Below are 56924 nucleotides of genomic sequence, written 5' to 3'. Positions count from 1 at the left end.
CTATAAATAGATAGGCTTTTTTGTCATGCCACAAAATATTAATTTTATAATTTTTATTATTTAAAGTAAGTCATATAGTAATTTTGTGATTTTCAAAGCTATATTTTCATAATTAATTAACAGAACCATTAATTTTATTAAAATAATTTTTAAATTAATGTTCAGCTATTATTTTTATATTAATCATAGTTAACATAGTAAAAATAAACATTTGCATTACCCCATCAAATACATCAAAGAATGCATGAGCTGGTATTGGAATTCCTATTTGAGCAAACCAACCTAATCTTGCTAATGAATTATAAATAATATCTATAACAACTACCGCAGCAGTCATATTACCAAATAGTCTTAAGCTTAAAGATATAGGAAGCATTATTCTTTCAAGTAAATTTAGTGGCAATAAAAATAAAAAAGGTTCTCCATATCCTAATAAATATCTTTTTATTCCTACCTTTTTTATAGCATTAAATTGAACTATAAAAAAAGTAATAGCTGCTAATCCCAAAGCTATATTAATATCTCCTGTAGGTGGCTTTATTCCTATTAATCCTGTCAAATTCATTAATAAAATAAATATAAATAGTGTTCCTATATACGGAGAAAAGTTTTTATATTCTGAACCCATATTTTCCCCTACTAAATTATTAATAAATTGTACAAAAGACTCTAATATACTTTGTTTTCTATCTGGTACTCTTTTTAAATCTTTAGTTAATACTATTGATATCACCGCTACTATTAATATTATTATCCATTGAATTATTATGCTGGAGGTTATTCCAATATTATATCCAAATAAATTAATATTAAATAACGACTTAATTTCTTCCAATAACCCTCACTCCTTTCATTTATTTTTAACATTAATACTATATAATATTAACGGGATAAAATGTAAAGTGTATCCAAATACATAAGCTATTACATTATATTTGTTGTTCTTATAAAATAAAAAGCCAATAAAAGCTGTTATTACAATTCTAAAAATAAAACTAGCTAAACTTATACTTTTTATCTTTCCCACATTAACAGCATAGTTAATAAGTATAGTGTTAATTACAAAATTAATTAAAGCTATAAATAACCCTAAAAAAAGTACAACTGAATATTTCTTAAATGTAAAGTAAATTAAAGTTGAAAAAATAATAGCTATAATCAAATCATATATAATTATTTTTTGCAACATCTGTTTAACATCATTATTCAATTTATTTTCCTCCGGTTTATTATGATAACTAATTATATATTTTAACTTTACATAACAAAAACCTAATATTTAAATATTATTCTCCTTTTTTAATGTTTTTATGGATTTTTTCAATATAAAAATTTGTTTTAGTCTCCAATGCTTTATTTATTTAAGTTATTCTTTAATACCGAAAAAATTTTTATGCGAATTTCATTTTTCTCAATATTCAGACTTTGTTATTGTTTTTTATACTCTTTTATGCTTCTTTGGTAACATTTTACACCTATAGAAAACGTTTATTTTTTTACATTTTATGTATAATTAACAGTATTATATCCAAATTGTTTTTTAGGTTTTTTTATTAGCATGACATGATATTAATTATCTTATTCACACTTTTAACACATTTTTAACATTTTTTTTAAAAGATTTATTATAAATAGAAAAGATGCATTAATAAACTATAATATAAGTTTATTAATGCATCTTTTTTTAAAAATAAGGACTAGGAAAAATTCCTAGTCCTTATAATTATATGTTAATTATTCACATTTTTCAACGATAAGAGATGTTCCCATTCCTCCGCCTATGCAAAGAGTTGCTAAACCTTTTTTAACTTCTGGTCTCTTTTGCATTTCATGAAGAAGAGAAACTAATATTCTTGCTCCTGAGCATCCTACTGGGTGTCCAAGTGCTATAGCTCCACCATTTACGTTTACTTTTTCCATTGATTTATCAAATCCTAAGTCTCTAGCTACTGCTATACTTTGAGCTGCGAAAGCTTCGTTAGCTTCGATTAAGTCCATATCATCTATAGTTAATCCAGCTCTTTCAAGAGCTACTCTTGTTGCTCCTACTGGTCCGTATCCCATGATTGATGGGTCAACACCCTTTGAACCATAAGAAACTATTTTAGCTAATGGCTTAATTCCTAATTCTTTAGCTTTATCTGCACTCATTACGATTAATGCTGCAGCACCATCATTGATACCGGAAGCGTTTCCAGCTGTAACTGTTCCGCCTTTTTTGAATGCTGGTTTTAATTTAGCTAAAGTATCTTTAGTTGTTCCGAATCTTGGGAATTCGTCAGTATCAAATACTTTTTCGCCTTTTCTAGTCTTTATTACTACAGGAACTATTTCATCTTTGAATCTTCCTGATTTAATAGCTGCTTCTGCTTTTTGTTGTGAAGCTGCTGCAAATTCATCTTGTTCTTCTCTTGTGATTCCCCATTTTTCAGCAATATTTTCAGCTGTTATACCCATGTGGTAATTGTTGAATGATTCCCATAAGCCGTCCTTTATCATAGTATCTACTAATTTAACGTCTCCCATTCTAGCGCCCCATCTATTAGAAGCTACAGTATAAGGAACAGCTGACATGTTTTCCATACCACCTGCTAATACAACATCAGCATCTCCTGCTTTTATTAATTGAGCTGCTAAAGATACTGCTCTTAAACCTGATCCGCAAACTTTATTTAATGTCATTCCTGGAACTTCTACTGGTATTCCAGCGTGTACCATTGATTGTCTTCCTGGGCTTTGTCCTTGACCAGCTTGAATAACGCAACCAAATATAGCTTCATCGATTGCTTCTGGTTTAATTCCAGCTCTTTTTATAGCTTCTTTCATAACTATTGTTCCTAATTCAACAACAGGAACATCCTTTAAAGTACCACCATAACTACCAATAGCAGTTCTAACTGCACTTACAATAACTACATCTTTCATTAGTAACCCTCCTCAAATATTTATTATTCATTTTTTTTAAATTTACAAAGTTTTCTGTCAACATCTTCATTATACACAATATTATTCTTTTAATCAATATATTTTGTTAAAAAAAAAACAAACTTTTTTGTAAATTAAATTTATAACAATTATAGAAATTCCTTACATGGATTATTTGTTAATCCATAGTAATATAATATAAAATCTACTATTCTTAATGAAGCTTTCCCATCACCATATGGATTTACAGCTTTACTCATCTTATTATATTCTTCTCTATTTCTTATTAATTTATTACCTTCATTTATTATATTATTTAAATTTGTTCCTACAAGTTTTACAGTTCCTGCTTTAATTGCTTCTGGTCTCTCTGTTACATCTCTTAGTACAAGCACTGGTTTCCCTAAATGTGGAGCTTCCTCTTGAAGTCCACCAGAATCTGTCATTACCATATAACATTTATTCATTAAATTATGAGTTTCTTTTGTATCTAGTGGTGGTAATAAATGTATTCTATTTACTCCTTCTAAGTGTTTATATACAATATTTTTAACCACAGGATTCAAATGTACCAAATACACTATTTCAACATCTTTATTATTTTCAACTATATTTTTTAAAGAAATACATATATTTTCTATACCTTCACCCCAGTTTTCTCTTCTATGAGCTGTAACCATAATTACCTTTTTATTGTTGTAATCGATTTTATTCAACTCTTCATTGTTAAACACATAACCATCTTCTACAGTAAAATCCATAGCATCTATTACAGTATTTCCTGTTACAAAAATTTGTTTTTCATTTATACCTTCTTTTAAAAGATTATTTTTAGACCCTATAGTAGGTGAAAAATGAATATCTGCTATAGAACCTGTTAGCTTTCTATTCATTTCCTCTGGAAAAGGAAAATATTTATCATAAGTCCTAAGTCCAGCCTCTACATGTCCTACTTTTATTTTCTGATAAAATGCAGCTAAAGCCCCTGCAAAAGTAGTAGTAGTATCTCCATGTACTAAAATTAAATCTGGATTTTCTTTTAAAAATATTTCTTCCATTCCTTCTAGCACTCTATTAGTTATACCTGTCAATGTTTGCTTTGTTTTCATTATGTTTAAATCGAAATTAGGCTCTATGTTAAATAAGTTTAATACTTGATCTAACATTTGTCTATGCTGAGCAGTTACACAAACCCTGTTATCTATTTCATTTCTACTAGATAACTCCTTGACTAAAGGTGCCATTTTTATGGCTTCTGGTCTAGTTCCAAAAATAGTTATTATTTTAATTTTATCCATTGTTATTCCTCCATTTTTATGTACTCTTTAATCTGTATGTTTAAAAAATCCACACTTCCAAGCTACAATTACTAGTATAAGTATTACTGTAGCTAAAACAAAATAAGAACGCTGACTACTTATTTGCATAGCAATTATAGCAAAACTGCCTAAAACAGCACTGACTAAATACATTATAATTACAGCTTGTTTTTGAGTAAGTCCTAAACCTAATAATCTATGATGTAAATGTCCTTTATCTGCTTGCATTATAGGCTTTCCATTTATTTTTCTTCTAATCATAGCAAATAATGTATCATATATAGGTAAACCTAATGCAAGTATAGGCACTGCTATTGCAAAAGCAGTAGCGGATTTTATAGCTCCTTCTATGGATATAGATGCCAGTAAAAACCCTAGCAATTGTGATCCAGTATCACCCATAAATATAGAAGCAGGATTAAAATTATAGGGTAAAAATCCTAATATAGAACCACTTAATATTGCCATTAATATAGCTGCTTCGTTTCTTTGATTTAATAGAGCTATAACCAATATAGTTATAGAAGATATAAGTGCTACTCCTGCTGCTAATCCATCTAATCCATCTATTAAATTAAATGCATTAGTAATTCCTATAACCCATATTATAGTAAGGGGTATAGAAAAACATCCTATATTTATATATTGATTATATGTAAAAAAAGGATTAGTAATAATTTTTATCTTTACTCCAAAAAATATTAAGAAAATTGTAGCTGCTATTTGAAATAATAATTTATATAAAGGTTTTATATCCCACTTATCATCTATAAAACCTCCTATTAATATAATTGTAGCTCCTATAATTATACCTAATTCAGAATTAGATAATTTGCCTAATTTAAATATTAAAGTTAGTATAAAAGATATATAAATAGCTAATCCACCTAAAAGAGGTATAGGTTTTTTATGAATTTTTCTTTTACCTTTTGGTATATCTATAACATTAATATGAAAAGCAAATTTTTTTACAAAAGGAGTTAGCATAAAAGATATTGTAAATGCTAATATAGCTAAAATTAAAAGTCTATTAATCATATTTAATAAGCTCCTTCTCCATATAACGAGTCATCATTTTCAAGCCATTCTTTTATATAAATAACTCTATACTCTGTATTTGTATCTCTTATAATAATTTTTTCTATTCCTGCATTTATTATAAATCTTTTACATAGTGAACAGGGAGCAGCATTTTTAACAAGTTCTCCAGTACTTTGTTCTTTTCCCACAAGGTACATAGTACTTCCTATCATATCTTGCCTTCTAGCAGAAATTATAGCATTTTGTTCTGCATGTACAGACCTACATAGCTCATATCGTGTTCCTCTAGGAACTCTTAACTCTTCTCTTCTGCAATATCCCAAATCACAACAATTTTCTCTTCCTCTAGGTGCTCCTGTATACCCTGTAGCTATTATTTCATCATTCTTTACAATAATAGCTGCAAAATTTCTTCTAAGACAAGTTCCTCTCTCTAAAACTGTTTCACATATATCTAAATAGTAATTAATTTTATCTATTCTCTTCATATTTTCCTCCTAATTTTCTATAAACATAATTTTATTATTTAATAAATCTTATATTATTTTATAATAAAACTATTATAATTAAAAGTAAATATTGAGCTATCATTGTAAAGTATAAAGTATTAAAGTAAAATAAAAAAACAAAAGTAGTTTAGTCTACTTTTGTTTTTTTATTTTACTTTGTTCCAAACAATCTATCTCCTGCATCACCTAATCCAGGTACTATATATCCTTTTTCATTTAATTTTTCATCTATTCCAGCTACATATACATCTACATCAGGATGTGCTTTTACTACTGCGTCTATACCTTCTGGAGCAGCTATAAGACACATAAGTCTTATGTGTTTTGCTCCTCTTTGTTTTAATAAAGTTATAGCATCTGTAGCTGATCCTCCTGTAGCAAGCATAGGATCTGTTACTATAACATCTCTATCTCCTATATCTTGTGGAAGTTTACAAAAATATTCTACTGGTTTTAAAGTTTCTTCATCTCTATAAAGTCCTATATGTCCTATTTTAGCTGCTGGAATTAGTTTTATTATTCCTCCAACCATGCCAAGTCCTGCTCTTAATATTGGTACTATAGCAACTTTTTTTCCTGCTAACATTTTACATTTAGTTTTGCATATTGGTGTTTCTATTTCTACTTCTTCAAGTTGTAAATCTCTAGTTACTTCGTAAGCCATAAGCATTGCTACTTCTTCAACTAATTCTTTAAAATCTTTGGAACCTGTATTTTTATCTCTTATTAAAGATAATTTATGTAATATTAATGGGTGGGCTATTTGTGTTACTTTACTCATGTTCATTCCTCCTAAAAATAACATTTATTTAAATAATTTTTTACTTACAATATTTTTTCTCTACTTCTGATATTTTATCTATTCTTCTTTGGTGTCTATCACCTTGAAATTCTGCACTTAAAAATGTATCAACTATATCAAGAGCAAGACCTAATCCTACAATTCTCTGACCTAAAGCTAGTATATTAGCATTATTATGTTCTCTACAAGCATGAGCACTAAATGTATCACTACACAAAGCAGCTCTAATTCCAGGCACTTTATTAGCTGCAATGCTAATTCCTATACCTGTACCACATACTAAAATTCCAAATTCAAATTCTTTTGATTTTACTTTTTCAGCTACTTTTAAAGCAAAATCAGGATAATCACAAGATTCCTCAGTATAAGTTCCAAAGTCTTTAATTTCAATATGTTTAGATTTTAAATGCTTTATTATTTCCTCTTTAAGAGGCAAGCCAGCATGATCACTACCTAAAGCTATTTTCATATTTTAATCCTCCTATTATATATTTAAAATCCATTAGGATTTTTATCGCAAAAAAAGAAGATATAGTATTAAAAAATACCTTTATCTTCTTTCAATTTTTCAATAAGTAATATTATACTATCTTTTAATTGTAAAATAGTATTCTTATAAACAATAAAATCTCCTCCATAAGGATCAATAATATCCTCTTCGCTTCCTATATATTCATTTAAAGTGTATACTTTATTATGTAAATTTGGAAAGGCACTTAAAATAATTTCTTTTATACATTTAGTCATAGTTAAAATTAAGTCATTATCTTTTAGCATTTTTTCTGTTAATTGAACAGCTTTTCTTCCATTTAAATCTATATTAAAATCTTCTTTTAATACCTTAACTGCATTTTCAGAGGCAACACTATTTTTTACAATAGAAATTCCTGCAGAAAAAGCATTTATACCTTTTATATAACATATATTATTAAATATAGCTTCTGCCATACAACTTCTGCATGTGTTTCCTGTGCATACAAATAGTATTCTCATAACTAACCTCCTAAATACTATAATTTTATAATATTAAATCCTGCTGATTTATTTAATCTGTTCATTACAGCAATTCCTACTCCTTTGAATTCAAAGCCCTCTGCAAGTATAACATCCACATTATTATCATCAAACATTCTTAAAGTTTCAAATAAATTTTGAGCTACTGTCTCCATATGTTTTCTAGTACCTACAGATATAACTACTCCCTTAGTATATTTGTGTTTTGTTTCATCGGTTGCCATAATGCCTACTACTTTATTTTCACTTATATAATTTTGCACCATTTCATTTATTTTTTCAATAGTTTTTTGCAAATCTCCTTGAATTATTTTTACTGGAGCTTTTGGTGCATAATGCCTATATTTCATGCCTGGAGCTTTTGGCTTAAAATCTTTTTCTGGTTTTTTCATTATTGCTGGATCTATATATATATTGCTATCTATTTCTTTAAGCATTTCAAGAGTAATTCCACCAGGTCTTAGTACACAAGCAGGATAATTAGTACAATCTATTACTGTAGATTCTACTCCTATATCACATTTTTCTCCTCCTATTATGTACTCTATTTTCCCATTTAAATCTTCTATACATCTTTCTACATCTGTAGGACTTGGTCTTCCAGATATATTTGCCGATGGAGCTGCTATGGGTAATTTACATTCTTTTATAAATTCTTTTGCTATTTTATTAGAAGGCATTCTTATTCCTATGCTATCCAAACCAGCACTAGTAACGTCTGGTATTATATCAGATTTTTTCATTATTATAGTCATAGGTCCTGGCCAAAATTTATTCATTAATTTATGTGCTATATCCGGTATTTCTTTAACTAATGGATCTATTTCATCAAAATCTGATACATGAACAATTAAAGGATTGTCTTGAGGTCTTCCTTTAGCCTGAAATATTTTTTTTACAGCTTCACTATCTAATGCATTAGCCCCTAATCCATAAACTGTTTCTGTAGGAAAAGCAACAAGACCTCCTTTTTTTATAATATCTGCTGCTTCTTTTATGTATTTTTTATCAATATTGCAACTATCTATCATTACTATTTTTGTATTCATTATAATTTCATCACCTTTTAACATTAAGTATTTTTATAATATATGAGTTATTAACATTCCTAAAATAATTCCTAATAAGGTACCAATTGTACTACTAATACCCTTCCAAAGTTTAGAAGACTCTGGTATCATTTCTCCACACACCACATAAAGCATTATACCCGAAGCAAAAGAAATACATGCCTCTAATATATTCTTTGATATTCCTCCTATAAATACACCTACAAAAGTGCCTATAGCTGTTGGAAGCGCTGTTAAAAAAGAATAAACTAAAATCTTACTTATATTTACTTTTGAAGCCATTAAAGGTGCTGATACCGCTATTCCTTCTGGTATATCGTGAATGGTAATTACTATAGCCATTTTAATTCCTAAAATACTGCCTGCAGCAAATCCACATCCCATTATTATACCTTCTGGGAAATTGTGAATCATAAGTGCTGCTGCAGTAATTACTGCCATTTTTATATTATTATCCTGTATTTTAGGTTTTAATTTACTATCTATAAAAGCTATAATAATAATTCCTAATACGCAAAATAATATTGTACCTAAAAAATTCCAATTATTAAGAGACTCTGGTATTAAATCAAACATTACTATTGAAAGCATAAGACCTGCAGCAAAACCAACAATAGTTCCTAACAATTTATTAGACGGATTTTTAATAATAACTCCTAAAGAAGCTCCTAACATAGTTCCTATTAATGATATAACACTTCCTAATAAAGTTATATAAATTATATAATTATTCAAGAAATCACCTTTTTAAAATATTGTTTACATTTCAATATTTATTTTAAAATTAATAGAAATATTCTTGAATACATTAAATATTAATTTCTCTATACATTTTTATTTTATTAATAGCCTCTTTGTCAAAATAAGCTTTTACACAATTTCTATATAAAACATCTAAAAGTAAATACCTGTAATATTTCCCTTTTGATATTATTGTATAAAACAGCTCCTCATTACAATAAATTTTCTTTAAATTTATATAATAATCTTCCATAAGAGGATGATTTAAAATAAAAGTTTCTTTTAGAGCTAACATCCTATCATTCCTAAACTTAGAAGTAGATATTAATATTATTTTAAAATCTTCTTCATTGTCATATTTTCTAATAAACTTTTCTATACCTATAAACACTACCTTATCCCATACAATATTTATCTCTTCTGAAAATATACCTGATTTAATTTTAATTTTATAGCTATCTTTTTTTATTTTTAAATATTCATTATTGATTCTAATAAGTACAACTAGTAAAAGAAGTATTTCGTTTATTATCAAATACATTATAAAAAATAAATTTGCTTTTTTATATAAAAATAAAAGTAAAGGAAGTGTAAAAAAAACAAAGCACATAAATAGCATAAATCTCTTATAAGACTTATTTTGCTTTTTTATGGCTTTATTTATATTCATATTTTCCCTCTTTTCGTATATTAATTATTTCCTAAATCTTTCATCTTTTCCGATTGATCCACTGTAACTAAAGCTCCTATTATTTCATCTATATCTCCGTCTAATATATATTCTAATTTATATAAAGTTAATCCTATTCTGTGATCAGTTACTCTACCTTGTGGATAGTTATAAGTTCTTATTCTTTCACTTCTATCTCCTGTTCCAACTTGGCTTTTTCTATCTTCAGCTATACTTTCTCTTCTTTCAGATTCTGCTTTCTCATAAATTCTAGCTTTTAAAACTTTCATAGCTTTTTCTTTATTCTTAAGCTGAGACTTTTCATCTTGACAAGATACAACAATACCTGTAGGTAAATGAGTAATTCTTACAGCAGAATCAGTAGTATTTACGCATTGTCCCCCATGACCTGAAGCTCTAAATACATCTATTCTTAAATCATTTTGATTTATAACTATATCTACATCTTCAACTTCTGGTAAAACAGCTACTGTAGCAGTAGAAGTGTGTATTCTTCCACTAGATTCTGTATCAGGTACTCTTTGAACTCTATGAACGCCACTTTCATATTTTAATCTACTATAAGCTCCTTTTCCCTTTATCATAAATACAATTTCTTTAAATCCACCTATATCCGTAGCGTTAACACTTATAGTTTCTACTTTCCAATTCTTACGTTCTGCATATCTTGTATACATTCTACATAAGTTTGCTGCAAATAAAGCCGCTTCCTCTCCTCCTGCACCAGCTCTTATTTCTATAAAAACATTCTTTTCATCATTAGGGTCTTTTGGTAAAAGTAGCAGTTTTAATTCTTGATCTAGGTCTTCTTTTTCTTTAATTAATTCTTTTAATTCTTCTTGTGCCATATCCTTTAATTCTTTATCTGTTTCTTCTTTTATTATTTCTTTATCTGCTTCTATATCTTCTTCAACTTTTTTATATTCTCTATATTTTAATGTTATGATTTCTAATTCTGCATGTTCTTTACAAAGTTTTTGCCACTCTTTTTGATCTTGCATAATTGCAGGGTCGCTTATTTTTATAGATAATTCTTCGTATTTATTTTCTATGAAGTTAAGTCTTCCTAACATATTTATCACTCCGTATATATATTTTAACAATTAATAATTATAACATAATAAATAAAAATTAATCAATTAATTTTTATTTATTAATATTTTTTTCCTTTAACAACTCTATCTTTTCCAGATAAATCTTTTATACACTTTATATCTTTAAATCCATTATTTTTCAATATATTTATTACTTTTTCTCTTTGGTCATAACCTATTTCAAAAACTATACTCCCTTCTTTATTAAGTACATATTTACTTTGCTCAACTATTTTCCTATAAAAATAAAGTCCATCTTCTCCGCCACATAAAGCTTCATAAGGCTCATATAATTTTACATCATCCATAAGTTCATTTATTTGTTTTTCTTTAATATAAGGTGGGTTAGAAACCAATATATCAAATTTTTTATTTTGTTTCTTGGGTAACATTAATAAATCACTTTTGTAAACTTTAACTCTATTTTCTAATTTTAAAAGTTTTATATTTTCTAATGTTACCTCACAAGCTATGGAAGAAATGTCATAACACTGTGCTTCTACATTATCTAAAAATTTTGCTATAGATAAAGCAATTACTCCACTTCCACAGCAAACATCACATAAATTTTTGTAATTATTTAATTTCACATCATCTATAGCAGCTTCTACTAATATTTCTGTATCTGGTCTTGGTATTAGTACACCTTCTCTTATTTTAAAATCTATACCCATAAATTCACAATTACCTAATATATATTTAACAGGCATTTTTCTTTTTCTAAGTTCTATAAGTTTTAAAAACTCTATTTCATCTTCTTTATTTATATGGTAATGCCTATTAGTAAGTATAAACATTTTATCCTTGTTTATAATCTTACCTAGTAATAATTGAGCATCTAGCATATAAGTTTCTATATTAGCTTGTTTTAAAATATTATATGATTTACTTAGTAACTCTTGCAATTTCATAAAATCATCCTTTTAAATTTAATTGTTAATTTCTATATTATTTTATCAAACCTATTACTATATTTAAAGCAATTTTGTTTATTGACTAAAATACATTTATTATGCTATAATCTAGTAGTTGAAAATACAGATTTATGAAATCTGAAAGAGGTGAAAAAAATGAAAGAAGGCATACATCCAAAATACTACAATGACGCTGTGGTTAAGTGTGCATGTGGAAATACTTTTACAACAGGTTCTACTAAAAAAGAACTTAAAGTAGAAATATGCTCTAAATGCCATCCATTCTTCACTGGTAAACAAAAGATAGTTGACGCAGGTGGAAGAGTTGATAGATTTAAGAAGAGATTCAATTTAGGCGAAAAATAATTGATTTAATGGGAAAGGTTTTTATCTTTCCCATTTTATTTTTACCTATTAATATTTTTATACATATCCATTTTACTTATAAGTTCTATAAATTCCTTATTATTTTCTGTTCTAGATAACATATTTATTAATTGTTCAGTTACATTTCTAGTATTATTTTCATCATTTAATAATCTTCTTATATTAAAAGCTGTTTCCTTTTCTTTTAAATCACTAAACAATAAATCATCTCTTCTTGTTCCAGATTTGTAAATATCTATAGCTGGGAAAATTCTTCTTTCTTGAAGTTTTCTATCTAAATGTATTTCCATATTGCCAGTTCCTTTAAATTCTTCAAATATCATGTCGTCCATTCTGCTTCCTGTTTCTATTAAAGCTGTAGCTAATATAGTTAAACTTCCACCGTTTTCTATATTTCTAGCTGCTCCAAAGAATTTTTTTGGCATTATTAATGCTCCTGGATCCAATCCTCCAGATAAAGTTCTTCCTGTTGGTGTTATTGTAAGGTTATATGCCCTAGAAAGTCTGGTTAAGCTATCCAAAAGTATAGTAACATCTTGACCTTGTTCTACCATTCTCTTTGCTCTTTCTAACACCATATAAGCTACTTTAGTATGATGTTCTGGTTCTTCATCAAAAGTTGAATATATAACTTCTCCATTTATAGAACGTTGCATATCTGTAACTTCTTCTGGTCTTTCATCAATCAATACTACTATTAATTTAATTTCAGGATGATTTTTAGATACGCTTTGGGCTATCTTCTTCAACAGAGTGGTTTTTCCTGCTTTAGGCGGTGCAACTATAATGCCCCTTTGCCCTTTACCTATTGGTGATATTATATCCATTAATCTAGTAGATAAGTCTTTAGGATTTGTTTCTAATTTAATTTTTTTATTAGGGTATATTGGAATTAAAGTCTCAAAAGGTTTTCTTCCTACTGCTTTTTCTGGATTTTCGCCATTGACCTTTTGTACATATAATAAAGCTTTGAATTTTTCGCTTTCTTTAGGAGTTCTAACTTTACCTTCAACTTCATCTCCAGTTTTAAGATTAAATCTTCTTATTTGAGATGGGGATACATAAATATCATCAGGACTTGTTAAATAATTTTTTCCTCTTAAAAATCCGTAATTATTGCTTTCTATTATTTCAAGTACTCCCTTTGCAGTATCCGATTCATTAATCATTTCCTTTAATTTTTCTTTTTTTTCTTCATTATTTACTTTTATTTCATGATTTGAAGTATTTTTAAAATCTTCTTTTTTATTTGTTAGATTTAATACCTTACCTTTATTTTCATTTTCTATAATTTTATTTTGTTCTTTAGAAGATATTTTTTCTCTCAATATAATTCCATCTTTTTTTATAAAAGCCGGTGATGCTTCTTTTATCTTATCTATTAATTCAGCTTTTTTGTATTTAGATATACCTTTCATTCCTAATTCTTTTGCTAATGCCTTTAACTGCACCAGCGTTTTACTGCTTAAATCATTATTATCCAAAAAATAGACACCTCCATATGTTTTATATGTATAAAAATTTTGGGGAATACTTTAAAGAAATAAGTGGAAGGCTGACCATAAAGATATTATATATCATTTTTACACTTTTATCTAGTTAATAAAACAAAAATTCTATATAAGATTTTAACCTTATATAGAATAAAAGATTTTTATACTGTTATTACCTTTTTATTCAAATCATGAATAGCACTAATAACTCTTATAGTACCAGTTTTGCATCTCATTACTACGGAATGAGTTTTAGCTCTATTATTAGAGTGATAAACAACTCCTTTTAATAAATCTCCATCTGAAACACCTGTAGCAGCAAAATAAACATCTTCTCCTTTAACTATATCATCTATAAATAATACTTTATTAATATCTTTTATTCCCATGTTACGACATCTTTTTATTTCTTCTTCATTAGAAGGACTGAGTCTAGCTTGAATTTCTCCTCCTAAGCATTTAAGTGCTGCTGCTGCAATTACACCCTCTGGTGCTCCTCCTTTACCTACCATCATATCTACTCCTGTATCTTCAAATCCAGTGGCTATTGCTGCTGCTATATCACCATCTTTTATAAGCTTAATCCTAGCACCAACTTCTCTTACTCCATCCATTAAATCTTTATGTCGTTCTCTGTCTAACATTATAACAGTTATATCTTCTACTCTTTTTCCCAAAGCTCTTGCAACACATTTTATGTTATGTTGTATAGGTGCATCTATATCTATAGTTCCATAAGCTTTAGGACCTACTGCTATCTTATCCATATACATATCTGGTGCATGTAATAAGCACTTTTTCTTAGCAACTGCTACAACAGATAGTGCATTGGGAAGTCCTCTTGCTACCAAATTAGTTCCATCTAAAGGATCTACAGCTATGTCAACTTCAAAGCTACTTTTTTGTTGCATACCTACTTTTTCTCCTATATATAGCATGGGAGCTTCGTCCATTTCTCCTTCTCCAATAACTACAGTACCGTTTATATCTATAACATCAAAATATTTCCTCATTCCATCAACAGCTGCTTCATCTGCTGCAATTTTATCTCCTCTTCCTAAAAACTTAGCACAGCCTAATGCTGCAGCTTCTGTAACTCTAACTAAACCTAATGCTAAATCTTCTTTCATAACTTATAAGTACCTCCTTATAAACTACATTATAGGTGTATTTAAGTAAATTATACATTTTATTGAAATGAATGTCAACTAACTCACTTTATGTATTATATCATTGCATATATTTTGCTGTGAATTGAGTTATATCTATTTACTTTTTTAATTATTTTATACTTATTTCCAATAAAGAATAATATTGATCCTAATCTGTCACATCCACCTATAATAACTTTTTCATTAATAATGTCATTTACATTATACTTATAGTTATGATATTCATTGCATAAACTGCATTTTACTTTAAATATAATTTGATTACTCTTTTTCATTACTTTAACAGAGGTGAAGTAATTATTTATATTATTTAATTCAAATAAAGAAGTATTTAGTATATTATATTTATTATTTTCATCTTTTAATGCAAAACTTATATAAGTATTAACTAACAAGTAATCACCTCCCAAAAAGTTTTAGTATTTATATCTTCTATAAATTATATTAAAATCCTCTATATATTTGACATTTTTTTTAATTCATTAAAAAAATTAGTGTTAAAAATAGTATTCTGTCATAATAAAACATATAATAAAAATTAATATATGTTTTTATTTACTAATTTTCTTGCATTTTTCAAGTATGCCCTCTGCTTCAAAATACATATTTCTAACTCTTATATTAGCTAACATCTTTTTTTGTGCAGAATTCACATATTTATTTATATCTGAATCCTCAATATAGAAATCTTTATTTAGCATGTATTGGTCTATGCAATTATATCTTTTTAATAATAAAAATAACAAATATCTACATTCTATGTCTTTTAAAATTTTAAAAATATCTTGCCTCTTTACTCCTTTATAGATACATATAAATTCTATTATTTTTTCATATCTACTTCTTTTATCAAAAAAGTATTTCATAATTATAATATCCCCTTTTATTGTATATTATTTAAATTAATAACCACAATAAATCTTTTTAAACATATTAAAATAAAAGACACAAGAAAAATTAATTTTCTTGTGTCTTTATAACAACTTTTAATAATGTACGTTGAGGTTCATCTCCTAAAATACTTATATTGTAATCTACAATAACTTCTCCTCCGTTATCGTCCATTCTTATATCTAAATCTTTTGTTTCAATTTTTAATTCAAAAGCGCCGTATTGACAATTATATAAAACTACACTTTCTTCATTGGTTTTAAAATTCATAGAAGTTTTAGTATTTCCAAATCTTATAAGAGACATATTTTCTGGTGCTATTTTTAAAGTAGTTTTAGTTCCTTCCATTCCCGATAGTTCTGTTTCTTCATATACTACATAATAGCATTCTCCTCTTTTATAAAATTGTCCTGGTGTAATTACTTCTACTTTTTCTTCTTCTAAATCTACTTTTTCACTAAGCAAAGAAATCACAGCATTTTTACTCATAATTATCCTCCTTAGATTATATACTTATTTATATCCTCTTCAGATGCAGGTTTTGATTCTATGTAATTATTTAAACTATTATTAAAGTTTCCATACTTTATCTTAACTATTTTTTCATTTTTTCCTTTACTATATCTTGCTGTAATACTTCCTGCAAATTCTATATCTTCCATTAAAGGTTTTCCAGTAATTATGCACATACTTCCATTAAAATCTACAGCAAAAAATATTAAATTTTTACTATCCAAATACTCCTTAATTTCTTTTGCTTCCTTTTCTGTTCTAGTAGAAATTATTTTTGCATTATCAGAAATTCTAAAATGTCTTCCATATCTAAGTAAATAAATATCTTTATCAGAAGGATTCTCATTATGTTCTAATAAATCTTTTAACCTTTTAGAATAACTAGGTTCTGTAAGTTTACATCCTCCTGCTGGAGATGGATATTCTTTAATATTCCATTTTTCTGCTAACTCCATTTGGACTTTTCTTCCCCTGCCTGATATGCCTAATAATTTTTCTCTATCAACTAAACCTTCTAATTCCATTTTTGTAGGTAGAAGATTTTTAGCACAAAGTGGTCTTAATATTTTATCACTAAATCCTGATTCTTTTTTAACCAAATTTAATGATGCTTTATTTTGAGACATAGGTCTTTGATTTAGAACTTCTCCTGTTATTATAAAATCTGCTTTATATTTTTCTAATAGTTTACCTGTATAATTCATCATCATGGCATGACAATCTATACAAGGATTCATATTTTTTCCAAATCCATGTTTGGGATTCTTCACCATATTCAAGTGTTCTTTTGAAAAATCTACAATTTTAATAGGAATTTCTATTTGTTCTGCTGCTCTTTTAGCATTTTCAGCTCCAAAAAAATAAGATTTAAAACATATTCCTATTACATCTATTCCTTGATTTTTAATTAATTTTGCAGCTAATGTACTATCTAATCCTCCAGAAATCATAGCAAGTGCTTTTGTCATAAAAAATCACCCTTTCAAAAATAAATTATTATTTACATAGGGGCTTTAATTTATAATAACTTAAATTAAAATCTATTACAAGATTATATTATTAATAAAACAAACCATATCATTAATCATATGGTAATGATATGGTTTATTTTTACATTGTTAGCTCTCCATTTGGTGTATTTATTATTTGTATTATTTTTTGTTCATATCCTGTTAAAGAATTTATATAAACTATAAAATTATCTCCTTTATAATTTCCAGTAAACTCATAACATAAAACTTCCTTATTTGTTTCAGTTGGAATTATAGCTAATTTTACTGAATTAATATTTAATCTTTTTCCTACCCTACTTTGTGCTTGTTGTCTAGTTATTTTAGGTGATTGAATGTTTCTCTTTTCTTCATGTGCTATTAAATACTTTTCTGCTTCAATTCCTATTACATCCCCATTATCTAATGCAATTTTTATTTTTATTTGATCTGGATATATAGTTATATCTCCCTGTTTATATACATAATTTATAACTATATAATTATCATAGGTTAAAGTATATTTAGGAGTCATACTATTATATCCTAATGAGCGCAAGTACTTATTTGCTTTTTCTTCTGCTTGTTTAGCATTTATAGAAGCTACTTCTAAACTCCTATTATCTATCATATATAATATTTTACCACCATGCTTAGTTACTTCACATATTATATTTTGATTTTTGTCTTTTCTTCCTTTTATTAATATATTAAATCTATAAGTATCTATATATGATTTACCTTGTTTTCCTTCTAATACTATTTTTTCTATTCTATTTTTACCAATAACTTCTTTAACTCTTTTTTCAGCATCTTCTTTTGAAACTATTTTTTCACTATTAATCTTAGGATTTATTTTTAATATATTATCAGAAAAAGGTCCATCATATATCAAAGAAGGATATTGAACTACTTGTTTTTGTATACCCTTAAATTTTTCTTCTATAGAATCACTAGCACCGTTTTTAGCTAAAACTCCTGTGGCTTTTCTTCTTATTTCTCCCCATTTTATTTTTCCTGCTCCTATATCATTAGCTAATAAATTTAACTGTTTTTCTAATTTAAAAGATTGATCTTTTAACATATCAATATTATTATAGTCGTCGTTACTTAAATCTTTTCCCTCTGTAGATTTTTTACTTAATGTGTAACAAAAATCTCCTACTTGCGATAAAAATTTTGTTGTATCTCCAGTTGCTTGCTGATTTATGGGCAATGAATTTAATTTATCATTTGCCATAGATGCATTTCTAAAAATTTCTTCAAAAACAACTATTCCCTGCTCTCTTGAGCCAACAATGGCAGATTTACTCAAATTTATTCTTATATTTTTAACTGAGTCTATTAATTCATACATATTTTTACTATATTCACCTTGAAGATAATTCCTATAATCAGTTCTTTCTAATGTCATTAACACAGCAAATGTACTAGAAAATACCACAATTAATGTTACAATAACAGTATATATAATTCTTTTTTTAGTCATTTTCATAATATCTGCCTCCTAATTAATTATGTATTTCATTTAATATTATTTGTATTTATAATTGTAGTTATTCATTAATATGTAAAATTATTTCACAAAACTTTAATTATAAAATCAGTTCTTATATGCTATACTATCTATAAAAGTAATTGATACTTATAATTTTTATAAAAATAGTGTAAAATATTTATTAGCTGAGTTCTCCTAAAATTTTAATGAACTTATAATGAAAGGGGAAACAATAAATGAGAGTTCTTATACTTTCAGTTTCTGCAGGCGGCGGACATAGTCATGCTGCAGAAGCTATAAAAAGTTATATAAAAATATATGATAAAAATTCTCAGGTAAAAATAATCGATACATTGAAATATATAAATCCTATAATAGATAAAGTAGTAATAGGCGGATATTTAAAAACTATAAAAATTACTCCTTCGCTATTTGGAAAATTATACAATTATTCTGAAAATGATTTTGCTTTATCTTCATTAAGTGCTAAAATCAATGAAATGTTAGCATATAAATTATTACCTTTAATAAAAAAATTTAAACCAGAAATTTTAATAACTACTCATCCTTTTACTACAGAAATGTTATCTATATTAAAAAGAAAATACAAAGTGGATTTACCTGGTATGTCTATTATTACAGACTACACGCCCCATAGTTTTTGGCTTCATCAAAACATAGATGCATATATAGTTGCTAATTCTGATATGATAGACGAAATGGTTTTAAAAGGTATTCCTAAAAAAAATATACACCCTCTTGGTATACCTGTAAATCCTAAGTTTATGAATAAACATAATAAGAAATATACTTTAGAACAATTAAATCTTAAAGAAAATGTTACTACTTTGCTAATAATGGGTGGTAGTTTAGGAATTGGTAAAATTTCTGATGTGTACAAAGAGTTGATTAAAGTAAATAAAAATATTCAAATAATTGCAATAACAGGTAATAACAAAAAACTATATTATGAACTGTTAAACTTGCAAAAAACTTCTAACAAAAAAACATCTATTATAGGATATACAAATGAAGTAAATAAATATATGCAAGCCTGTGATTTGTTACTAACTAAACCAGGAGGTCTTACTATAACAGAAGCCTTAATATGTAATATACCTTTAGCTTTATTTTCACCTATACCAGGTCAGGAAGAAAAAAATGCAGAATTTTTATTAAAACACAATTTAGCTATAAAACTAAAAAATATAAAGGATTGTAGAGAAACTATCGAAAAACTGCTATCATCTCCAAACACATTAAAAACTATGAGAGATAATTGCAGTAAATTTTCTAAACCTTATTGTGGTAATAACATATATAATTTAATAAACTCTCTTGTAATAAAATATAAAGTTAAAAATAAAGTTAATAATAAAATTAAAAATGTAGAAAACGAATATATTAATAATAAAAAAATTAGCACAAATTTTCTCAAATCAATGGAAAAATATTTTCTGAAAAAATCAGAAAAATTATTATAAAAAAATAAAAACTCCCATAAAATTATTTAGAGGAGTTTTTATTTTTTATATTTTTTACAGTTTCTACAACTTTAAATTTAAACTGTGCATTATTAATAGAATTATATTCTGCAGAATTTAAAACTTTTTTCATATTTTCTTCTGTTTCTTCATTAGCTACTTCACCTTTAGTAACATCTACAAAACACAAAGGCGGAAACATAACACACCACCAATTGTGTCCTTCTCCTTCTCCTATTATGACTCTATATGCTTCATATTTACCTTGAGGCAATGTTATATTTCCATAAGTTTTAATAGGAAAGTTCTCTTTAGATAGAGTAGTTATTACATTATAGTTGTATCCATTTTGTTTAATAACTTTATATGCTATATCCTTTATTTTTTTATCATTATCCTTTATTATTTTTCTACTTTCATTTATATCTTTTGAATCTTTAAGTTTAAAACTCATGTATTTTATTATTTCATCTTTTATTTCTAGTTTTAATTTTTGGTCTTTAACATTATCGCTATTAGCTATAACATGAAATCTTATTAATTTATTTTCTATGCTATTTTTTATACACTCATTTCTAATTTCTATAATTTTAGAAATAGAAAAAGTAAATATAACTAAAATTACAACCATAAAAACCTTAAATCCCCTTTTCATATCTACATCCCCTTATTATATTAATTATTACTATTTATATGTTTTCCATTTTTTACTAGTTATATTCACTTTTTAATCTAAAAAACTTATTATTTATTTAATTACGCCTACTCTTCTAACTTTAAAATTTACATTTACATTTATATCAACATTATTAAAAACTTCATCCCAATTACCTTTAAATTTTTTCCATGTATATGGATGAAATTTTTTCATATAATCTCCTAATCCAAAAACATCTACATTATATTGTTTTTGGACTACTCTAAAAGTTTCTTCACATTCTTTTTTTATAGTTTTATTCAAATTATTTTCCACAGCTTGAATACTATCTTTATAAAACAATTCATTTCCTACATAACTTTGTTTTAACTGACCTTCCATTTCTAAATCTATATTAAATTTTATTTTATTTTTACTATTATCCATTTTAATTTTTCTTTTAATGTTATATATACTAAAATTTATAGGGTGACCATTTATATATATTACTTTATTTCCTCCTTTTATATCACCTTTAATTAATTGAACATTATAAGATTGACTTTTATCTAAATTTCCTATAATCTTATAATTTTTTATTATGCTTGTTCCTACTAATGAGAGCTCATTTTTTACTTTATCTAACTCCATAGTAGGAATTAAAACATTTTCATCATTATTAATAAGCGATGTTAATACTTCTTTTAAAGTTAATGGTTTCATCATAGTATTTTTATTATTTTCTGCAAGACCAATTATATAATTTTCTATATTACTTTCCATAGCCGGTATAAACTTAACATAATCTTCTGCAGTTCCTTTAGCTACCATAGTTATCATATTTCTATTTAATGAAGGCTGTCTATCAAGATAATCTATTACTTCCTTTATAGTATTGGGATACTGTAAAAGTTCACTTCCAAGTATTAAAAGTTTTGTATGACCAAAACGGATACTTCTGCTGCTCTTAGCTGTTGCTTCTTGAATTCCATTATCCATAGAATAAGCATCTACACTTATAGATTTTTCTTTTAATACGTTACTCTTACCTGGTCCTAATTCACTAATATCAGGGAAACCATAAGTTATATATAATTTTTTTATCTTTTCTTCCAAAAATGTATCTCCAGGTTTAATATTTATAAGTTCTTTTTCTTTATTTATTTCTTTTCCTTTATCTATAGCTATGGTAGATATAAAACTTTGTTTATCTATTTCTACTTTATCCCAACATCCACTCATAAATACACAAATTAATATAAGAGGTAAAAATTTTTTAATTTTCATTTGTAGCTGTAATAAAATATTATTTTACTACAGCATTTTCACCTCCTTTTTTCTTTATATAGCTTATTATAAATAAAATAATAGGAATTAACACTAAATTTATTAAAAACATTATGCTTCCATATTCACTAATCATTTTATAAAGTTGAACTATATCTTTAGGATAAAGAGCTATTATATAAATAAATGGTATAATACAAAAACATGAAATTTTAATATCTTTAAAATTAAATATTTTTTTTGTTATTTCTGATGAAAAGTAATAAAAATTTATAAATGTAGTAAAGTAATATACAATCCAAACTGCCATTAATATTCCTTCCCATCTTTCTATAAAAGTTCCAGGTATATCTATACTTTTAATTAAAGTAATTCCAGGCCATATAAGTATTTTTGTTTCCTCTACAGTAAAAGCAGCTATACAAAGTACTACTACTATAAAGTAAAATACCGTAATAAAACTTATACTCATTGTTCCAACTTTTTTAATATTTTTTTTATTTTTCATAAAAGGCAACAATAAAAAAATAATCTCTATACCTGAAAACCTACCTAAAGTATACCTAGTAGCTTTGAAATAATTTTTAGTAGTATTATTTAATATAGGAAGCAAATTAGAGAAATCTGTTTCATTAAAAGAAAATAAAAATATAAAAATTGCTGGTATAAACATAAGCAAAAATGCAATTTCATTAAATTTAACTATTGTCTCTAATTCTAATCTTACTATGTAAACTCCTACTAATATCATACAAATTATAATAAATTCTGTAGGAGTTCTTTCTAATAAGTACATTTTTATTTCTTCTACAAGAACTCTTAATCCTAAAGAAATATATGAAATTAAATAATATAATAAACTAATTAATGCAATTTTTGATAATAAATTTCCTAAATTATTCTGATATATAGAACATATATCAGAATAATTATTGTATTCTATTATTTTACAAAGCATATAAAATAATAAAATAGCTAATATTCCATTTGTTATACTTACAATCCAAGCATCATTTTCTACAATAGTCGCTAGCTCTCTAGGGTAAGAAAATACCCTAACACCTATTACTGCTACTACTATGCTGGCAAATACACCATAATCTCCAATATAATTTTTATCATCCACTGTTAACAGCCTCCTATTTTTGCCTAATTTTATCTTCTGTTTTCATGTAATTAGGTCTTTCTTTAAAATATTTTATAGGAAGTCTAATAAACATATCTTTAAAATCTTTTGTATGTAAACTGACAATAGGTGATAAATAAGGTACTCCAAAACTTTTAAGTTTTGATAAGTGCACTAATACAATAATCAATCCTAATACTATTCCATAAAGACCTAAAAATGAAGATAAAATTATTAAAAAAAATCTTATAATTCTAAAAGCTAATGCTATATCATAATTTGGAACAGTAAAGCTAGTTATAGCCGTTACAGAAACTATTATTATCATTATAGGACTAGCAATTCCAGCACTTACTGCAGCCTGACCTATAATTAATCCACCAACTATTCCTACTGTAGATGATATTGGTTTAGGCAATCTAACTATAGACTCCATTAAAAAGGCTAAACTTATTTCCATAATTATAGTTTCCACATAAGCAGGAAAGGGTACTCCTTCTCTAGATGCTGCTATAAAATAAGCTAACTTTGTGGGAATTATTGAACTATGAAAGGATGTAACTGCTACATATGAAGCTGGCAATATAAGAGTTATAAACAAGGAAATTACTCTTACTATTCTTACAGTAGAACTATACATCCATCTTTGATAGTAATCATCTGGAGATTGAAAAAAGTTAGGCAAAATAGCTGGAACAATAATAACAAAAGGCGAATTATCCACTAATATAGCTATTCTACCTTCATATAATGATGCTGCTACTACATCTGGTCTTTCTGTACTTTGTATTTGAGGAAATAAAGATGTACTTGAATCTTCTATAAGATGCTCCACATATCCACTATCTAAAATAGCATCTATATTTATTTTTTCCAATCTGCTATTTAGCTCTTTTAATACTTCCTTATTTACTATATCCTCTATATAAACAACAACTACATCTGTTTTTGATCTTACTCCCAAATTTTGCGATACAATTTTTAGTCTAGTATCTCTAATTCTCCTTCTTATAAGGGCTGTATTAAATCTTATAGTTTCTGTAAAACCATCCCTTCCACCTCTTATAGCTGTTTCTCCAGAGGGTTCAGCTACTCCTCTAGCAGGCCAAAGACGAGTAGCTACAACATAACACTTGGGAAATCCCTGTAAAAATAATAATGTATCACCAGAAAGCATAGAATCTATGCCTTTTCTCATGCTTTCCACTTCTATTAAGTCAGAAACGGTTAATATATTATTTTTTATTTCATTTGTATTTTTTACACTATCACCCTTATACATAAAAGATTTAAGTATAAAATCATTAATTAAATCTCTATTTGCCATACCATCAATGTAAATTAATTCAGTTTTAAAATCTCCTATGTGAAATTCTCTAAATACTATGTCAGAAGCATCTTTTAATATAAATTTCAAGTAGCTTACATTTTCATCTAAATTTTTAGAAATTTCCTCCTTAATATTTTCTCTCAAATTATCACTTCCTTAAATTAAATCATAAACTTAGAAATGACTGTTAAAACTAAAGTAATTACTATATAAAGTATGCCTATTACCCTAGACTTTTTTGCTACATCCTTCATATTAGATTTTTCAAAATTTCTAGCATCAATAAATGTTAATATACTTCCCTCTATAATTATTAAAATTAATAAATATAAACTAAATAATTTTATAATGATTTTCATTATATCCCCTCATATTTTCTATTCTTAAAACTATTTTGTACCTTTACTAAATTAATTATTCACAAAAGTAAAATATGCTAATAAGTTATATATAACTTATTAGCATATTTTACTTTATTATATAGTTCTAGTTATAAATACTTCTTTGTATTTATATTTCATATTGTCATAACACCTTTGAGCTTTTAACATGTCTTCAAAAAAACCAAATATAGTAGGACCACTCCCCGTCATTAATGTTCCTAAAGCTCCCATACTATTTATTTCATCTTTTATTTCTTTTAATATAGTGTGCTTTTTTAATGTTACATTTTCTAATACATTTTTCATATTTTTGCTCACATAACTTAAGTCATCTTTTTCTATGGCTTTTACTAATTCTTCTACGTTAGGACGTTGATTAATATAATTTAAATTTAAATTTTTATATACTTCCTTAGTAGAAACACCAAAAGAAGGCTTAACAATTACCAATATATTATTTTTAAAATGTTTTATTTTATTTACAATTTCCCCTATACCTGTACATACTGCTGTACCTCCAATAATACAATAAGGAACATCTGCACCTAATCTAACACCTAATTTCATAAGTTCTTTATCATCTATTTCAGGTTTATATATATCTCTCATACACTTTAAAACTGCTGCTGCATCTGTACTTCCTCCTGCTAATCCTGCTTCTATAGGTATATTTTTAATTATATTTATGGCTACACCAGATTTTACATTATATGTATCTAAAAATATTTTTGCAGCTTTATATGCTATATTTTTTTCGTCTAAAGGTATACTTGTGCTATTAGATTTTAAAATTATGCCTTGATCTATATAATCTATATTTAATTCATCATATAAATCTATAGTTTGCATAATCATATTTAACATGTGATATCCATCTTCTCTTTTTCCTACTACATCTAATGCTATATTAATTTTAGCATAAGCTTTCATCAACATATTCAACCCTCCAATCTCTATTATATAATTTTAGTATATTATAACAAATAATTTAAAGCTATATTTTAAAATTATATAATTCTAAAATATAGCTTTAAATTATTTATTAAGCCATAATAACTTTTTGTTTTTCATTTTTTACATTATTATTTATTATGTTTAAAAGAGGAGTATACTCTTCAAAAAATATAACTATTAAATCTCCAGGCTTAGAAAAATTAATAGCATAATTTAAGGCTTTTTCTTCAATTAATATTTTTTTTATATTTTGTTTATTAAATCCTTCACTTAAAATCCCTTTTTCTAATATGTTTGCTACTTCTCCAGGTTTTCTTCCCCTTTTGTATTTATCCTCTTTTATATATATATAATCAAAATGCCTTGCTGCTATTTTACCTATTTCAAAAATACTAGTGTCAGTTCTATCTCCCGGAACTCCAACTATACCTATAAGCCTGTTATGCTCTATATTAGAAACCGCTTTTAACACTGACTTATACCCATCTATATTATGACCATAATCTAAAATAACTTTTACATTATTACTTAATTTATATAAATTAAATCTTCCAGGATTATTCTTACTATCATTATAAAATGTGCTAAATCCTTTTTTTATGGTTTCCTTATCTATTCCCATTGCTATTAACGCCGCACAAGCCGCCATAGAATTTTCTATATTATAAGTTAATATGCCATTTAACGTTATAGCAATATCCTCCACTTTTACTATAGGCAGTATTTTACTACTGTTTTCAAAATAAATGTAATTATCTTTTATATATATTGCAAAATCAACTTTATCTATATTTTCTTTTATTAGTTTACTATTTTCCTTCATAGAAAATAGTACAAGCCTACTTTTTATTCTATCAATAATTTTATAGCTCATTTTATCATCTGCATTTAAAATAGCATATCCATTGTCTTTTACTGCTTCTACAACTAAAGATTTTATATAAGCAATATCATCTAAAGTATTTATTCCTTCTAATCCTAAATGATCTTCTCCTATATTTGTTATAATACCTATATCTGCTAAGTCATAAGCAATTCCACTTTTTATAATACCGCCTCTTGCTGTTTCAAGTACTGCTACATCTACATCTTTATTAGTAAGTACAGTCATAGCACTTTTATATCCTGTGGTATCTCCTTTATAAATACACTTATTATCTATATATATTCCACCAGTAGTAGTCATTCCTACTTTATATCCTTTAATATTAAGTACATGAGATATAAGTCTTGTAGTAGTAGTTTTCCCATTAGTACCTGTTATAGATATTACAGGAATATTTTCTTTATTGTTAAACATCTTATCTAATATTTTACCTGCCACATTTCTTTTTGTACCTTTATAAGGATAGTGATGCATTCTTATTCCAGGGGCAGCATTGACTTCAATTATTGCTCCATCTACAATATTGCTTATATCACTACAGCATATATCAATTCCACATATATCAAGACCTATAGCCTTTGCTGCTCTTTGACATAATTCAATATTTTCTTTGCATATTTTATCTGTGCAATCAATAGATATTCCTCCTGTAGATAAATTGGCGTTATTTCTTAATTCTAGTTTTTTACCTCTAGGTAAAACCGAATTCAATCTATACCCTTTACTTAAAATACATTTTTTAGTTTCTTCATCTATTTTTATCTTAGTTAAAGGTTTTTCATGACCAAAACCTCTTCTTTCATCAGAATTTATTATACTTATTAAATCTTCTATTGAATTAAATCCATTACCTATAACAAATGGAGGTATTCTTTCAGCTACTGCTACAACTTCTCCCCCAACAACACATATTCTATAATCTTTACCTTTAACATACTTTTCAACTATTATGCTTTTATACACTTTTTTTAATGTTTTATATGACTCTAGTAATTCTTTTGCAGTTTTTATATTTGTAATTACTCCTTTTCCTTGATTGCCAAACCTAGGTTTTAATACTAAAGGATATCCTATAGTGTCAGCTTTAAATAAAAGGTCTATTTCATTTTTAACTACATATCCCTCTGCTACAGGTATACATTGTTTATTTAGTACATCTTTTGTAATCAATTTATCACAAGAAACATCTACAGAAACTGCTCTCGTATTATTTCCAATAGTAGCTTCTATCATCTTACTACTTTTACCATAGCCTATTTGAAACATACTTCCGTCTCCTATTTTTATAAAAGGTATTCCTCTGTTTTTAGCTTCTTTTAATATAGATAATGTACTAGGACCTATCTTTTCATTATTTAATATGTTTATAAGTTGCTTTATTTTTAAATTTAAATTAAAATTTCTTTTTTGAATAATAGAATTTATTAAATTTATAGCAATTTTGCCTGCTTTTATACCTGTTTTTTCATATTCATATTCATATATAATATAATATTTATTGTTAAATATTTCTCTGGATTTTCCATAAGAAACGTTTAAATCAATAATATTTTGAATTGCTATAATTATATGCTCACATATATGAGGTAAATATGTTCCTTCTTTTAGTCTATTTAAAAACCCCTCCTCTTCATCAATTCCACACCTATGCTCTTTTAACTGCGGAAGAATTCTTATCAAATTTTCATTAAAATCTTTTATATACTTACTTGGAATATTATGTTCTTTTTTTAATTCTATATCTAATCTTATACACTTTTTATGTGAATATATATTTCTTCCTTTAAAAATTCTAAATTCTACTATATTCATTATATTATTGATTTTCCTCCTCTTAAAATAACTTGTTTTAGTTTTTTAAATAAGGTTTTTTGTTTACTAAATCGTATTTATCAAAACATTTCAATATATGTAATTTAACATCAAATATAGATAGCACCTCTTCTGCATTTTGTTCAGATACATTGCTTCTAGTTATATTACTTCCATCTATAACATATACCGCTCCTGAACCTATAACTTGAAACTCTTTATTATCTCTTACCATAATAGCTGTATCTTCATCAATACCTATACCCAAGCTTTCAGGGTTTTCCGCTATACCTACTAATAATCTCCCCAATCTTCCTCTTTGAGCAAAATGTTGATCTATTATAACTCCTTTGATAATACCTAATCCAGGTGCCATCTTTAATGTACATTTCCTAGGTGACTCTTCGTTTGGACCTGTTACAATCATGGTATCACTTGCTACAGATGCTCCTGCAGATGTACCTACATATGTACATCCATTTTTATATTTATATTTTATTAATTTATATAATGGAGTTCCTCCAAGAATACTTGTTATTCTTAACTGATCTCCTCCAGTAAAAAATAATAAAGAAGCCTTTTTAATAATATTTATATTGCTTTCATTATAAGCATCTTTTCTATCTTTAATATTTAGTATACTTATATTTTTTATACCTAATTTAGAAAATATAATTTTATATTGATTTCCTAATTCTTCTGGTTGTTGAGAAGCCGCTGTACATATAACTAATTTTTCATTTTCTGTATCTATTTTATTACAAACTTCCTTTAAAATTTTTTTATCTCCTTTTTTATCTTCTGCTCCTCCAATTATTATAGTATTTCTCCTTATTTCCTCCTTCAAATTTTATCACCTCTTTTACAGCTATTCCTTATTATTTCCAGCTTATTAATTCTTATGCACAAAAAAATATCCCAAGATTCAACTTAGGATATTCTTATTTCTAATATTTACATAATAGCTCTTCCTGGTATTATAATTTTTTGTCCAGGTTTAATTCTATTAGGGTCTTCAATATCATTTATATTTATTAACTCATCTATGGTAGTATAATATCTTTTAGATATTTTCCAAAGAGTATCTCCATTTTGTACTACATATATAATGACACTAGCTTTTTTTTCTGGTATTTCTCCTTCTACTGGTTCTATATTTACTAAAAATTCTTTATGTTTTATATAATTAACTCTACTTTCTACTTCTATTATAGCTTTAACTGCAATAGTATTTGCCTCTATATTAGCTTCTAAACTTTCCAAACTAGCTTTTGCCACACTTTGCATATCAATCTTACATCCTGGAATATCAACTGAGCAATTGAAAGCTATTTCATTATTTACATTATAAATATATTTTTCTTCATCCTCAGTTTTATATATTACATTTACATTTAATATGCCATCAACTATAACTTTATCCTCAACTATTCTTTTATTAGTTACACATACATCTCCATAGCATATTATTATTTCGGATGCTTTTGGCATATCCGATGTTATTTCAATATTTTCTTTTACTATAGTTTCGTTTTTTCCATGTCCATGAATTACATTTAAATCATAATCTTTTCTTTCCATGTCCATAATAGTATTAGGAGAATATACATCCTCTATCATGTCTATATTTTCTTTATTACTTATTCTCGTATTAAATTTTATTAATGTTTCTACTTCAATTATTCTATCCTCTCCTAAATCATCTTCCTTTACATTAAGCTCCATAGCTCTTACTTTAAAATCTGTATAATTGTCCATAGAAGGATTTACCCCTTCTAATTCAAATTCTTTACTTACTAAAACATCTTCTTCTATATAAAATATATCTTTTGTATCTTTTCCTCTGTATAATATTCCTATTAATGCATAAATATCTATTTGCACATTATCTTCTAATATTTTTATATCTCTTTTATGAATTTTTATATTCTTTTTTAATATACTTCCTACTTCTGGTTTATCTGTATCTATTCTTATTTCACATGTAGCTATTAAATCATCTGATACTTTCCCTACTATTTTATCTACAGAAACTGGGTTCTTTAACATTTGTATACTATCTCCACCTGTTATATCTTTTATAACTTTAAAATCATAGTTTTTATATACTTCTCCTTTTAATTTTATAACTCCTTCTACAGATACTTTTCTTTCATTAGATATTTTACATTCAATATGTTCAACATATGCCTTTGAATCACATAACATATGGTTGTTTATTCCGTCCATTTCAATACTATTAGAAAACTTTTCGTTATAGATTATATTGTATATGCCATGTTTTCCATCTTCCTCTAGTGACAAATATAATATATTATATTCTACTTCTCCTTCTATATATAATTTATCTTGTATTATTTCTTTATTTGTAATATATGGTTTAGCGTCAATTGTCAATATTTCTTTAACATCTGGATGTGTATCCGGAACTATATGCTCCGATTTAATTACAGTATCAACAGTACTCTCTCCTAATAATTGCTCACATTCTATATTTTCTTTAATTAGCTCTATGGCCATAATATACCCCTCCTATATAACCTTACTATTAATTTATATATTTATTATTTTCAAAATATGATTGATTTTAAAATTTTTAACAAGTTTATTTATTGAATAAATAGTTATTTTATTACAAAATTCATCATTTTTTTTAATAATTTAATATTTTAAGTTCATATTATAAGTGTTAATATTGACATAAAGCTAAAAATAGCGTATTATAAATACAGTTGTTGACCATATAACCTCTCATAAATTCTCAATACCCTTTTATACCATAGTTGAAAGATGGTAACCCGCCATCTTTCTTTTTTTATATTTCTTTATAATAAATAGCAAAAAATAAGGGCTATTGATTTTTTCAATAGCCCTTTATATGTTTACTTAGCAAAATCTAATTGAACTGTCTTTGTTAGCACATCTGAATAACTATATGAGACTTTCCTTTGGGTGTCATTGTCTAACCTTATAATAAATATACTAGGGTAAGTTTTTTCTATTACGCCTTTATTAACAAAAATCTTTCTTCTACCCCCATTGGCTTTTAAAACCACCTTTTGTCCTACATGTCTTTCAATATCTTTCTTTATTGAAAGTAATACATTTCTTCCTTCCACATTAAACACCCTCTTTCCACATTATATATTATATATGTTAATTTGTATTTTGTCAAGGTAACCTTTTATTTTACAGTTATTATTTTCTATTGTCAATATTAATTTTTTGTTAACTTAAATGATTTTACCCTTTTATAGCTAAATAAAAGGGTATTATGTTGCTTCTTTTAAAATTAAAAAAATGTTCCAATATTACATACTGTTGGTGTATTAATTAGTATTTCCTTATGCTTTATATATATACTAAAATACAAAGTATGCATTTAAATATAATTTGATTTAGGAAATCCTTCTCTATATTGTCCTCTAGTTTGAAGTCCTCCTATGCCTTTAGTATTAGTTATAGTATTTTCTAAAGCATCTTTAATAGATACAACTTTTTCTATATTAGTATAAGCTATTTTTTCGCATAAAAATACAGGGTCTAAACAATGTATAAGCACTCTGCTAGGTGAACTAGCAAAATTAGCACCTGCATCTAGTATAGCTTCATAACAAGATTGACAAGCTCCCGCAAAAATAACTAAATCATCATAATTAGGTTCATAATTTCTTAACTCATTTACTGTTTGTACAAAATACTTAGAATTTCTATAATTATTTAAATCCATATAATCTTTAGTTCCTTTTAATATAGCGTCATGACCTGTAATAACCACTATATTAGGTTTAACTTCTTTTACTACATCTATTATTTTATTAGGTTGCTCTCTTTCTAAAATAGTTCTTCCTACTACATCTAAACTTAACTGATTATATACCTTTGCACACACTTCTAAATATTCAGCATCTCCATCGACGTGTAGTATTTTACCTGGTCTTCCAAAGGCTAAATCATTATCTAAGTTTTTTTTTATACTTTTATTTAATGTTCTATACTTATTTCTAAAATCATTTCTAGAAATTAATATTTTTTGTATTGAATCATTTACTTTTCTATTAAATACTTCTTCTTCTTCTGTTAATTTAAATTTAGGGATAATTTCTAAATCTTCTTCTGGCGAATCTGCTATAATTCTTAAATTTATTCCTTTTATAGTAAATACTTTTCCTTTATTACTTTCTTTTACATCTATTATTCTGAAAGTTATATCCTTACCATAAGATTTTCTAACTACTATATCACCTATATCCATATAACTTTATTCCCCCATAATAAATTATTATATATATATTATGCTTTTAAAAACTATTCTGTGATAAAACAAACATAAAAAATCCTTACCATGATTATTTATGATAAGGATTTTTGTATTTATAAATCTATTCATGTTGTTCATATTCTTTTTTAAATTTTTTTATAAAGTCCATATATTCTTCTTGCTCCATTATTAATTTGTTCATTTTTTTATCAAAAGTTTTCGATGGCCAATTTATTTCATTGTAATAATGCCTATTACAAAGTCTCCAAAATCTTTGAGGAAATAGTAAAAAAGCAAATAAAACTCTGTATTCTTCTTCTTTTAAAGGGCTGATTTCATTATAAGAGTCTATTATGAGTTTAGCATAATTTATATCCCAATTGCATCGTTTTAACACCTTTATCATAAAAGAAGATATATCATAAGTTCTTAATTCTCTTTTGCAATAATCAAAATCTATTACATTTATTTTATTATTATTATCAACTATTATATTGTGATAAGTATAATCATGATGACAAAAACTTTTTTTATTTTCTGCTTCACTACATAATTTACTATAACAAGAATTTTCTAGTACTGTCATTGCTCTTTTTCCTAATTCTTTATAGAACTCATAATTTTTAATATAATTTAAATCAAAATCTCCTCTATTTTTTTTCTTTCTTACTATATCTCTCATTTTATTAAAAGCTTTAACTCTTTTTTTCATTAAATAAGGCCATCTACCTAAATCTGTTTTTAATTTACTATTTTCAGGTGGTTCATATCCTTCAGAAGCTATATGAAGATAAGCTAAGCTTTTAGCTGCATTTTCTAGGTCATCTACACTTTTAAAATCACATTCTCTTCCATCTATCCATTCTGATAAAGTATATATATCTTCATTTACTAAGGCATAGGGTTCTCCTTCTAAATTTAAATCATATCTGTCCACCCCTTTAAATCCGTTTTTTACAAGATGTTCTTTAGCACCATAAACAAAGAGCAACTTCTGAATGCCATAATTTATTTTTTTTAAGCATTTAGATCCCTTATTAGTTTTTAATAAATATACTCCTTTATTTGGCTTTAGTCTCTCAATTTTAACATCAAATTGTCTTTCTATTTCAAATTCTCTCATCATGTTAATCACCCCTCTATAATTCATATGTGAAAACCATTTATTTTAGAATAAGATTAACATTTTATAGCTTTTCTTAATATAATAAAATGTAACTAATTTAAAAGGAGCTTTTTATGAAAATAGGAATTGATGCTCGGGCAGCCAAATGGTACAGAGGTACAGGGATAGGAACTTATACTTATCAATTAATTAATTGCCTAAACAAAATAGACACTAAAAATAAATTTCTATTATTTTCTCCAGAAAAATTTTCCCCAAAAATAAATTTTAATGATAATTTTACTTTAGAAAATATTAGCAAATGTAATCTTAAAAATAACTTTTGGAATGAAGTTAATATACCTAATATACTTTATAATAAAGATATAGAAATATATCATGTGCCTCAAAACGGTATAGGATTACCTAAAAAAAAGAATTGTAAATTTGTCATAACACTACATGATGTAATTCCATATAAGATGCCTGAAACTGTTAGCCATAGATATTTAAAAATATTTCATGAAAACATACCTAAAATAATATCTCTATGTGACGGAATAATAACAGTTTCTAATTATTCTAAAAATGATATAATAAAAACTTTAAATATACCAAAAGAGAAAATATTTGTTACCTATTTAGCAGGAGAAAGTATTTACAGACCTTTAAATAAAAATATATGTAAAGAAAAAATCAAAAATTTATATTCTATAAAAGATGATTTTATACTTTATGTAGGAGGATTTAGCCCTAGAAAAAACATACTTGGATTAATAGAAAGCTTTAGTACTGTTGTAAATAAATATAAAAAGGATATACGTTTAGTTATAGCTGGAAAAAAGGGTATATCTTATCCAATTTATAAAAAAAGAACAGAAGAATTGAATATAGAAAATAAAGTTATTTTTCCAGGTTTTATACCTTTAGATCATTTACCTTATTTCTATAATGCATCAGAACTATTTGTATATCCTTCTTTTTATGAAGGATTTGGATTGCCACCAGTTGAAGCTATTTCTTGCGGCACTCCTACAATTACATCTAATATAACTTCCATGCCTGAAGTAATTGGTGATGGTGGTTTATTAGTAAATCCTTATGATATAGATGAATTATCTAATACTATGTATAACATACTTTCAAGTAATGAATTGAAAGATTTATTATCAAAGAAAGGTCTAATACATTCTAAATACCTTAATTGGAATAAAACTGCAAAAGAAACCATAAACATATACAAGAACATATTAAAATAGCCTCTTAAATTTAAGAGGCTATTTAATATTTCCATATTCTTTAAATAAAAATAAAAATTCTTTTCTATAATTTCTATAACTAGATTTTTTCTTTAATTTATTTAAAAATTCTTCTTCTTCCCAATCTTTTCTCTTAGTATAATAGTCTTTTGATATATTATAAAAATCTTCAGGAAAATTCAACATACCATATAAAACCTTTATTTCTCTTTCATCTAAGCTATTTTTTTTACAATAAGAATTTATAATTATTTTTGCTTTTTCTATATCAAAAGCAAAATCTTTTACAACTTTATTTATAAAATTACACAAGTCATGTACTTTTAAATCTATAATAGAGTAGTCAAAGTCTATAAAATATGCTTTATTATCATTAATTAATATATTATGATGAGCTAAATCATGATGACAAAGTACTACTTTATCCTCTTCACTACATAATTTATAATATAAAGAGTTCTCTAGTATATTTATACTAGTTTTTATTTCATCTATATGATAATTTACTTCTTTTAAAAATATGTTATCAAATTCTGTTTTATTTTCATGCATATTAGCTATATTTTTAAAAAAATTCATTTCATCAATTTTTCTATTTAATTTATCTATAAGTTTACCATTATAATACTTATTACATAAATCTGTTTTAAATCCTTCTGAAGCCTTGTGCAACTCTCCAATTCCTTCTGCTGAAATGCATATGTCTATAGGATTGTTAAAATCACTTTCTCTTCCTTCTACTAAATCCATAATACAATACATATCTTTATTCCATATAGAATATATTTCTCCATTTTTATTATTTAAAAAATCTACTACTCTAGAAAACTTATTTTTTATATATTTTATTCCATCATTTATAAAATTTAATTCTTTTATGGTATATTCAACTTTTTTTAAAATTTTTCTACCTTTATCTGTATAAATTATATATACACTTCTTATAGGTACAACATCATATACTTCTAAATCAAATTCTTTAAATAACTCTACATCTAAATTATAGTGAGATAAATATTTCTTATTATATACCATTTTACCTCCTCCTTTAAATTAAAGATTTTTTTCTAAATCTAAAGACTTTTTTAATTTAATCATATACTTTTTACTAGTCCAATTTTTTTTATTTAATCTATATCTATTGCAGTATTTCATAAATTCATAAGGATAAGACATTAAGGCTATTATAAAATTACTACTATACTTACTTAAATTTTCTATATTACAAAATTCATCTGCTAATTTTTCCCAAGGAAATTTAAATCCTTTTTTTCTTAATTTGTTTAACAAATAATAACAATCTATTTCTACCATATTATAAGAACATTTATTTAAATTAGTAATTTGTATAGCTCCTTTATAATTTCTTAAATTATTAAAATAAGTATTACCTAAACACAATTCATTTCTATTCATACTTCTTTTTATTAAATTTATATATTTTGAATTGTATATTTCATTTATACAAATTTCAGCTTTTGATATATACTCATCACTTATGGATAAAAGAAATTCTTCAAAGTCATTTTTAGGATATTTTATATTTTTTAAAAATCTCTTTACCTTTTTTAAAGATACTTTATTATTTTCTACTATTTTTCCTATAGAACTTTTAAAAATATTTTTATTATAATTAGCATACTTTGTAGATATAACATGAAATTGTTTTATTGTACTCAATTGATTATATACACTATCCTCTGTTATATTATTTATATATTTAAAATTATCTACTATCTGAATTTCATTACATTTTAAGTAATCTTTAAAAGAGCTTTGGTATATATCCTTTTTCACATAAATACACTCCTTTATTTATAATTTACAACATCTAAATTCATCTATAAATTCTTGTTTTTCTTCTTTATCATCATAAATTCTATTAAGTTTTTTTATAAAAAATTCTTCTGTCCAAGGTTGTTTTTCCCAATAATATTGAATTCCTATTTGCCAATAATCTTGAGGAAATTCCATAAAAGCAGCCATAATAGGAATATCAATATATTTTAATTTATTTATGATATCATACTTTTTTAATATTAAATTAGCATTTTCTATACTCCATTTACCATTTTTCATTACTCTAATAAGTAAACTACATAAATCATGTAAATGAGAATCTAATATGCAATAATCAAAATCTATAATATTTAATTCTTTTTCTTTATTAATTAAAATGTTATGATGTGCATAATCATGGTGACAAAATTCCTTTAAATATATATCTTCTTTCATCTTTCTTATATATTCACTATTAATTAAATTTAATATAGATCTGTCTGCTCTTTTTAATTCTTTTTCTATTTCTTTTAAATATATAATATCAAATTCACTCTTTACTTTTTTGTTACATATTCTATATTTAAAATCTAATATTTCATTTTTTCTAGTTTTATAAGTTTCAATCCATTTAAACCATCCAATTCTCGGTTTCATGTAATTTTCAACTTTAAATCCTCTACTTTTTATATGAAGTTGTGCTAATTTTTCTGTAGCTAGCATAATATCTATAGGATTATCATAGTTACATTCTCTTGCAATAATCCATTCTGTTAAATAGCAATATTTACTGCCTATTTTTATATAATTTTTATTATTTTTAGTTTTTATTATTTTAGGTGTATTTTTAAAACCCTTTTTTTGAAGATGTTCTATAGCAGCTATAATAAATGCAAAATGTCCATACTCATATTTAATTGTTTTTAAACAATATTGCTTTTTATTAACACATATTTTATATACATTTTTTATTTTTTCTATAAAATCTATATTATTAATATTATAATTTTCTTGTAACATATGCTTTATTAACTGTATATTCAAGAAGTTTCCTCCTAAAATATTATTTCCTTTTTGTATTATATGAATTAATTAACATCTATGTGCTATATGGAACATTTTTTGATTTATTATAATAATATAATAAAGAATAGAAATTTCATTAAACATATATTAAATTTAATTTCAAGGAGAGGGTTAAATGAAAATAGCAGTTGATGCTAGAGGTATTAACTGGTATAAGGGTACTGGTATAGGAACTTATACAGAAAAATTATTCAAAAATATAGTTAAATTAGATAATAACAACCACTACCATTTTTACTGGTCTGGAAAAGATTTTGAAAATTTTAAAACTAAAAATACAAATATAATACTTACAGGGAAAAAACAACAAAATTTTTTTCAACAATATTATATTCCTAATAATATAAAGGATAATAAAATAGATATATACCACATTCCTCAAAATGGCATAGGATTTTGTAAATATATTCAATGCAAAAAAATTGTTACAATACATGATTTAATCCCTTATATAATGCCCTTAACAGTAGGAAAAGGTTATTTATTGAAATTCTTGCGTGAAATGCCAAATATAATTAATGATTCTGATGCTATAATAACTGTATCTGAATATTCTAAAAAAGATATTTTAAAGTTTTTTCCAGTAGATGAAAATAAAATATTTGTTACTCCTTTAGCAGCAGATGAAAAATATAAACCTTTAGATAAAGAAAAATGTAAGCATATAATAAAAGAAAAATATCACATAGATAAACCCTTTATATTATACTTAGGTGGTTTTAGTGCAAGAAAAAATATTAAATCTTTAATTTTAGCTTTTTCTAAAGTTTATAAAAAATTAACTAAAAAATACAATTTAGTAATAGTAGGGAAATGTACGGACCAATATAAATATTTAAATGATATAAGCAATAATTTATATATGGGTTCAAACATAGTTTTCACAGGATTTGTTCCTGAAAAATATTTACCTCTCTTTTATAATGCTGCTGAGTTATTTATATATCCATCTTTTTATGAAGGATTTGGACTTCCTCCTTTAGAAGCAATGAGTTGCGGTACACCTGTTATTGCTTCCAATGTTTCTTCTATTCCAGAAGTAATGGGAAGGGGTGGAATATTAATAAATCCTTATAATTTAAATGAATTGGAACTAGCCATAGAAAATGTATTAAATGATGAAAAAACAAAAAATCATTTAATAGATAAATCTATTAAACAATCTTCTTTATTTTCTTGGAAGAAAACTGCTATTTCTACCATTAAAATATACGAAGAAGTTTTGAAAAAAAAATAGGCTATATTCAAAAGAACATAGCCTATTTTTTTTGTTTGTATATAATTTCATCTAATTTTTTAGACTTTAATTCTAGGAAACTTTTTAAATTTTTTTCTTTATTCAAATTTTTTAGTGATATGTATTTTATATTTTCTTTAACATAAGGATAATTTTTCCCATAGTATAAAATTCTACTATCTCCTATATTAGCAAAATATCTTTCTACTTGCATTTGAAAATAATCATCTTTATTTTCAAATACACTATTATTATAAAATGGTCTATATCCAGATAATACACCATATTTTAGTAATACTTTATTAGCATTATTATTCATTACAATATATTTCATAAATTCAATAGATAAATCCTTATTTTTTGTATTTTTAGAAATAGCTAAATAAGCCCCGTCATAATTAGCTATTTGATTACCTCCATTTTCAAATGCAGGCAACTTCATTATGCCCCAGTTACCTGACTGATCCTTTAAACAATCTTTTATAACTTTTTTATACCTTAAAGAATAAGGCACAGTAGCTAATTGATTAGTCTTTAAGTAAAATATTCTGTCATTCCATTTATCTTCTAAATTCAATACTATATCTTCATTTATCATTTTCTTTTGTATATTTAATACTTTTAATAATTTATCATTATATAAATAAACATTTCCTTTCGAATCATAAAATTGACCTCCTAATTGATTTAACATACATAATAAAATATCATAACTATCTTCATATTTTAATCCTATTATTTTAACATTTCCATTATAAACTTCATTTATTTTTTTACCAGCTTCTATAAAATTATCCCATGTTTTTATATTTTCAGGATTTATACCAGCTTTTTTAAATATATCTTTTCTGTAGTATAAAGCTATAGGTCTTATAGACCAAGGCATACAATAAATAGAATTATCCTCTTCATTAACAATTTCATTAATAAAGCTATTAAAAAAATATCCTTTGCTTTTATAAGAATTAACCAAAGATGTTAAATTCATTAACTTGTCTGAATATTTATTTGTTATGTAGCTACAACTTTCCCTAGGTATTTGTACTAAATCAAATTTATTGTCATTAACATAATCACTAGGCATTTTTTCAATATCACTGTCTACAGATTTTACATTTATCTTTACTTTAGGATTTTCTTTTATAAAATCTTCTGCAATAGAATTCAATATATCTGTATATATACCTGCTGTAGCAATAGTTATATTTCCTTTAAATTCTTTTTTATCATTATTATTTACTTTTGTTTTTTTAGTACATCCAAATATACTAAATGTAAATATTAAGCTAATAATAAAAATCAAAAACTTTTTTGCTATTTTCATAAAATACACCTCATATATTTAAAATAAAAGTGCAGAATATTAATTCTACACTTTTATTTTACCTTATTAATAATGTAAATCAACCTTTAGACATTTTATAATTACCTTTTTCATTAAAATCTTCTTTCCAAGCTTTATCTGCCACTGGTTTAAAGTCAGAAGCAACTTTATCTAATTTTTTCTTAAAATCTTCATCATGAAGCATTTTTTCTGCACCTTCATCTGTAGGCTTTATTTTTATTTTATCTGCTACTTCTCTTATTATATTAGGATTATCTATCATCATACAAGGTCTTAATAAATTTCTATCATAAGGTTGTCTATTTATTAATTCTCTAAAAAATTCATTTTTAAATACATCTATAACTTTTTTTCCTTTAATATTTTCTGTAGCAAAGTGTGCAAAAATACAAGGTTCTAAATCTTCTTTAGAATTAATATGGCAATAGTATTTTCCAGCAATACATCCTCCTACATAAGGAGCATCATTAAAGAAATCTATTACAAAGTAAGGTTTTGTACTTCTTATCTGTCTTGTTCTTTTACCTAAATAAATCCTTTGCTCTGGTGTAAGCATAAGTTTAATATCTGGTTTATTACCTACAGGCATAAAAATAAAGTACCAACTCATTTTAGAACCTTTTTTAATGAGCATATCTATAAATTCATCTGAAACTACAGTATTTATGTTATTTCTACTTGTAGCAGTAGATACACCAAATAAAATTCCTCTATCTTTGAATAAATCCATAGTATTCATTACTTTTTTAAAAACACCTTTTCCTCTTCTTTTATCTGTTTCTTCTTCAAAACCTTCTAAAGATATCATAGGAATAACATTTCCTAATTTTTTAATTTTATCAGCAAGTTTTTCATCAAAAAGAGTTCCATTTGTAAAAGGAGTAAACATACAGTCATTATACTTTTTATAAATATCTAGCATATAATCAATAAAAAATGGTTCTCCGCCTAATATTATAAAATAATAAATTCCTAGCTCTCTAGCTTCTCCTATTATTCTGTCTACTTCTTCATAGCATATATCATCTTCTTTACTATAATTAGCAGCGTAACAGCCTGTACAGCTTAAATTGCACCTCATAGAAGGACTTATTAGTATAACAAAAGGTAATTTTACACCTTTTTCTTGAAGTATTTTTGCTCTTTTAGGCATACCATACCATACTGCATTAGCAAAAAAGTTAGAAAAAAACTTTTGCAAGCAATTACTATCAGCTGTTTTCATCAAGTTTCGTATATAATCGCCAATAGCAGTATTATTTTTATATTGGTTGTATACAACATTTATTTTTTCTATACTTTCTTTATCTTTTACTGTTTTTCTTATAACATCAAATAGCTTTTCTATGTTTTTTTCCGGGTTTTCACTTAGCAGCTTAGTTCCTTTTTTAATCAAAGAATCTTTCACACTTTTTTTCATTATGTCAATTACTTTCATAAGAATCCCCCCGATATTAATTATAAATTCCCATAGTATTACTATATTACTATTATATAACTTAAATTCACTATATAATTAAATTTGAGGGATGATTAATAAAATATTAAAAATTATTTAATATTTCATTTATAAAATATATTTATAATTCAACTTTTTTACTTTGAGGACTTATTGAACCAAAAATTTTTTAACATTTTATAATTTATGTTTATAACAATCATACTTATTAAAATAAAAGCACATCCTATTAATGCACTTCCATTTAATTTATCTCCTATAAATGCAGAAAATATAGCACTAAAAACAGGCTCTCCTAAAAATATTATAGCTGCATGAGTAGGTTCCGTATATGGTTGCATTTTATTTTGTATATTGTAAGCTATTATAGTACAAAAAATAGCCATAAATAATATAGAAAATATAGAAACAATATTTAATTCCATATTTAATTTTTCTACAAAAACTGCTGGAAATAATGAAAATACTCCTACTATAATAAATTCTATAAATGTTAAAGAAATTACATCTATATTTTTAGCATACTTATCCACAACTATTACTTGCAATGCAATAGCTACTGCAGAAATCATTGTATATATATCTCCTTTATTTATTCCGTAATTAGCATCTAAAGATATCATAGCAATTCCTATAATAGATAAAATAACTCCAGTTACAGTTTTAGTATCTGGAGTTTTCTTGTATATAAGTGCCATAAATATTGGAACTAAAACTACATTAAGTCCAGTAATAAATCCTGATTTACTTGGTGTAGTATAAACAAGTCCTACTACTTGAAAAGCTGTACCTAGAAATAAAGTTAATCCTATATAAAAAGAATTTCTAATCACATTTAAATTAATACTAACTATTTTTTTATAAAAAATAATTCCCATTATTATAGCTGATATAATATACCTAAATGCTATTAAACAAAATGGCGGAATGTATTTTAAAATACCACTCATTATAGGAAAAGTTATTCCCCATACCATAGTTACAAATAATAAACTTAAGTCTGCCTTTGCCTCTCTTTTCATATCTCATTGCTCCTATCTTTAATAATATATTTTAAAATTATATCATAATTAAAATAAGAACTTCAAATTTAATACTAATTTTAAAAATTATAAAAGACTAGCCTACAAAAGCTAGTCTTTTATAAATATTTTTTCATTTCTTCTTCATTTTTTATCTTATTTACTAAATGTTTAATTTCTTGATCTTTATTTTTATCCATAATAAGTACTACATCTTCTGAATCTACTATAATTAAATCTTTTATACCAAAACCTATTACCAACCTTCCATTTCCAAATACGGAACAGTTTTCACTTTGCTCCATAAAAGCTTTACCACTTATATTATTGCCTCTAAAATACTTTGAAAACCTTTTTAAAGATTCAAAAGTACCTATATCATCCCAAGCAAACTCACATTTTATTACATAACCTTTTCTTGTTTTTTGCATAATACCAAAGTCTACAGAAATTCCACTTATTACTTCATATTCTTCTTTTATAATTTGGTACTCTTCCTCTGTTTCTAAAGACTTATATATTCTCATCATGCTTTTATACATTTTAGGTAAATATTTTTGCATTTCCCTTAAATAAACATCTGCTCTCCATACAAACATACCGCTATTCCATAGATAAGTTCCTTTTAGTAGTAAATCTTTAGCTACTTCTAAATTAGGTTTTTCTAAAAATCTTTCTACCTTATAAGTAGCAATTTCACCATTTACTCTTTCACCCATTTCAATATATCCATATCCTGTTTCTGCTCTTGTAGGTTTCACTCCAATAGTTATAAGCCCTCTTTTTCTTTCTGCCACTTCTATAGCCTGTTTCAATGTATCTATAAACACTTTTTCATTTTCTATATAATGATCAGAAGGAAGAACTACCATAATAGCATCATTATCTTTTTTTAGAAATTTTGCTGCAGATAATCCTATACAAGTAGCTGTTTCTTTATTTTCTGGTTCAGAGAATATATTTTCTTTACTTAAATCTGGCAATTCATTATATACCTTTTCTAAATAATCTTTATTAGTTACTACATATATATTTTCTTTTTTTGCTATAGACTTAATCCTGTCTACAGTATTTCTTAAAAAACTTTTATTATTCATTAATTTTAAAAATTGCTTAGGATTGCTTGTTCTAGATAAAGGATAAAGTCTGGTTCCTCTTCCACCTGCTAATATTAATACATATACCAATAAAATCTCTCCACTTATTGCTATATAAATATAATATGTATAACTTTATAACATGTGTTACTTTTTATTTAATAGATACAAATTTATTATCTTCTATATAAAATCTCCACATATAATCTTTTGCTTCTTCAGCATAATCTATACCTATTCTTTTAGACGCCTTAATATTAAATTTTTCATTATCCATACATTCTATATACAATGTATCCCCACATAAATCTTCTTTGTTTAAACTTTTATCTATTTTAAGTGCCTTACACAATTTAGCAGGTCCATTAGTTAAATTTTTTATTTTTGAATTACTTAGTTCATTAATATTTTTATTAAATCTATTTTTAGCCATACTATCTAACCCATATATTGGCTCTAATGCTCTTATTAAAACAGCTTGTGCTATACCTTCTTCTCTAGTGACTACATTAAAACAATAATGCATACCATATACAAAATATACATAAGAAATACCTGGTTTACCATACATAACTTCAACTCTAGGAGTTCTTTTTCCTCCATAAGCATGAGCAGCTTTATCATAAAACCCCATATAAGCTTCTGTTTCCACTATTTTCCCTGAAATTAATTTTCCATTTATATTATGAACTAAAACTTTACCCAATAATTCTTTAGCCACCAACAAAGTATCTCTATTATAAAATTCTCTAGTTAACTTCATAATATCACTCCAACGTATTTTATAATAAAATTTTAACAACTTATAGAAATCTTTTTTAAAACTTGTATATATGCTTTTAAATTTTTATATTCTTCTAAGTATTTTATACTATAAACACATTTAATTAAATAATCATAACTATTACTATTATACCAATTTATCTTCTTGCCAATTCTTACTTTCCTTAAATGTTTAAATATATTACTTTTATATATACTATTATAATTAACTATAACTCCCAACTTTTTAATTAAACTCTCCATATACATTAAATTCATATTGCTATCTATTCTTATTTTAGGTCCATTGTATTTTAACATAACATTATTCCAATTAACTTTAATGTTTTCAAATGTATTTCTTGCTTTAATGTAATTTTTTATTATATATGCTTTTTCTATAGAATCTACATTTTGAAAATCTACTCTACAATATTTAACTATGCTTTTATCAAAATTTATCCATAGTTTTACCAATTTGTTATTAAAATTATTAAACTTATTTATTAATTTATCAATATCATTTTTAAGCAAATTTATATCTGTATTATCTGCTATACAAATTATATGATTATCTAATTGTTTTTTTATACTTACTATTTCTTTTAAATTATTTTTACATTTTAAATATAAATATGTAATTTCTTTATAGGCAAAATCATTATTATAGTATACTTTTAATATATTTTTAAAATCACTATTTTCTATATACTGTATATTTTTTTTTGCTTCTTTTAATAATCTTATTATTAAATCATAATCGCATTTTAAATTTTTAGGTATATACCAATGTTTTAAATTATTTATATATTTATTATACTTTGAATTAAGCTCTTTAAATCTCTTTATATTTTTTTTTGTTAAATCAGTTTCTCTATACATTATATAACTTTTTAACGAAAAAACTCTTTCATTAAAAAAACTATTTGATTTTTCTTTTTTAACTAATTCCATGGCAATCCCCCTATATTTTAGGTTTTGTTAAATTATACCATAAAATTGAAATTTCTCAAAACAAATAATTTCTTTATAAAAAAGGTGTATACCTTTTTTTAAAGATATACACTAATTTCTTGAAGAATTTCTCACTATAATTTCATGACTTAATACATAATGTTGCTTTTCTATTCTTTCTTTATTTATTATTTTTATAAGCATTCTCATTCCAACTGATCCCATGTCGTACATAGGTTGTGATACAGTAGTGAGTTTAGGATAAAATATAGAAGAAGCATAAATATTATCAAATCCTATAACTTCTACTTCACTTGGTACGTCCATATTTCTATCTCTTAAAGCATTTATAGCTCCCATAGCTATTTCATCACTTGTACAAAATACTGCATCTATACAAGTTTTATTTAATATTGTATTTACTCCCTCATATCCATGTCTAGCTTTCATACCTGAAAAATAAATTATATCCTCATTAATTTCAATATTATTCTTTTGTAATGCTTCTTTATATCCCATATATCTAAGGGCACTAGCATTAACTGCTATCTCTGGTGTTCCTATATAAGCAATTTTTCTATTACCTTTTTTTATTAAATATTCTACTGCATCATAAGCTGCCTTTTTATTATCTATAGTTACACTAGGAAACATTTTTTCTTTATCTGTAGTTTCTACTAGCACTAAAGGCATTTCTAATTGATTTATAAGCTCTATTATATTTTTTTCTAAAGAATTACTCATATAAAGCACACCATCTACCATTTTTTCTTTAAGTACTTTTAGATATTCCATTTCCTTCTCTAAGTCTAAATCAGTATTGCAAAGCATTATATTATAATCATAAATATTTGCTACATCTTCTGCTCCTCTAACTATTTCAGGATAAAATTGACTAGATATATCCGGTATAATTATACCAACTGTTTTTGTTTTTTGTGTTTTTAAACTTCTAGCAACAATATTAGGTCTATATCCTAATTTATCTATAGCTTTTAAAACCTTTTTTTTAGTTTCTTCATTCACTACATCTATGTCATTCAATACTCTTGAAACTGTAGCAATAGATACACCTGCTTCCTTTGCCACATCTTTAATAGATGCCGCCATTATATCATCAACTCCTGTCATATTATTTAAATTATTATACTTTTAAATATAAATTATTACAAGTAAATTTTCTAAATAAGGAGTATACCAGCGTATACTCCTTATTTTTATATACTATTTAACAACTTCTACTAATATATTTAATTTTTCTCCATTTATATTACATTCTTTATAATCTTTATCTGCATTATATACAACTTTATTAGATAGTGTTTCATTTTTGATATCTTCTTCGTTCCTTTTAATTATTTCTTCTAGCATACTATTTCCTGATACATATAAATTTATTTTATCTGTAACTTCAAATCCACTTTCTTTTCTCATATTTTGGATTTTACTTAATATTTCTCTTAAATTTCCTTCTTCTTTAAGTTCTTTAGTTATAGTTGTATCTAACACTATTCCTATTGTTCCTTCACCAGAAAAAGCATATCCGTCTAATCCTTGCATTGTTACAAGTACAGTTTCTTCATTTAATTCAATGTTTTCGCCTTCAATATTAATATTTACATTTTCACCATTTCTTATTGATTGAGCTAATTCCATTTGATTCATAGATGATAATTCTTTTCTTATTTTCGGTATAAGTTTGCCGTATTTTTTACCTAATACTGGCAAATTAGGTTTTATATCAAAATTAACATATTTTGATAAATCCGCTCCAAATACTATTGATTTAATATTTAATTCATCTTTTATTATATCTCCATAATATTCTGGTAATGATTTAGAACTTACAAGCATTTCTGAAAGTGGCTGTCTATTTTTAATATTAGCTCCATTTCTTGAGCTTCTTCCAAGTTTCACTATTTTATAAGCTTCACTCATTTTCTTTTCTAATTCTTTATCTACTAATTCTAATTTATATTCAGGCCACTTGCATAAATGTATACTTTCTGGTGCATCTTCATCTGAGCTAACAACTAAATTTTGATAAATTTCTTCTGTTACAAATGGAATAAATGGTGCTGCTACTAAGGACAAAGTTGTAAGTACTCTATATAAAGTTACATAAGCTCCTATTTTATCCTCTGTTAATTCTGAAGTCCAAAATCTAGCTCTATTTCTTCTTACATACCAATTAGAAAGTTCATCTACAAAGTCTTCTATAATAAGTGCTGCTTGAGTTATTTCATACTTATCTAAGTGTACTGAAACATCTTTTACTAAAGTATTTAACCTTGAAGTAATCCATCTATCCATTACATCATTACTTACAAAATCCTTGTATTCTATAGGATTAAAATTATCTATATTAGCATATAGTACATAGAAAGAATATACATTCCAAAAAGTTCCTAAGAATTTTCTTTGACTTTCTTGTACTGCTTCTTCATAAAATCTTGATGGAAGCCATGGTGCACTTGAAGTATAAAAATACCATCTTACTGCATCTGCTCCTACATGATCTATTACTTCAAATGGACTTAATACATTTCCTTTGTGTTTTGACATTTTTAAACCATGTCTATCTAGTACGTGTCCTAATACAATGCAATTTTCAAAAGGATTTGTATCAAAAAGCACTGTTGAAATAGCTAACAAAGTATAAAACCATCCTCTTGTTTGGTCTACTGCTTCAGATATAAATTGAGCTGGAAAATTATTTTCAAAAATTTCTTTATTTTCAAAAGGATAGTGGTGTTGAGCAAAAGGCATTGAACCTGAATCAAACCAACAGTCTATAACTTCTGGTGTTCTTGTCATTTCTTTTCCACATTCAGGGCAAGTAATTTTTACTTTGTCTATATAAGGTTTATGTAATTCTATATTTTCCGGAACATTTATTCCTTTTTCTTTTAGTTCTTCAATACTTCCTATACATTCTCTATGACCACATTGACATTCCCAAATTGGAAGAGGAGTACCCCAATATCTATCTCTACTCAAACTCCAATCTATAACATTTTCTATGAATTTACCAAACCTTCCAGTTCTAATATTATCTGGCATCCAATGTATTTTATTGTTATTTTTAATAAGTTTATCTCTAAGAGAAGACATTCTTATAAACCAAGAATCCTTTGGATAATAAAGTAATGGTGTATCACATCTCCAGCAGTGAGGGTAAGAGTGCTTAAATTTCTGTGGTTTATATAGTATTCCCTTTTCATCTAAATATTCTATAATTTTTGAATCAGCTTTTTTTACAAATAATCCTTTCCATGGTTCTACCTTATCTACAAAATTACCTTCTAAATCTACTAAATTTATAAGAGGTAAATCATACTTTTTACTTAATAAATTGTCATCTTCTCCATAAGCTGGTGCAATATGAACTATCCCTGAACCATCAGATAATGTTACAAAATCTCCATGAACTATATAAAAAGCTTTTTTATCAGGAACTTCAAATTTAAACATTTGTTCATATTCTTTTCCTAATAGTTCTTCACCCTTAAATTCATTTATTATTTCATATTCTCCCTCAAGTTTTTCTAATAAAGATTTAGCAAGAATTAAGTGCTCATCTTTATTTATAACTTCTACGTAATCATAGCTTTTATTTATAGCAAGAGCCGTATTACTTGGAAGAGTCCATGGTGTAGTAGTCCATACAAGTAGATATTTATCTGTATCTTTTAATTTAAACTTTACATATACAGATGTTTCTGTTATATCTTCATATCCCTGACCTACCTCATGGGAAGAAAGAGCTGTTCCACATCTAGGGCAATAAGGTACTATTTTATGACCTTTATATAACAAATCCTTATCCCATATCTTTTTTAATGCCCACCATTCTGATTCTATATAATTATTATCATAAGTAATGTAAGGTTCCTCCATATCAACCCAATATGCCACTCTTTCAGACATATCTTCCCACAAACTTAAGTAAGAAAATACACTTTCCTTACATTTTTTAGTAAATTCTTCTACTCCATACTTTTCTATCTCAGGTTTTCCAGAAATATTTAAAGATTTTTCAACTTCTAATTCTACTGGAAGTCCATGAGTATCCCAACCTGCTTTTCTTAAAACTTGATATCCTTTCATTACTTTATATCTAGGAATTAAGTCTTTAATTACTCTCGTAACTACGTGACCTATATGAGGTTTTCCGTTAGCTGTTGGGGGACCATCATAAAATGTAAAATATTCACCATCTTTATTTAGTTCAAAATTTTTCTTTATTACGTTTTTTTCATCCCAAAATTTAAGTATATCTTTTTCAATATCTACAAATCCTTTTGAAGGATTTACTTTTTTATACATATGTATTTCCCCTTTCTTTAATTTTTTACTTATTTATACTAATTTGTAATATTTCTTAATATATCAAAAAAACTTCGCCCGTTAGGACGAAGTTAAATTCGCTATACCACCTAAAGTGTTATTAATTCAAGTACATTTTATACTCTATTCTTTAACGCAGAATTACGAATAAACCTACTAAAATTTCAATTTTTAGCTCATAGGTGATTTTCTTTAAAAGTAAAACTGCAAATTTCCACCAACATTTGCTCTCTGTAAGGTATCCTTTTAAATACTCTTCCTATTCATAGCTTTTATATTCTATAATTTTTTATTTTCTATATTATATTATATAAAATTTTCATTGTCAAACATTTTAATTTAATTTATAAAATCTTTTTTAATTCGTCGTAAGCAAAGTCTATTATTTCTTCACAACTAACACCCTTCTTCTTTAAATCTCTGCAATTATATGTACCATACTTTTCCTTAACAGATTTCATTATTTCCGAAGAATATTTAGATGCTGTATTTTTTTCAGTTAAATCATTTCTTCCTTTTAAAAATCCTAAAGCAATTATAGCTCCTGTTATAGCTCCACAAGTATGTCCTACAGACATTCCTCCTCCAAAAGGTGTTCCTACAGATATAGGTATATTTACATCTCTATCTTCATTTACAGCTTTTATTATTGATTCACAACAATTATAACCTTCTTTTTTAAAATTTGAAGCTTTATCAATCATTTTTAATATCCCCCTAATTGTTTTTTAAAAATTTTATTATTCCATTTGAAATTGCTTCTGCACATTTATTTTGATAAGAATCGGAATTTAATAATTTTTCTTCATTAGGATTACTTATAAATCCCAATTCCGTTAATATAGCAGGACAACTAGTATTTTTAAGTACATAAAACCCTGCTGTTTTTATTCCTCTATCATAAGTACCTAATTTAGATACTAACTCTTCTTGTATACATTTTGCAAGTTTTTTACCTTTTTCACTAGAATAGAAACTAAATGTCTCTGTACCATTAGCATAGCTTGACTCAGCACTATTACAATGAATAGACACAAAGTAATCTGCACTTGCTCCTTTGGCTACGTCACATCTATGTTGTAAATCTGCTGAAGTTCCATTAGACCATGGTGCATTATCATTTGTTCTTGTATATACAACTCCTATACCTTTATTTTTAAGTATATTTCCTACTTTTAAAGTTACGGCTAAAGCAACATCTTTTTCCATTATACCAGTAGGTCCTACTGCTCCAGAATCTGGTCCTCCATGACCTGCATCAATACATATTATCTTACCTGAGTTTCCTATTGTACCAGATGTATCTTCTTTAAGCAAATTTACTGCTGTAATATAAGGTATTACTCCTGTTCCCCCTAATATTTCTAAACAACTCATAGAATTTTTTATACTAAGTACAAATTCCTTTGTTACTTTAGGTATACTGTTATTTACTAATACTATGGATGATGTCTTTGCTGCAGCTGCTGCAGAACCTGATAAAGCATCTGGAAAATTTTCTCCTGAAGCTATGTATACTGTATTTAAATTAAGCTCTTTCATAAATTCCTTAATTACAGCTATATTGGTAGAATATCTATCTTCTCCAGATAATCTTTTAATATTATTAAAATTTGATAATATACTATCACTTATAACACCTTTGCCTCCAATTACATAGGTTGTATTTATATTTTTACCATTTATGTAATCTTTAATACTATTAGGTAAATAATTTTTTTGTGTTAAAAGTATAGGCATAGATTTATAAGCTGCTATACTTCCTATTGATATAGAATCAGGAAAATTTTCTCCTGAAACTAAAACTACTTTATCATCGATACTTCCTAAATATTTTGCTACCTCTACACTAGTATCATATCGAGTTTGTCCACCTATTCTTGTGCAAGTGTCTGCCAATTTTTCTAATTCATATTCGGCTTTTTTAGATATAGAGCCTGTACCACCTATTATAAATATTTTTTTTACATTTAGCCTTTTTAATTCATTTAATGTTACAGTTGTTATTCTATCTCCTTCTGTTAATAAAATAGGTGCATTATACTTTTTAGCTAAAGGTGCCGCACATAAAGCATCTGGATAATCACATCCTGAAGCTATAACAGCATAATCTGAATTTCCCCAATACTGCTGGGAAATTTTTACTGCAGTATCATATCTATTTTGTCCACCTATTCTATCTAAATTAACAGCTAAAACATTATTCTTGCCTCCAATTAAAACCCATAAGAAACATATTAGAAAAACCAAATATTTTTTTTTAAATTTAATCATATTTCATCCTCTCCTACATTATTAAATTATTATATTATTTATAAATAATATATATATTATCATTAACTATTATAATTGTAATTACCATTATAATAAATACTAAAATAAAAAAAACAGTTTTACAAGGTAAATAAAATTATTTTTTATCTTGTAAAACTGCTTTTATATATTATTTATAAATCTATAGTAACTATTTTTCCTAAATCCAAACTTTTTTTTACATCTATAATTCTTTGGTTTTTAGAACCTCTATATTTTATATTTAAATCTTTTTTATCTTCTTCAAATTTTCCATCTATCAATACATCAATATATTTTAACATATTATTCCAATATTTATTTTCACTAACATGGCTTATTATATATTCATAAGTATATCCTGTATAGCACCATATACTTAATTTTAATTCTTTTATTTTTTTTGCTAAAATCCACAATGCTTCTGATTGCTCAAAAGGTTCTCCTCCTGAAAAAGTTACTCCTCTTATTATAGGAATATTTCTTTTGATTCTATCAAGTACAATATCTATGTCTAAAGCATCTCCATAATTAAAACTCTGCATTTCTTTATTATGACATCCTAAGCAATTATGTCTACAACCTGATACAAACAACACAGACCTTAATCCCTGACCATTTACAAGAGAATTATCTAAAAATCCAGCTACTTGAATATTCAATATTATCACCTATTCCTTATAATTTATACACCTTTTTATTACTTACATGAGAAACTCTATCCAATCTTTCAGCAGTCTTTCCTTTTCCAAACCTTTCATCTAAACTTAAATAGCCTGTTACTCTAGATATACCCTGTATATTATTACTTCCACAGTGATTACACTTATTACTACTACTATGAATATACTGTCCACAATTTTTACAATATTTTATATGAAAATTTATACCTATATAACTTATATTTGTACACTTATAAGCATAGTTTATTATGTCTATAATTACCTCTTCTGTTGGATAATCGTCTAACTCAATATAACTTATATGTCCCCCATTACACATACTGTGAAAAGGAGCTTCTATATCTATCTTCTCTTTTATAGATATAGGAAAGTTTACCGGTACATGAAAACTATTGGTGTAATATTCCTTATCTGTAACACCTTTTACTTCTCCAAATACTTTTTTATCTTGAATTATAAATTTACCCGATAATCCTTCTGCTGGAGTTGCATAAGTACTCCAATTTAAATTAGTTTCTTGAGTTATTTTATCTGTATAATTTCTAATATGTTGAACTATTTTATATCCTAATTCTCTAGCTTCTTCTGTTTCTCCATGATGATGTCCTGTTAAAGCTATCAAAGTTTCTGCTAACCCTATAAATCCTATAGCCCAAGTTCCTTGTTTAAGTATAGGTTCTATAGAATCTTCTAACTTCAAGTTTTCAGAACCCTTCATTAAATGTTGCCCTGCCACAAAAGGCAAATCCTTTACTTTAAGCTTTTTTAAAACATTATATCTATGCATTAAGCTTTCTTTTGATAATTCAAGTCTAGAATCTAACAAACTAAAAAATTTACTTAGGTTGTTTTTAGATATTAATGCAATTCTTGGAAGATTTATTGTAGTTGGTGCTATATTTCCTCTTCCTTTTGTGCCTGCTTCTCCATTTACATTAGAACATATATAAGTTCTACATCCCATAGTAGCTGGAAGAATTCCCTTATCATAATATTTCTTATTAAAATCTGCATCTAAATTCATAAAAGTAGGATTCATCCTCTTTGAAGCTACTCTACAGGCAAGTTTAAATAAATAGTAATACGGATCGCTTGGATTTCTATTTACACCTTCTTTAACTCTAAATATTATATTTGGGAATATAGGTTGTTCTCCTTTACCCAATCCTTTTTCATATTCTTTTAAAAATATTTCACAAATTAAAGCAGCATCTTTACTTCTAGGTATACCTATATTTATAGAACTAAAAGGCACTTGGCTTCCAGCTCTTGAATGCATTGTATTAAGATTATATACTATTCCTTGCATAGCCTGACTTATATTTTTTCTAAGTTTTTTTTCTACTAACTGGTCTATATTTTCTAAGTTTATATTTAAATCTTCAAATTCCTTTCTTATTTCTTTTCTAGTAAACTTAATAAATATTTCCATATCATTGTCAAAATCAGGATGAGATTGTCCTCCAAACATATCATTTTGAGTTGATTGTAATAATATACAAGATAACTCACAAGCAGATTCTATTCTCTTGGGAGGTCTTATATAACCATATCCTGTATTAAATCCTCTTAATAACACTTCCTTAGTAGGTATGTGTAAACAATTTGTAGTTAAATTATAACTATCCAAATCATGATAGTATATATCTCCATTTTCATGAGCTTTAGCAAGAGACTTGGGCATTGCTACTAAATTATGCCATTTATTAGACTCACTTGCTATTCTTAAAAGTTTACTTGAAAAATTATTTCCTACATTTGCATTATCTCTGTCAGTTTCTACTCCAATTTTTTTAATAGCTTTCATTAAATCTGATTTTATTTCACGTATCTTTGTTCTTTCTTTTCTATAATTTGAATAAGCTTTACCTATTTCTTTATAATTATTTCTTAATAATATCTTTTCAACTAAATTCTGTATTTCTTCAACAGAAATTTCTTGTACATTTAAATTTTCAATTTCCTCTATAACCTTCTCAGTTAGAGATACAAATTCACTTTCTTTTAAATTAAACCCTATTTCTTCTGAAGCACCTTTTATAGCACTAGTAATTTTCATATAATCAAATTCTACTTTTCTGCCATCTCTTTTCACAACATATAGCATATACCTTACCTCCAAACCACAATATATTGTATGTACTTTGCTATTATAACCTTACACTAAATTTTTATCAATTTTAAAATTAACTCTATATTTATATTAAAGTTATTTAAATTTAATTATCTTATTCTTATTTGATTTTTTATACTTATGTGGTATTTGATTATTAATAAATACTATGTAGTGAAGTATTATGTAATTTAATAAGGCATACTGTTTTCATAAATCATTAAACAGTATACCTTATAACTATATAATATTTATTCTAATAATTTCTTCTTCATTAGCCAAATCCTTTAGTACCTTCCCTATTTTAAAATTTTTTGGTACTAAAATAGTATATATACTAATGTTATTTTTATCTTCTACTCCATATAATTCACATTCACCATCTTCTAAAGAAAATTCTATATTTTTTATTTTTATATCTTTTGTTTCAAAATATTCTATTATTTTTTCAGAAGCTTGTTTACTATTATAATATTCTATTTCTAATTTATAAGTTTTTCTTCTAATAAAGTGCACTTTATCTTCAACTCTCTTAAGAGTTACTAATACTATTCCTGCACATATGCCTGATACAATACTTAAATAATAATGTCCAACTCCTATAGCTAACCCTATACAAGCTACTACCCAAAGACTAGCTGCTGTTGTTAGTCCTTTTACCGAACCCTTCTCATGTATTATAGTTCCTGCTCCTAAAAATCCTATTCCACTTATAACTTGAGCACCTAATCTTCCTAATTCAATCTTAAAATGAGGAGCTAACTTGGGATTTTCAGTTATAATATTAGCTACATTAGCTAAAGAACTAACTTCTATCATTGATATTATAGCTGCACCCATACATACAAGTATATGAGTTCTAAATCCTGCTGGTCTATTTCTTGATTCCCTCTCATAACCTACTGCTCCTCCAATTATAATAGCTAATAATAGTTTAATTAAAACTTCATACTTATCCATAAATATTACACCCCCACTTGTATAAAATTTTTTAAGTAAATACCCTATTTAATTTATTAACTTTATTTATTGAGGAAATTGCACAATTAAACTTCCTCAATTATATTTAAAAATCATTACTTTTTGTTAATAATTAACTATTTTGTTCAGAAAAAGATAATAGCAAAGCTAAGGTGCTATTGCACCTGTGGATAACTT

53 protein-coding genes and 1 other annotated feature are annotated in these 56924 nt (G+C 25.7%); of the genes, 4 read left to right on the top strand and 49 right to left on the bottom strand.

From position 1 onward, the window contains the following. Positions 1-154: 154 nt before the first annotated feature. From CLOACE_RS06175 to prmC, 14 genes are all read right to left on the bottom strand, one after another. Positions 155-835: a F0F1 ATP synthase subunit A gene (locus CLOACE_RS06175; RefSeq protein WP_070110233.1), complete on the bottom strand. Its 681-nt coding sequence runs from the start codon at positions 833-835 to the stop codon at positions 155-157. A 15-nt stretch (positions 836-850) separates the two neighbouring features. Beyond that, on the bottom strand, positions 851-1210 hold the full coding sequence (locus CLOACE_RS06170) for an ATP synthase subunit I (protein ID WP_070110232.1): 360 nt from the start codon (positions 1208-1210) through the stop codon (positions 851-853). Positions 1211-1734: 524 nt separating this feature from the next. Next, the gene (locus CLOACE_RS06165) at positions 1735-2925 is read right to left on the bottom strand and encodes an acetyl-CoA C-acetyltransferase (protein WP_070110231.1); all 1191 of its coding nucleotides are present in this window, start codon (positions 2923-2925) and stop codon (positions 1735-1737) included. Positions 2926-3074: 149 nt separating this feature from the next. After that, positions 3075-4223: a non-hydrolyzing UDP-N-acetylglucosamine 2-epimerase gene (gene wecB / locus CLOACE_RS06160; RefSeq protein WP_070110230.1), complete on the bottom strand. Its 1149-nt coding sequence runs from the start codon at positions 4221-4223 to the stop codon at positions 3075-3077. A 27-nt stretch (positions 4224-4250) separates the two neighbouring features. Then, positions 4251-5282, bottom strand: a complete 1032-nt coding sequence (locus CLOACE_RS06155; RefSeq protein ID WP_084027566.1) for an MraY family glycosyltransferase — start codon at positions 5280-5282, stop codon at positions 4251-4253. 2 nt (positions 5283-5284) lie between these two features. Beyond that, entirely contained in the window at positions 5285-5773 is a 489-nt protein-coding gene (locus CLOACE_RS06150; protein WP_070110229.1) for a deoxycytidylate deaminase, read from the bottom strand. A gap of 172 nt (positions 5774-5945) precedes the next feature. Continuing rightward, positions 5946-6575 (bottom strand): uracil phosphoribosyltransferase, encoded by a 630-nt coding sequence (upp, locus tag CLOACE_RS06145; protein ID WP_070110228.1) that lies wholly within the window; start codon positions 6573-6575, stop codon positions 5946-5948. 40 nt (positions 6576-6615) lie between these two features. Beyond that, positions 6616-7065: a ribose 5-phosphate isomerase B gene (gene rpiB / locus CLOACE_RS06140; protein ID WP_070110227.1), complete on the bottom strand. Its 450-nt coding sequence runs from the start codon at positions 7063-7065 to the stop codon at positions 6616-6618. Positions 7066-7133: 68 nt separating this feature from the next. Next, the gene (locus tag CLOACE_RS06135) at positions 7134-7589 is read right to left on the bottom strand and encodes a low molecular weight protein arginine phosphatase (protein ID WP_070110226.1); all 456 of its coding nucleotides are present in this window, start codon (positions 7587-7589) and stop codon (positions 7134-7136) included. A gap of 17 nt (positions 7590-7606) precedes the next feature. Then, positions 7607-8659 carry an L-threonylcarbamoyladenylate synthase gene (locus tag CLOACE_RS06130; protein WP_070110225.1) on the bottom strand — a complete coding sequence of 351 codons (1053 nt, stop codon included), beginning with the start codon at positions 8657-8659 and terminating at the stop codon, positions 7607-7609. 33 nt (positions 8660-8692) lie between these two features. Further along, complete coding sequence (locus CLOACE_RS06125) at positions 8693-9415, bottom strand: ZIP family metal transporter (RefSeq protein ID WP_070110224.1); 723 nt, start codon at positions 9413-9415, stop codon at positions 8693-8695. A 73-nt stretch (positions 9416-9488) separates the two neighbouring features. After that, a complete protein-coding gene (locus CLOACE_RS06120; protein ID WP_070110222.1) occupies positions 9489-10091 on the bottom strand; it encodes a hypothetical protein in 603 nt (200 codons plus the stop codon). Between the two features lie 20 nt (positions 10092-10111). Continuing rightward, positions 10112-11185 carry a peptide chain release factor 1 gene (gene prfA, locus CLOACE_RS06115; protein ID WP_070110220.1) on the bottom strand — a complete coding sequence of 358 codons (1074 nt, stop codon included), beginning with the start codon at positions 11183-11185 and terminating at the stop codon, positions 10112-10114. An 80-nt stretch (positions 11186-11265) separates the two neighbouring features. After that, on the bottom strand, positions 11266-12117 hold the full coding sequence (gene prmC / locus CLOACE_RS06110; RefSeq protein ID WP_070110218.1) for a peptide chain release factor N(5)-glutamine methyltransferase: 852 nt from the start codon (positions 12115-12117) through the stop codon (positions 11266-11268). 159 nt (positions 12118-12276) lie between these two features. Between prmC and rpmE the strand changes: the two genes are divergently transcribed. After that, positions 12277-12486 (top strand): 50S ribosomal protein L31, encoded by a 210-nt coding sequence (gene rpmE / locus CLOACE_RS06105; RefSeq protein WP_070110216.1) that lies wholly within the window; start codon positions 12277-12279, stop codon positions 12484-12486. A gap of 41 nt (positions 12487-12527) precedes the next feature. Here rpmE and rho read toward each other — a convergent pair whose 3' ends face one another. The 7 genes from rho to ypeB form a co-directional block, all read right to left on the bottom strand. Continuing rightward, positions 12528-13991, bottom strand: a complete 1464-nt coding sequence (gene rho, locus CLOACE_RS06100) for a transcription termination factor Rho (protein ID WP_070110214.1) — start codon at positions 13989-13991, stop codon at positions 12528-12530. Positions 13992-14161: 170 nt separating this feature from the next. Further along, a complete protein-coding gene (gene glpX / locus CLOACE_RS06095; protein ID WP_070110212.1) occupies positions 14162-15130 on the bottom strand; it encodes a class II fructose-bisphosphatase in 969 nt (322 codons plus the stop codon). A gap of 95 nt (positions 15131-15225) precedes the next feature. Beyond that, the gene (locus CLOACE_RS06090) at positions 15226-15567 is read right to left on the bottom strand and encodes a hypothetical protein (RefSeq protein ID WP_070110210.1); all 342 of its coding nucleotides are present in this window, start codon (positions 15565-15567) and stop codon (positions 15226-15228) included. Between the two features lie 156 nt (positions 15568-15723). Continuing rightward, on the bottom strand, positions 15724-16038 hold the full coding sequence (locus CLOACE_RS06085; RefSeq protein ID WP_070110208.1) for a ribose-5-phosphate isomerase: 315 nt from the start codon (positions 16036-16038) through the stop codon (positions 15724-15726). 91 nt (positions 16039-16129) lie between these two features. Continuing rightward, complete coding sequence (locus CLOACE_RS06080) at positions 16130-16552, bottom strand: YwiB family protein (protein ID WP_070110206.1); 423 nt, start codon at positions 16550-16552, stop codon at positions 16130-16132. 11 nt (positions 16553-16563) lie between these two features. Continuing rightward, a complete protein-coding gene (locus CLOACE_RS06075; RefSeq protein WP_070110204.1) occupies positions 16564-17544 on the bottom strand; it encodes a tRNA 4-thiouridine(8) synthase ThiI in 981 nt (326 codons plus the stop codon). 142 nt (positions 17545-17686) lie between these two features. Beyond that, the gene (ypeB, locus tag CLOACE_RS06070) at positions 17687-19060 is read right to left on the bottom strand and encodes a germination protein YpeB (protein WP_070110202.1); all 1374 of its coding nucleotides are present in this window, start codon (positions 19058-19060) and stop codon (positions 17687-17689) included. Positions 19061-19299: 239 nt separating this feature from the next. Between ypeB and CLOACE_RS06065 the strand changes: the two genes are divergently transcribed. Beyond that, positions 19300-20547 carry an MGDG synthase family glycosyltransferase gene (locus tag CLOACE_RS06065; RefSeq protein WP_070110200.1) on the top strand — a complete coding sequence of 416 codons (1248 nt, stop codon included), beginning with the start codon at positions 19300-19302 and terminating at the stop codon, positions 20545-20547. A 22-nt stretch (positions 20548-20569) separates the two neighbouring features. Here CLOACE_RS06065 and spoIIR read toward each other — a convergent pair whose 3' ends face one another. From spoIIR to CLOACE_RS06005, 12 genes are all read right to left on the bottom strand, one after another. Further along, on the bottom strand, positions 20570-21202 hold the full coding sequence (gene spoIIR, locus CLOACE_RS06060) for a stage II sporulation protein R (protein ID WP_070110198.1): 633 nt from the start codon (positions 21200-21202) through the stop codon (positions 20570-20572). A 93-nt stretch (positions 21203-21295) separates the two neighbouring features. Then, positions 21296-22471 carry a Ger(x)C family spore germination protein gene (locus CLOACE_RS06055; protein ID WP_070110196.1) on the bottom strand — a complete coding sequence of 392 codons (1176 nt, stop codon included), beginning with the start codon at positions 22469-22471 and terminating at the stop codon, positions 21296-21298. Between the two features lie 19 nt (positions 22472-22490). Continuing rightward, a complete protein-coding gene (locus CLOACE_RS06050) occupies positions 22491-23597 on the bottom strand; it encodes a GerAB/ArcD/ProY family transporter (RefSeq protein ID WP_070110194.1) in 1107 nt (368 codons plus the stop codon). A gap of 13 nt (positions 23598-23610) precedes the next feature. Further along, positions 23611-25071 carry a spore germination protein gene (locus CLOACE_RS06045; protein WP_070110193.1) on the bottom strand — a complete coding sequence of 487 codons (1461 nt, stop codon included), beginning with the start codon at positions 25069-25071 and terminating at the stop codon, positions 23611-23613. 17 nt (positions 25072-25088) lie between these two features. Continuing rightward, positions 25089-25286 carry a CLC_0170 family protein gene (locus CLOACE_RS06040; protein WP_070110191.1) on the bottom strand — a complete coding sequence of 66 codons (198 nt, stop codon included), beginning with the start codon at positions 25284-25286 and terminating at the stop codon, positions 25089-25091. 117 nt (positions 25287-25403) lie between these two features. Further along, complete coding sequence (gene ispE / locus CLOACE_RS06035) at positions 25404-26246, bottom strand: 4-(cytidine 5'-diphospho)-2-C-methyl-D-erythritol kinase (protein ID WP_070110189.1); 843 nt, start codon at positions 26244-26246, stop codon at positions 25404-25406. Positions 26247-26352: 106 nt separating this feature from the next. Then, positions 26353-28962: a cyanophycin synthetase gene (gene cphA, locus CLOACE_RS06030; RefSeq protein ID WP_070110187.1), complete on the bottom strand. Its 2610-nt coding sequence runs from the start codon at positions 28960-28962 to the stop codon at positions 26353-26355. Between the two features lie 37 nt (positions 28963-28999). After that, positions 29000-29809 carry a cyanophycinase gene (locus tag CLOACE_RS06025; RefSeq protein ID WP_070110185.1) on the bottom strand — a complete coding sequence of 270 codons (810 nt, stop codon included), beginning with the start codon at positions 29807-29809 and terminating at the stop codon, positions 29000-29002. Positions 29810-29916: 107 nt separating this feature from the next. Next, a complete protein-coding gene (locus CLOACE_RS06020; protein ID WP_070110183.1) occupies positions 29917-31482 on the bottom strand; it encodes a DUF3794 and LysM peptidoglycan-binding domain-containing protein in 1566 nt (521 codons plus the stop codon). Positions 31483-31844: 362 nt separating this feature from the next. Then, the gene (locus tag CLOACE_RS06015) at positions 31845-32081 is read right to left on the bottom strand and encodes a Veg family protein (protein WP_070110181.1); all 237 of its coding nucleotides are present in this window, start codon (positions 32079-32081) and stop codon (positions 31845-31847) included. Between the two features lie 263 nt (positions 32082-32344). Further along, complete coding sequence (gene yabG, locus CLOACE_RS06010) at positions 32345-33217, bottom strand: sporulation peptidase YabG (RefSeq protein ID WP_070110179.1); 873 nt, start codon at positions 33215-33217, stop codon at positions 32345-32347. A gap of 127 nt (positions 33218-33344) precedes the next feature. Continuing rightward, complete coding sequence (locus CLOACE_RS06005) at positions 33345-34349, bottom strand: CotS family spore coat protein (protein WP_070110177.1); 1005 nt, start codon at positions 34347-34349, stop codon at positions 33345-33347. A 113-nt stretch (positions 34350-34462) separates the two neighbouring features. Here CLOACE_RS06005 and CLOACE_RS06000 point away from each other — a divergent pair, with 113 nt between their 5' ends. Continuing rightward, the gene (locus CLOACE_RS06000) at positions 34463-35587 is read left to right on the top strand and encodes a glycosyltransferase family 4 protein (RefSeq protein WP_070110175.1); all 1125 of its coding nucleotides are present in this window, start codon (positions 34463-34465) and stop codon (positions 35585-35587) included. Positions 35588-35605: 18 nt separating this feature from the next. Here the strand turns inward: CLOACE_RS06000 and CLOACE_RS05995 are convergent, their stop codons facing one another. Genes CLOACE_RS05995 through CLOACE_RS05985 form a run of 3 tightly spaced genes read right to left on the bottom strand, consistent with a single transcriptional unit; the run spans position 35606 to position 38410 of the window. Then, on the bottom strand, positions 35606-36622 hold the full coding sequence (locus CLOACE_RS05995) for a CotS family spore coat protein (protein WP_070110173.1): 1017 nt from the start codon (positions 36620-36622) through the stop codon (positions 35606-35608). An 18-nt stretch (positions 36623-36640) separates the two neighbouring features. Then, the gene (locus CLOACE_RS05990; protein WP_070110171.1) at positions 36641-37384 is read right to left on the bottom strand and encodes a hypothetical protein; all 744 of its coding nucleotides are present in this window, start codon (positions 37382-37384) and stop codon (positions 36641-36643) included. Positions 37385-37402: 18 nt separating this feature from the next. Continuing rightward, positions 37403-38410 (bottom strand): CotS family spore coat protein, encoded by a 1008-nt coding sequence (locus tag CLOACE_RS05985; RefSeq protein ID WP_101495395.1) that lies wholly within the window; start codon positions 38408-38410, stop codon positions 37403-37405. 157 nt (positions 38411-38567) lie between these two features. Here CLOACE_RS05985 and CLOACE_RS05980 point away from each other — a divergent pair, with 157 nt between their 5' ends. Beyond that, entirely contained in the window at positions 38568-39689 is a 1122-nt protein-coding gene (locus CLOACE_RS05980; RefSeq protein ID WP_070110169.1) for a glycosyltransferase family 4 protein, read from the top strand. Positions 39690-39711: 22 nt separating this feature from the next. Here CLOACE_RS05980 and CLOACE_RS05975 read toward each other — a convergent pair whose 3' ends face one another. From CLOACE_RS05975 to CLOACE_RS05915, 13 genes are all read right to left on the bottom strand, one after another. Next, positions 39712-41013, bottom strand: a complete 1302-nt coding sequence (locus tag CLOACE_RS05975; RefSeq protein WP_070110167.1) for an ABC transporter substrate-binding protein — start codon at positions 41011-41013, stop codon at positions 39712-39714. 79 nt (positions 41014-41092) lie between these two features. Beyond that, positions 41093-42472 carry a radical SAM/SPASM domain-containing protein gene (locus CLOACE_RS05970; protein ID WP_070110165.1) on the bottom strand — a complete coding sequence of 460 codons (1380 nt, stop codon included), beginning with the start codon at positions 42470-42472 and terminating at the stop codon, positions 41093-41095. 158 nt (positions 42473-42630) lie between these two features. After that, positions 42631-43515, bottom strand: coding sequence for a DMT family transporter (locus tag CLOACE_RS05965; RefSeq protein WP_070110163.1), 885 nt, complete (start codon positions 43513-43515; stop codon positions 42631-42633). A 119-nt stretch (positions 43516-43634) separates the two neighbouring features. Continuing rightward, positions 43635-44702 carry a mannose-1-phosphate guanylyltransferase gene (locus CLOACE_RS05960; protein WP_070110161.1) on the bottom strand — a complete coding sequence of 356 codons (1068 nt, stop codon included), beginning with the start codon at positions 44700-44702 and terminating at the stop codon, positions 43635-43637. Between the two features lie 64 nt (positions 44703-44766). Next, the gene (locus CLOACE_RS05955) at positions 44767-45375 is read right to left on the bottom strand and encodes a DNA-3-methyladenine glycosylase (protein WP_070110159.1); all 609 of its coding nucleotides are present in this window, start codon (positions 45373-45375) and stop codon (positions 44767-44769) included. A 32-nt stretch (positions 45376-45407) separates the two neighbouring features. Continuing rightward, the gene (locus tag CLOACE_RS05950; protein WP_070110157.1) at positions 45408-46328 is read right to left on the bottom strand and encodes a hypothetical protein; all 921 of its coding nucleotides are present in this window, start codon (positions 46326-46328) and stop codon (positions 45408-45410) included. 111 nt (positions 46329-46439) lie between these two features. Continuing rightward, positions 46440-47438: a LacI family DNA-binding transcriptional regulator gene (locus tag CLOACE_RS05945; RefSeq protein WP_070110156.1), complete on the bottom strand. Its 999-nt coding sequence runs from the start codon at positions 47436-47438 to the stop codon at positions 46440-46442. 114 nt (positions 47439-47552) lie between these two features. Then, on the bottom strand, positions 47553-50657 hold the full coding sequence (gene ileS / locus CLOACE_RS05940) for an isoleucine--tRNA ligase (protein WP_070110154.1): 3105 nt from the start codon (positions 50655-50657) through the stop codon (positions 47553-47555). A 79-nt stretch (positions 50658-50736) separates the two neighbouring features. Further along, positions 50737-50954, bottom strand: a binding site (T-box leader). Positions 50955-51022: 68 nt separating this feature from the next. Further along, on the bottom strand, positions 51023-51379 hold the full coding sequence (locus CLOACE_RS05935) for a C-GCAxxG-C-C family (seleno)protein (protein ID WP_070110235.1): 357 nt from the start codon (positions 51377-51379) through the stop codon (positions 51023-51025). 16 nt (positions 51380-51395) lie between these two features. Further along, the gene (locus CLOACE_RS05930; RefSeq protein ID WP_070110152.1) at positions 51396-52952 is read right to left on the bottom strand and encodes an N-acetylmuramoyl-L-alanine amidase; all 1557 of its coding nucleotides are present in this window, start codon (positions 52950-52952) and stop codon (positions 51396-51398) included. A gap of 173 nt (positions 52953-53125) precedes the next feature. After that, entirely contained in the window at positions 53126-53632 is a 507-nt protein-coding gene (gene nrdG, locus CLOACE_RS05925; protein WP_101495393.1) for an anaerobic ribonucleoside-triphosphate reductase activating protein, read from the bottom strand. A gap of 16 nt (positions 53633-53648) precedes the next feature. Beyond that, complete coding sequence (locus CLOACE_RS05920) at positions 53649-55760, bottom strand: anaerobic ribonucleoside triphosphate reductase (RefSeq protein WP_070110150.1); 2112 nt, start codon at positions 55758-55760, stop codon at positions 53649-53651. 246 nt (positions 55761-56006) lie between these two features. Then, positions 56007-56726, bottom strand: coding sequence for an MgtC/SapB family protein (locus tag CLOACE_RS05915; RefSeq protein WP_070110148.1), 720 nt, complete (start codon positions 56724-56726; stop codon positions 56007-56009). Between the last annotated feature and the right edge of the window lie 198 nt (positions 56727-56924).

Source organism: Clostridium acetireducens DSM 10703 (assembly GCF_001758365.1).
Taxonomy (GTDB): Bacteria; Bacillota; Clostridia; order Clostridiales; family Clostridiaceae; genus Clostridium_C; species Clostridium_C acetireducens.
Note: the sequence above shows the minus strand (reverse complement) of the source record. Positions and strands in the feature narration are given on the sequence as shown.

Excerpts from the sequence above, each read along its gene's own strand:
- CLOACE_RS06165 (WP_070110231.1), bottom strand. The coding sequence starts at position 2,925 with ATGAAAGATGTAGTTATTGTAAGTGCAGTTAGAACTGCTATTGGTAGT.
- wecB (WP_070110230.1), bottom strand. The coding sequence starts at position 4,223 with ATGGATAAAATTAAAATAATAACTATTTTTGGAACTAGACCAGAAGCC.
- CLOACE_RS06155 (WP_084027566.1), bottom strand. The coding sequence starts at position 5,282 with ATGATTAATAGACTTTTAATTTTAGCTATATTAGCATTTACAATATCT.
- CLOACE_RS06150 (WP_070110229.1), bottom strand. The coding sequence starts at position 5,773 with ATGAAGAGAATAGATAAAATTAATTACTATTTAGATATATGTGAAACA.
- upp (WP_070110228.1), bottom strand. The coding sequence starts at position 6,575 with ATGAGTAAAGTAACACAAATAGCCCACCCATTAATATTACATAAATTA.
- rpiB (WP_070110227.1), bottom strand. The coding sequence starts at position 7,065 with ATGAAAATAGCTTTAGGTAGTGATCATGCTGGCTTGCCTCTTAAAGAG.
- CLOACE_RS06135 (WP_070110226.1), bottom strand. The coding sequence starts at position 7,589 with ATGAGAATACTATTTGTATGCACAGGAAACACATGCAGAAGTTGTATG.
- CLOACE_RS06130 (WP_070110225.1), bottom strand. The coding sequence starts at position 8,659 with ATGAATACAAAAATAGTAATGATAGATAGTTGCAATATTGATAAAAAA.
- CLOACE_RS06120 (WP_070110222.1), bottom strand. The coding sequence starts at position 10,091 with ATGAATATAAATAAAGCCATAAAAAAGCAAAATAAGTCTTATAAGAGA.
- prfA (WP_070110220.1), bottom strand. The coding sequence starts at position 11,185 with ATGTTAGGAAGACTTAACTTCATAGAAAATAAATACGAAGAATTATCT.
- prmC (WP_070110218.1), bottom strand. The coding sequence starts at position 12,117 with ATGAAATTGCAAGAGTTACTAAGTAAATCATATAATATTTTAAAACAA.
- rpmE (WP_070110216.1), top strand. The coding sequence starts at position 12,277 with ATGAAAGAAGGCATACATCCAAAATACTACAATGACGCTGTGGTTAAG.
- glpX (WP_070110212.1), bottom strand. The coding sequence starts at position 15,130 with ATGAAAGAAGATTTAGCATTAGGTTTAGTTAGAGTTACAGAAGCTGCA.
- CLOACE_RS06085 (WP_070110208.1), bottom strand. The coding sequence starts at position 16,038 with ATGAAATACTTTTTTGATAAAAGAAGTAGATATGAAAAAATAATAGAA.
- CLOACE_RS06080 (WP_070110206.1), bottom strand. The coding sequence starts at position 16,552 with ATGAGTAAAAATGCTGTGATTTCTTTGCTTAGTGAAAAAGTAGATTTA.
- CLOACE_RS06075 (WP_070110204.1), bottom strand. The coding sequence starts at position 17,544 with ATGACAAAAGCACTTGCTATGATTTCTGGAGGATTAGATAGTACATTA.
- ypeB (WP_070110202.1), bottom strand. The coding sequence starts at position 19,060 with ATGAAAATGACTAAAAAAAGAATTATATATACTGTTATTGTAACATTA.
- CLOACE_RS06065 (WP_070110200.1), top strand. The coding sequence starts at position 19,300 with ATGAGAGTTCTTATACTTTCAGTTTCTGCAGGCGGCGGACATAGTCAT.
- spoIIR (WP_070110198.1), bottom strand. The coding sequence starts at position 21,202 with ATGAAAAGGGGATTTAAGGTTTTTATGGTTGTAATTTTAGTTATATTT.
- CLOACE_RS06055 (WP_070110196.1), bottom strand. The coding sequence starts at position 22,471 with ATGAAAATTAAAAAATTTTTACCTCTTATATTAATTTGTGTATTTATG.
- CLOACE_RS06040 (WP_070110191.1), bottom strand. The coding sequence starts at position 25,286 with ATGAAAATCATTATAAAATTATTTAGTTTATATTTATTAATTTTAATA.
- ispE (WP_070110189.1), bottom strand. The coding sequence starts at position 26,246 with ATGTTGATGAAAGCTTATGCTAAAATTAATATAGCATTAGATGTAGTA.
- cphA (WP_070110187.1), bottom strand. The coding sequence starts at position 28,962 with ATGAATATAGTAGAATTTAGAATTTTTAAAGGAAGAAATATATATTCA.
- CLOACE_RS06020 (WP_070110183.1), bottom strand. The coding sequence starts at position 31,482 with ATGGCCATAGAGCTAATTAAAGAAAATATAGAATGTGAGCAATTATTA.
- yabG (WP_070110179.1), bottom strand. The coding sequence starts at position 33,217 with ATGGATATAGGTGATATAGTAGTTAGAAAATCTTATGGTAAGGATATA.
- CLOACE_RS06005 (WP_070110177.1), bottom strand. The coding sequence starts at position 34,349 with ATGATGAGAGAATTTGAAATAGAAAGACAATTTGATGTTAAAATTGAG.
- CLOACE_RS06000 (WP_070110175.1), top strand. The coding sequence starts at position 34,463 with ATGAAAATAGGAATTGATGCTCGGGCAGCCAAATGGTACAGAGGTACA.
- CLOACE_RS05995 (WP_070110173.1), bottom strand. The coding sequence starts at position 36,622 with ATGGTATATAATAAGAAATATTTATCTCACTATAATTTAGATGTAGAG.
- CLOACE_RS05980 (WP_070110169.1), top strand. The coding sequence starts at position 38,568 with ATGAAAATAGCAGTTGATGCTAGAGGTATTAACTGGTATAAGGGTACT.
- CLOACE_RS05975 (WP_070110167.1), bottom strand. The coding sequence starts at position 41,013 with ATGAAAATAGCAAAAAAGTTTTTGATTTTTATTATTAGCTTAATATTT.
- CLOACE_RS05970 (WP_070110165.1), bottom strand. The coding sequence starts at position 42,472 with ATGAAAGTAATTGACATAATGAAAAAAAGTGTGAAAGATTCTTTGATT.
- CLOACE_RS05965 (WP_070110163.1), bottom strand. The coding sequence starts at position 43,515 with ATGAAAAGAGAGGCAAAGGCAGACTTAAGTTTATTATTTGTAACTATG.
- CLOACE_RS05955 (WP_070110159.1), bottom strand. The coding sequence starts at position 45,375 with ATGAAGTTAACTAGAGAATTTTATAATAGAGATACTTTGTTGGTGGCT.
- CLOACE_RS05950 (WP_070110157.1), bottom strand. The coding sequence starts at position 46,328 with ATGGAATTAGTTAAAAAAGAAAAATCAAATAGTTTTTTTAATGAAAGA.
- CLOACE_RS05945 (WP_070110156.1), bottom strand. The coding sequence starts at position 47,438 with ATGGCGGCATCTATTAAAGATGTGGCAAAGGAAGCAGGTGTATCTATT.
- ileS (WP_070110154.1), bottom strand. The coding sequence starts at position 50,657 with ATGTATAAAAAAGTAAATCCTTCAAAAGGATTTGTAGATATTGAAAAA.
- CLOACE_RS05930 (WP_070110152.1), bottom strand. The coding sequence starts at position 52,952 with ATGATTAAATTTAAAAAAAAATATTTGGTTTTTCTAATATGTTTCTTA.
- CLOACE_RS05920 (WP_070110150.1), bottom strand. The coding sequence starts at position 55,760 with ATGCTATATGTTGTGAAAAGAGATGGCAGAAAAGTAGAATTTGATTAT.
- CLOACE_RS05915 (WP_070110148.1), bottom strand. The coding sequence starts at position 56,726 with ATGGATAAGTATGAAGTTTTAATTAAACTATTATTAGCTATTATAATT.